Annotated in this window: 35 protein-coding genes, 1 tRNA gene and 1 other RNA gene; 23 read left to right on the top strand and 14 right to left on the bottom strand. The window is 74.0% G+C overall.

Features of this window, described 5'->3' with window-relative positions; translation table 11 throughout:
• Nucleotides 1-439: hypothetical protein (locus tag Q7T67_RS05640; RefSeq protein ID WP_304786856.1), on the top strand; the 439-nt coding region annotated here is incomplete at its 5' end.
• Nucleotides 440-454: 15 nt separating this feature from the next.
• Here the strand turns inward: Q7T67_RS05640 and Q7T67_RS05635 are convergent.
• Entirely contained in the window at nucleotides 455-1,480 is a 1,026-nt protein-coding gene (locus Q7T67_RS05635; RefSeq protein WP_304786854.1) for a hypothetical protein, read from the bottom strand.
• Nucleotides 1,481-1,676: 196 nt separating this feature from the next.
• On the opposite strand from Q7T67_RS05635, the gene Q7T67_RS05630 reads away from it, so the two are divergent.
• The 5 genes from Q7T67_RS05630 (at nucleotide 1,677) to Q7T67_RS05610 (ending at nucleotide 10,688) form a co-directional block, all read left to right on the top strand.
• Nucleotides 1,677-3,194 (top strand): MFS transporter, encoded by a 1,518-nt coding sequence (locus Q7T67_RS05630; protein WP_304786852.1) that lies wholly within the window; start codon nucleotides 1,677-1,679, stop codon nucleotides 3,192-3,194.
• Between the two features lie 146 nt (nucleotides 3,195-3,340).
• The gene (locus Q7T67_RS05625; RefSeq protein WP_304786851.1) at nucleotides 3,341-3,490 is read left to right on the top strand and encodes a hypothetical protein; all 150 of its coding nucleotides are present in this window, start codon (nucleotides 3,341-3,343) and stop codon (nucleotides 3,488-3,490) included.
• Between the two features lie 250 nt (nucleotides 3,491-3,740).
• Nucleotides 3,741-7,991 carry a hypothetical protein gene (locus Q7T67_RS05620; protein WP_304786849.1) on the top strand — a complete coding sequence of 1,417 codons (4,251 nt, stop codon included), beginning with the start codon at nucleotides 3,741-3,743 and terminating at the stop codon, nucleotides 7,989-7,991.
• 204 nt (nucleotides 7,992-8,195) lie between these two features.
• Nucleotides 8,196-10,085: a hypothetical protein gene (locus Q7T67_RS05615; RefSeq protein ID WP_304786847.1), complete on the top strand. Its 1,890-nt coding sequence runs from the start codon at nucleotides 8,196-8,198 to the stop codon at nucleotides 10,083-10,085.
• A 201-nt stretch (nucleotides 10,086-10,286) separates the two neighbouring features.
• Nucleotides 10,287-10,688, top strand: coding sequence for a cupin (locus Q7T67_RS05610; protein ID WP_304786845.1), 402 nt, complete (start codon nucleotides 10,287-10,289; stop codon nucleotides 10,686-10,688).
• A gap of 4 nt (nucleotides 10,689-10,692) precedes the next feature.
• On the opposite strand, the gene Q7T67_RS05605 is transcribed toward Q7T67_RS05610, so the two are convergent.
• Nucleotides 10,693-11,412, bottom strand: coding sequence for a hypothetical protein (locus Q7T67_RS05605; protein WP_304786843.1), 720 nt, complete (start codon nucleotides 11,410-11,412; stop codon nucleotides 10,693-10,695).
• A gap of 244 nt (nucleotides 11,413-11,656) precedes the next feature.
• Between Q7T67_RS05605 and Q7T67_RS05600 the strand changes: the two genes are divergently transcribed.
• Together Q7T67_RS05600 and Q7T67_RS05595 are read left to right on the top strand one after the other, a co-directional pair.
• Nucleotides 11,657-11,806 carry a hypothetical protein gene (locus Q7T67_RS05600; protein ID WP_304786841.1) on the top strand — a complete coding sequence of 50 codons (150 nt, stop codon included), beginning with the start codon at nucleotides 11,657-11,659 and terminating at the stop codon, nucleotides 11,804-11,806.
• A 464-nt stretch (nucleotides 11,807-12,270) separates the two neighbouring features.
• Nucleotides 12,271-15,963, top strand: a complete 3,693-nt coding sequence (locus Q7T67_RS05595) for an amidase family protein (RefSeq protein ID WP_304786839.1) — start codon at nucleotides 12,271-12,273, stop codon at nucleotides 15,961-15,963.
• Nucleotides 15,964-16,074: 111 nt separating this feature from the next.
• Here the strand turns inward: Q7T67_RS05595 and Q7T67_RS05590 are convergent, their stop codons facing one another.
• On the bottom strand, nucleotides 16,075-16,833 hold the full coding sequence (locus tag Q7T67_RS05590; RefSeq protein ID WP_304786837.1) for a tyrosine-protein phosphatase: 759 nt from the start codon (nucleotides 16,831-16,833) through the stop codon (nucleotides 16,075-16,077).
• Between the two features lie 217 nt (nucleotides 16,834-17,050).
• On the opposite strand from Q7T67_RS05590, the gene Q7T67_RS05585 reads away from it, so the two are divergent.
• The 3 genes from Q7T67_RS05585 to Q7T67_RS05575 all read left to right on the top strand — a co-directional run bounded on the left by Q7T67_RS05585 (nucleotide 17,051) and on the right by Q7T67_RS05575 (nucleotide 19,393).
• A complete protein-coding gene (locus Q7T67_RS05585) occupies nucleotides 17,051-17,617 on the top strand; it encodes a hypothetical protein (RefSeq protein WP_304786835.1) in 567 nt (188 codons plus the stop codon).
• 429 nt (nucleotides 17,618-18,046) lie between these two features.
• Nucleotides 18,047-18,481, top strand: coding sequence for a GatB/YqeY domain-containing protein (locus Q7T67_RS05580; protein ID WP_304786833.1), 435 nt, complete (start codon nucleotides 18,047-18,049; stop codon nucleotides 18,479-18,481).
• 321 nt (nucleotides 18,482-18,802) lie between these two features.
• Complete coding sequence (locus Q7T67_RS05575; RefSeq protein WP_304786831.1) at nucleotides 18,803-19,393, top strand: hypothetical protein; 591 nt, start codon at nucleotides 18,803-18,805, stop codon at nucleotides 19,391-19,393.
• A 25-nt stretch (nucleotides 19,394-19,418) separates the two neighbouring features.
• On the opposite strand, the gene Q7T67_RS05570 is transcribed toward Q7T67_RS05575, so the two are convergent.
• The 3 genes from Q7T67_RS05570 to Q7T67_RS05560 all read right to left on the bottom strand — a co-directional run bounded on the left by Q7T67_RS05570 (nucleotide 19,419) and on the right by Q7T67_RS05560 (nucleotide 23,842).
• Nucleotides 19,419-20,834: a sugar transferase gene (locus Q7T67_RS05570; RefSeq protein ID WP_304786829.1), complete on the bottom strand. Its 1,416-nt coding sequence runs from the start codon at nucleotides 20,832-20,834 to the stop codon at nucleotides 19,419-19,421.
• A gap of 453 nt (nucleotides 20,835-21,287) precedes the next feature.
• Nucleotides 21,288-22,151, bottom strand: a complete 864-nt coding sequence (locus Q7T67_RS05565; protein ID WP_304786827.1) for a hypothetical protein — start codon at nucleotides 22,149-22,151, stop codon at nucleotides 21,288-21,290.
• A 74-nt stretch (nucleotides 22,152-22,225) separates the two neighbouring features.
• Nucleotides 22,226-23,842, bottom strand: coding sequence for an O-antigen ligase family protein (locus tag Q7T67_RS05560; protein WP_304786825.1), 1,617 nt, complete (start codon nucleotides 23,840-23,842; stop codon nucleotides 22,226-22,228).
• 101 nt (nucleotides 23,843-23,943) lie between these two features.
• On the opposite strand from Q7T67_RS05560, the gene Q7T67_RS05555 reads away from it, so the two are divergent.
• The 3 genes from Q7T67_RS05555 to Q7T67_RS05545 all read left to right on the top strand — a co-directional run bounded on the left by Q7T67_RS05555 (nucleotide 23,944) and on the right by Q7T67_RS05545 (nucleotide 27,022).
• On the top strand, nucleotides 23,944-24,363 hold the full coding sequence (locus Q7T67_RS05555) for a hypothetical protein (RefSeq protein WP_304786823.1): 420 nt from the start codon (nucleotides 23,944-23,946) through the stop codon (nucleotides 24,361-24,363).
• A gap of 763 nt (nucleotides 24,364-25,126) precedes the next feature.
• Nucleotides 25,127-26,587 carry a hypothetical protein gene (locus tag Q7T67_RS05550; RefSeq protein ID WP_304786821.1) on the top strand — a complete coding sequence of 487 codons (1,461 nt, stop codon included), beginning with the start codon at nucleotides 25,127-25,129 and terminating at the stop codon, nucleotides 26,585-26,587.
• 231 nt (nucleotides 26,588-26,818) lie between these two features.
• A complete protein-coding gene (locus Q7T67_RS05545; RefSeq protein WP_304786819.1) occupies nucleotides 26,819-27,022 on the top strand; it encodes a hypothetical protein in 204 nt (67 codons plus the stop codon).
• Between the two features lie 137 nt (nucleotides 27,023-27,159).
• On the opposite strand, the gene Q7T67_RS05540 is transcribed toward Q7T67_RS05545, so the two are convergent.
• The 5 genes from Q7T67_RS05540 to Q7T67_RS05520 form a co-directional block, all read right to left on the bottom strand.
• Nucleotides 27,160-27,558: an NUDIX hydrolase gene (locus Q7T67_RS05540; protein ID WP_304786817.1), complete on the bottom strand. Its 399-nt coding sequence runs from the start codon at nucleotides 27,556-27,558 to the stop codon at nucleotides 27,160-27,162.
• A gap of 139 nt (nucleotides 27,559-27,697) precedes the next feature.
• Nucleotides 27,698-28,024, bottom strand: coding sequence for a hypothetical protein (locus Q7T67_RS05535; protein WP_304786816.1), 327 nt, complete (start codon nucleotides 28,022-28,024; stop codon nucleotides 27,698-27,700).
• Nucleotides 28,025-28,110: 86 nt separating this feature from the next.
• Complete coding sequence (locus Q7T67_RS05530; protein ID WP_304786815.1) at nucleotides 28,111-28,365, bottom strand: hypothetical protein; 255 nt, start codon at nucleotides 28,363-28,365, stop codon at nucleotides 28,111-28,113.
• An 85-nt stretch (nucleotides 28,366-28,450) separates the two neighbouring features.
• On the bottom strand, nucleotides 28,451-29,650 hold the full coding sequence (locus tag Q7T67_RS05525) for a fatty acid desaturase (RefSeq protein ID WP_370695365.1): 1,200 nt from the start codon (nucleotides 29,648-29,650) through the stop codon (nucleotides 28,451-28,453).
• Nucleotides 29,651-29,963: 313 nt separating this feature from the next.
• Nucleotides 29,964-31,115, bottom strand: a complete 1,152-nt coding sequence (locus tag Q7T67_RS05520) for a ferredoxin reductase (RefSeq protein WP_304786811.1) — start codon at nucleotides 31,113-31,115, stop codon at nucleotides 29,964-29,966.
• Between the two features lie 303 nt (nucleotides 31,116-31,418).
• Here Q7T67_RS05520 and fabR point away from each other — a divergent pair, with 303 nt between their 5' ends.
• Together fabR and Q7T67_RS05510 are read left to right on the top strand one after the other, a co-directional pair.
• Complete coding sequence (gene fabR, locus Q7T67_RS05515) at nucleotides 31,419-32,117, top strand: HTH-type transcriptional repressor FabR (protein WP_304786809.1); 699 nt, start codon at nucleotides 31,419-31,421, stop codon at nucleotides 32,115-32,117.
• A 166-nt stretch (nucleotides 32,118-32,283) separates the two neighbouring features.
• On the top strand, nucleotides 32,284-32,637 hold the full coding sequence (locus Q7T67_RS05510) for an antibiotic biosynthesis monooxygenase (RefSeq protein WP_304786807.1): 354 nt from the start codon (nucleotides 32,284-32,286) through the stop codon (nucleotides 32,635-32,637).
• Between the two features lie 147 nt (nucleotides 32,638-32,784).
• Here Q7T67_RS05510 and Q7T67_RS05505 read toward each other — a convergent pair whose 3' ends face one another.
• Nucleotides 32,785-33,303, bottom strand: coding sequence for a flavin reductase family protein (locus Q7T67_RS05505; protein WP_304786805.1), 519 nt, complete (start codon nucleotides 33,301-33,303; stop codon nucleotides 32,785-32,787).
• 381 nt (nucleotides 33,304-33,684) lie between these two features.
• Between Q7T67_RS05505 and Q7T67_RS05500 the strand changes: the two genes are divergently transcribed.
• The 4 genes from Q7T67_RS05500 (at nucleotide 33,685) to Q7T67_RS05485 (ending at nucleotide 38,520) form a co-directional block, all read left to right on the top strand.
• On the top strand, nucleotides 33,685-36,603 hold the full coding sequence (locus Q7T67_RS05500) for a hypothetical protein (RefSeq protein WP_304786803.1): 2,919 nt from the start codon (nucleotides 33,685-33,687) through the stop codon (nucleotides 36,601-36,603).
• Between the two features lie 128 nt (nucleotides 36,604-36,731).
• A complete protein-coding gene (locus tag Q7T67_RS05495) occupies nucleotides 36,732-37,400 on the top strand; it encodes a class I SAM-dependent methyltransferase (protein ID WP_304786801.1) in 669 nt (222 codons plus the stop codon).
• A gap of 128 nt (nucleotides 37,401-37,528) precedes the next feature.
• On the top strand, nucleotides 37,529-38,089 hold the full coding sequence (locus tag Q7T67_RS05490) for a hypothetical protein (RefSeq protein WP_304786799.1): 561 nt from the start codon (nucleotides 37,529-37,531) through the stop codon (nucleotides 38,087-38,089).
• 128 nt (nucleotides 38,090-38,217) lie between these two features.
• Entirely contained in the window at nucleotides 38,218-38,520 is a 303-nt protein-coding gene (locus Q7T67_RS05485) for a hypothetical protein (RefSeq protein ID WP_304786797.1), read from the top strand.
• Between the two features lie 68 nt (nucleotides 38,521-38,588).
• Here Q7T67_RS05485 and Q7T67_RS05480 read toward each other — a convergent pair.
• Nucleotides 38,589-38,662: transfer RNA gene (locus Q7T67_RS05480), tRNA-Val, on the bottom strand.
• A gap of 169 nt (nucleotides 38,663-38,831) precedes the next feature.
• Here Q7T67_RS05480 and Q7T67_RS05475 point away from each other — a divergent pair.
• The 3 genes from Q7T67_RS05475 to Q7T67_RS05465 all read left to right on the top strand — a co-directional run bounded on the left by Q7T67_RS05475 (nucleotide 38,832) and on the right by Q7T67_RS05465 (nucleotide 40,188).
• Complete coding sequence (locus Q7T67_RS05475) at nucleotides 38,832-39,179, top strand: hypothetical protein (protein ID WP_304786795.1); 348 nt, start codon at nucleotides 38,832-38,834, stop codon at nucleotides 39,177-39,179.
• A gap of 104 nt (nucleotides 39,180-39,283) precedes the next feature.
• Nucleotides 39,284-39,382, top strand: an RNA gene (gene ffs, locus Q7T67_RS05470) — signal recognition particle sRNA small type.
• A gap of 65 nt (nucleotides 39,383-39,447) precedes the next feature.
• Entirely contained in the window at nucleotides 39,448-40,188 is a 741-nt protein-coding gene (locus Q7T67_RS05465) for a glutathione S-transferase (RefSeq protein WP_304786793.1), read from the top strand.
• 3 nt (nucleotides 40,189-40,191) lie between these two features.
• Here Q7T67_RS05465 and Q7T67_RS05460 read toward each other — a convergent pair.
• A partial coding sequence (locus Q7T67_RS05460) for a dihydrolipoamide acetyltransferase family protein (protein WP_304786791.1) occupies nucleotides 40,192-41,197 on the bottom strand: 1,006 nt, incomplete at its 5' end.

Genomic DNA, 41,197 nt, shown 5'->3' with positions numbered 1-41,197 from the left:
CGCGCCGCCGACGGGGACGGGCGTCCTCCCGGGCGGCGGGCCCGGAGCCCTCCCGGGGTTCGTGCCGTCCCCCGCGGCGACCCCGCCGGCGGTCGCCCTCGGCCGCCTCCGGTCGTCGCGCCTGGCCGCCGTCCTGCGGAGGGGCCTGCGCCTGCCCGTGCAGTGCTCGGCGACCTGTCGCGTCCGCGCATCGGTGCGGGTCGACGGGCGAACGGCCCGCCGGCGCGGACTGGCCCGGAAGGCGACCGCGACCGTCGTCGCCACCGGTACGACGAGCGCCTCGAAGCGGCCGACGACGCTGGTCGCCCGCTACACCGCCCGTGCGCGCAAGGCGCTGCGCAGGGCCCGGTCGGTCCGCTTCACCGTCGTCCTGACGGCTACGGGGAGCGGGACGACGGCAACGCGGAGGGTGACGAACATCGTGACCGTCAGGCGCTGAGCGCCGGGGCGGGAGCTACCGCCGCGGCAGCGCCTCGTAGCTCGAGATCAGCGGGTAGGTGCTGTTGGTCGAGCGGACGACCACCCGGTAGCGGCGCTTGGACCGGGCGCCCCCGGTGGCGTTCGGGAAGCGGAAGACGTTCGTGCCCTTGAACGCGCAGCGCGGGGTCCAGCGGACGATCCTCGAGCCTCCGCTCGTCCGCATCCGCACCTCGACGGTGACCGGGACCGCGCGACGCATCGAGACGTAGACCGTCATGCCGCGGGTGCCCTTCGGCTTGACCAGCACGCTGTAGAGCGGGCTGTTGCCCTTCTTGCCGCTGCCCGCACCGGTGCACTTGGCGAGGTCCAGGCCGGACGACTTGCCCGTGGTCGGATCCGTCGCGGTGCCGTCGTCGGAACCCGACGCGCCGTCGCCCGCCCCGTCGCCCAGGACCGGGCCGCTGATGTCGGCCGTCGACCTGTTCTTGCAGCCGACCACCGTGTCGAGCTTGTCCGCGTTGACCTTGCCGGCGTACCCGGCCTCGCAGACGATCCGCTCCGGGCAGCCGTCCGCCGCCTGGATCGTGCCCTTGCCCTTGCCCAGGTGCAGCGCGAGCGGGATCCAGGCGCAGATGCCGCTGCCGCCGGCGGGCTTCGTGTTGAACTGGATCAGCGAAGACTCGCCCGTCTCGGCGGCGTTGACGGTGATGTCGCGGTAGAGCCGCATGTCGCAGCGCCACGACGCGTAGTCCTGGCCGGTCGACGGGCATCCGGGCGGGGCGGCGACCAGCGGCGCCTTGTGGTCGACGATCCAGATGCACGGGATGCGCGAGCCGGCGAACGTGCCGGTCGCCGTCGGGTCCGGGCCGCAGCGCAGGTGGGGGAGGATGTTGATCGAGTCGCTCGACCCCTGCAGGTCCCACTGCAGCGAGGTCGTGCCGTCGCTGTTGGCGACCGTCGTCAGCGGCGCGGTCGGGGCGGAGGCTGATGCGGTGCCGGTCGCCAGGCCCGCGAGGGCGAGGAGCGCGACCGTCACCAGCGCGAGGGCGCGATGACGCATGAGCGCAACGGTACGCCATGCGCGCGTCCGGAAGCGGCGATGAAGCGGTATCGCGCCGGTATCGAACGGTCCCCGGAATGCTGCGCGGAACCGTCGTTCCTGCGTTCGTCCGGCCTCGTTTCCTGGCCCGAGGCGCGGGGTACTCGTCCCGGCGCCGTCCTCTCGGGCGGGGATCACGGACCGGGAGCACACCCCCATGAGCAGCAGCGTCCAGACGGGCACGATCAAGACCGACGTCGCCGCGCGGCTCGACCGCCTCCCATGGTCACGGTGGCACTGGATGGTCGTCATCGGCCTGGGCACCGTCTGGATCCTCGACGGGCTCGAGGTCACGCTCGTCGGCAACGTGGGCGGCCGCATCGCCGAGAAGGGCAGCGGCCTGGACATCAGCGCCGCGGAGATCACCGGCCTGGCCGCGTCGCTGTACGTCGCCGGCGCCTGTCTGGGCGCGTTGTTCTTCGGACGCCTGACCGACAAGTACGGGCGCAAGAAGCTCTTCATCATCACGCTGCTCGTCTATCTGGCGGGCACCGCATTGACGGCGATCTCGATGAACCCGCTGTGGTTCTTCGCCTGCAGGTTCCTCACCGGTTTCGGCATCGGCGGCGAGTACGCGGCGATCAATTCGGCCATCGACGAGCTGATCCCCTCCCGCGTGCGCGGGCGCGTGGACCTCATCATCAACGGCAGCTTCTGGCTCGGCGCGGTCGGCGGGGCGCTGCTGTCGATCGTGATGCTCAACGAGTCGCTGTTCGCGGGCAACGTCGGCTGGCGGCTGAGCTTCGCGCTCGGCGTGCTGCTGGGCTTCGTCGTCCTGCTCGTCCGCCGGCACGTCCCCGAGAGCCCGCGCTGGCTGTTCATCCACGGGCGCGAGGACGAGGCCAACGCGATCGTCGACGACATCGAGCGTCAGGTCGAGGCGTCGACGGGCACGAAGCTCGAGCCCGTCGACGAGACCATCACGATCCGCCAGCGCACCGACATCGGCTTCGGCGAGATCGCCCGGACGCTGGTCAAGCGGTACCCCAAGCGGACCGTCCTCGGGTTCTCGCTCTTCGTCGGTCAGGCGTTCCTCTACAACGCCATCACCTTCGGCTACGCGACGATCCTGATCCAGTTCTTCGACGTCGACAGCGGCCAGACCGGCTACTACTACGCCGCGATCGCGCTGGGCAACTTCCTCGGACCGCTCCTGATGGGCGGGCTGTTCGACTCCGTCGGCCGCCGCATCATGATCTCCGGCACCTACGTCGTCTCCGGCGTGCTCCTGCTGCTCACGGCGTACCTGTTCCAGCAGGACGCCCTGAGCGCCACGACGATGACGCTCTGCTGGGCCGTCGTCCTGTTCTTCGCCTCGACCGGCGCGAGCTCGGCCTACCTGACGGTGTCGGAGGTCTTCCCGATGGAGACCCGGGCGATGGCGATCGCGTTCTTCTACGCCATCGGTACGGCGGTCGGGGGGATCACCGGACCGCAGGTGTTCTCGCGCCTGGTGGAGAGCGGCGAGACCTCGCAGGTGGCGATCGCCTTCACGAGCGGCGCGGTGCTGATGATCGCCGCCGGCATCGTGGCGATCTTCTTCTCGGTCAACGCCGAGCGCCGGAGCCTGGAGGACATCGCCAAGCCCCTGACCGCGGAGGACGACGCCGGGCCCGCGCCGACCGACACCGGCACGCGCCCGGGAAGCCCGCCGACGGCGCCGGCGGCGGCCTGAGCGCGCGGGGCGCCGGGGCTCGGGGCCGCGGGGGCCTCGACCCGTGTACACGCCGACGGAGCCTGGGGGACCCCCTCGGGGGGGAGGGGATCTCATACATCCGTCGAGGGAGGCATCTGGGGCGGGCCGCCCGACGATCTACCCGCATGAGTCTCGGCTTGACCCTCCTCGCCGGCTGGTGCGCGTTGGACGTCGTGGTCGTCGCGACCTACCTCGGCCTGCACCGCTGGTCGACCGCGCGGCGTAGCGCCGGGCCGTCCGACCGCGCTCTGCTCGCCGCGGGCGCCAGGACCTGATCGCCGGCCGCCGCCTGGACTCGTCCCGGGCGGCGCACCACCGAGGGTGCGGCGGCGTCGGGCAGGCGTTCGACGGCTCGTCGGTGGACGAGTCGTGGACGCCAGGTCGTCGGTTTCGCCCGCTGCGAGCGGGGATCTCGCGGTGGTGACTCCCCACAGTGCGAACAGCGGTACCCCGTCAGTACGTTTACGCGGTCAATCGGGATCCCCCGACGATTGGCAGGTCCGTCATTCGTCACCAGAGGTCTCGATGTCGCAACGCCCACGTCGCCTGCTCGCGCTGGTCGCGGTCCTGCTCGGACTGCTCACCTTCACCGTCGGTTCCGCCCACGCGGCTGACACGGTCCGCCTGTACGGCGCGGTCACGGGCAGCGGATCCGCGTCGGTCACCGGGACGGACGTGGTCGTCCGCACCTCGAGCACGCAGACCACCGTCGCTCAGGCCAAGGTGGCCGCCGACGGCACGTACGAGGTCACCGGCCTCGCGCCGGGCACCTACGACGTCCGGCTGACGCCGCCGGCGGGCTCGGGCTACGGGGCGACGCTCGTGACGAGCGAGAGGATCGAGAGCGATCGCCGTCTCGATCTACAGCTCGTCTCGTCGGACTCGGCGGTGCTCACCGGCACGGTGCGAGATTCGGCGGGCCGGACGTTGCCCGACGCGTACGTCGCGCTCGGCAGCACGACGGTGAGAGCGGACGCGGACGGGCGGTACGCCCTGGCCGTCGCGGCCGGGGCCTACACCCTGTCGGTGGGCGGCAACCCGCGGAGGGCCGATGGGACGTCCGCAGGGAACCTGTCGATGAACGCCTCGGTCGAGCTGCGCGGCGCGCGCGAATTGGACGTGGTGCTCCCGGTCCGGTCGTTGCTCGTGCGCGCGGTCGGGCCCTCCGGATCGCCGGTCCCCCAGGCGTATGTGCAGAACCTGCCGGTCTCGGACAAGCGGTACGGGCCGGGCGACGGTCCTGAGGTGTCGCCGGGAGTGCGGGCCAGCCGGTTGTACGTCGGACCGAACGGTGCTGCAGCGAACGACGAGGGGATCGCGGACCTCATGATCTCGCCCGAGGCGACGGGTCCGATCACGGGGGAGGTCGTCCCACCGCCCACGGAGGACCTCGCGAGGCGCACGTTCTCACTCGACGCGTTCGCGGACCCGGGGACGGTGCACGACGTGCGGCTCGCCCCGGCGTACCGCATCTCCGGGACCGTGCGCGATTCCACCGGGCGGACGCTGTCGGACGTCTACGTCGCGCTCGGGGGCACGACGGTGCAGGCGGACGGCAGCGGCCGCTACTCGCTGGCGGTCGGCGCCGGGGCGTACACGCTGATGGTGAGCGGAAGCCCGCGTCGGGCTGACAACACCTCGGCGGGTCGTCTGACGGTCGACGCGACGGTCGACGTGCGCGGCTCCCGCGACCTCGATGTCGTGATTCCGGTCGGGGGACTGCGCGTTCGTGCCGTCGCGCCGTCAGGGGCCCCCGTCGCCGGGGCCCTGGTGCAGAACCTGCCGTCGTCGGAGAAGCGCTACGGCGACGGACGAGGTCCCGAGATCTCGGCGGGCCTGCGCGCGACCCGCCTGTACGTCGGGCCGAACAGCGCCAGTACCGATGCAGCCGGGATCGCGGACCTGATGATCGCCCCGGACGCGGAGGGCCCCATCACGGGGGAGGTCGCGCCGCCCGCATCGGAGGACCTCGCCAAGCGGTCGTTCTCCCTCACCACCCTCGGCGACGCCACGACGGTGCACGACGTCGAGCTCCAGCCGGCCTACCGCGTCTTCGGAACCGTGCGGGACTCGGCGGGAAGGCCGCTGGCCGGGGCATACGTGATGCTCGGGACCACGACCGTCAATGCGGATGCCGGCGGGCGATACTCGGTCGCCGTCGCGGCGGGCACGGCCACGATGTCCGTGAGCGGGAATTCGCGCCGGGCCGACAACTCCACGGCGGGGGCCTTGGCGCTCGACGCCTCGGTCGACGTTCAGGGGACTCGTGAGCTGAACCTCGTGGTCCCGGTCGGGGCCCTTCGCGTCCGCGTGGTCGGGCCGTCGGGGTCGCCGATCACCGGCGCATCGGTCCAGGGCCTCCCGCCGTCGGACCGGCGGTACGGCCCGGGCGACGGTCCCGAGGTCTCGCCCGGGGTTCGCGCGAGTCGTCTGTACGTCGCACCCAACAGCGCACAGACCGACGCGGCCGGCACCGCGGATCTCATGATCGCGGCCGACGCGCGTGGCCCCGCGGGCGGACGGGTCGTCGCACCTGTGGACACGACGCTTCCGACCACGGAGTTCAGCGTCGCCGACCTGTCCGTCCCGACGACCAAGGTCATCTCGTTCTCGAGGTCCGCCACCGACCCCACGCCCCCGTCCGTCGTCTGCGACACCTCGGGTGCCGGCGTCGCTGACGGGACCTGGTCGTCGCAGGTCCCGAGGATCACCTGCACGTCGACCGACGACGGGACCGGCCTCGCCGATCCCAAGGACCAGACGGTCACGGTGACCCCGCAGGTGCCCGGGTCGGGTGAGTACGAGGGGACGTACCCCGCCGTCGTGAAGGTCTGCGACAAGGCCGACAACTGCACCGAGAAGACGGTGCCGGTGAACGTCGACACGAAGGCGCCGACGATCGAGAGCTCGACGCCCGGCAACGGCGCGACGTACACGCAGGGTCAGGACGTCGAGGTCCACTACAGCTGCAAGGACGGCGGCTCCGGGGTCAAGGTCTGCAAGCCCGCCCAGCCGGGCGCCCCCGGCACCGGCACGGGCAGCACCGGCGGGGGAGAGGCGGGCACCAAGCTGGACACCTCGACGCCCGGCAAGTACGTCGTGTACATCGAGTGCACGGACGCGGCCGGCAACACCCGGACCGAGAAGGTCGAGTACGAGGTCGTGGCGCCCGCCGCCTCCGCCCCGGTCAGCACGACCGCCCCGACCCTCTCGGGAACCCCGCACGTCGGCGTCTCGCTGTCGTCGTCGCTCGGCGGGTGGATGGGCACCGCGCCGATCACGTTCGCGCGGCAGTGGCAGCGGTGCGACGCCGCCGGTGACGGGTGCGCGGACATCGGTGGGGCGACCGGGACGACCTACGTCCCGGTCGCGGCCGACGTCGACCGCCGCCTGCGCGTCGTGGTGACCGCGACGAACGAGAAGGGCACCGCCTCGCGGGCCTCGGACCCTTCGGCCATGGTGGCAGCGATCGGCGGGTTCTCGCCGAACGCGAACGCGCAGATCGACGTCCAGAAGGCCCAGGCGTTTCAGAGCCTGCCGGCCGGGGAGACCCGCGACATCGCCGTGGCCTGCCCGGCGGGCACGCGGGTCGTCGACGGGTCGCCGCTGGTCCAGGCCGTCGATCAGGACCGCGGCACCCGCTCCGACGTGCTGGTCCGCTCGTCGAGGCCCGTCGGCGACGGAGGCTGGACGGCGTCGGTGGAGAACCCGACCACCGGTCAGGCCCAGGTGCAGCTGTTCGCGAGCTGCATCGGCACCCGGACCGGGGCGGGGGGACGCATGGACCTGACCGACGCGCGGGTCGCGACCGTGTCGCTCGCCGCCGGTGGCATCGCGTCCCGCACCCTGCAGTGCGCGCCGGGCTCGGTGGCGATCGCCCCGAGCTTCGACCTCGGGAGCGCCGACGCGCGAGTCGTGTCGTCGGAGCCCGCGGCCAACGGTGGCTCGTGGTCCTTCGCGGTGCGCGCGTCGGACGACGGGTCCGTCGACCTCGGCGTGCGGTGCCTGTCGACCTCGCTGTCGGACGGCTCCCGCCTGGTGGTCGCGTCGCAGAGCTCGACGACGACGATCGGCGCGCGTGACCGAAGGACCGCGTCCCTCGACGTCGGGGACGGCCGTGCCGCGATCGCCGCGGGCTTCACGGTCCCGGCGGACGGCTCGGTGACGATGCTCGGCCGTGAGCCGCAGGGCCGAAACGCGCTGTTCACGTACGAGAACGTCAGCGGGGTCGACGGCCCGGTGTCGCAGACCGCGCTGGTGCTGTCGATCGTGGCGTCCTCGCCCGACCCCACTGTCGCCGATCCGACCCCGGCCCCGGTGGCGGCGGCCGGCGGGGCCTCGAGCGCTGCGGCGCTCGCCGCTCCGACTGCTGCGGCGTCGGAGGACTCCACGGCGCCGGGCGCGGCCGCGGCGGGCTCGACCGCCTCGCCGAACCGCCCTTCGGCGACGTCCGACCGCCCGAGCGCGTCGCGCGCGACGGCGACGGGGCCGATCGCGCTGACCGCGCCCGCCGCGGTCCGGGCGGCGTCGCTGTCCCGGGGCATGAAGATCACGGTGCGACTCGCGGAGGCCGGGACGGTCACGACGGTCGTCACCGATGGCGCACGTCGCGTCTCGACGACGACCACGAGGGCGAGAGCCGGAGCGAGCACCGTCGAGGTCGCGATCCCGAAGAAGGTCCGGGCACGCCTGGGCCGCCCCGGGCACTGCGCGCTCAAGGTGACGGTCACGCTGGGCCGGGCGACGACGATGAAGGTCGTCAGGGTCTCGCGCTGACGGAGCGCGTGCGGCGGGTGCCGAAGCCCCCGTCGCACGCCGCCTTTGCCATCCCCCGGGTGGCGGGCGTCGAGCATCCCCCAGCAGGGTGAGCGTCGGCATCCACAAGATCACCCCGAAGATCACCCCGGTCGAGCTGGAACGGGGTCCCGGACGAGGGCTAAGGTGCCACCACCTCGCACCCCCGGTCCAGAAGGTCCCTCCATGCAGCAGTCCCACGTCCGGCGCGTACGCGCCGCGTCGATCGCCACGGCCGCCGTCACCGCCGGCCTGCTCGCGCCATCGGCCGCGCACGCGGCGGTCGGCTCCACCAGCGTCACCAATCCGGCGCCCGAACGCGTGCTCGACTCGCCCGGGGCGTTCCTCAGCAACATCGCTCCCGGGGAGCTGCGCGTCGACGGTGTCGCCCCCGGCGCGGCGGACGGTGACGAGGTGACCATCGTCTGCACGTACACGCTCACCGGGGTCACGTTCGCCGTCGAGCTCTCCGAGGACCCGCTGACGGTGACCGGCGGGGCGTTCGGCGGAACGGTGGACGTCCCCACGCTGCCCTGCCGGATCCGGGCCGTCCCGGAGGAGCTCCCGAGCTCGCTGCCCGAGGACGAGGACCTGTCTGCCTACGCGGGCCCGCGCGTCCTGGCGGGCGGGTTCTCGTCGAGCACCGACACGTCCCCGGGGTCGCCGTCCTTCGGCGCCGAGACGTTCGCCACCGTCCGCGGCCAGAGCAAGGGCCTGAACTTCGTGGTCGGGCTTCCCTCGGGATCCGGGTTCGGCGGCGGGGGCTTCGGGGTCTCGGGCGGCGTCTACCTGACCGCGCTCCTCGACGACACGTACTACCGCCCGCTCTTCGGGCCCACGGCGTTCCTGACGAACTTCAGGGGGTTCCTGGGCGGCGGCGTGCCCGGTGGGCCGATGGGGCTCGATGACGTCGGGCTGGTCGTCGACGGTCGCGGCGCGGTGCCGGTGGCGAGCATCGGGACCCGGCGGTCGAAGGTCGTCTCGCGGACGTTCGATCCCGTCACGGCCGACCAGACGGTCGTGGAGGACGTGCCGATCGCGCTCTACGTCCTCGACGGCGACGGTCGCGTCACGGGGCTCGAGGACTCGGGGCTGTCGGTCCGGCGCACCACGGCGCAGAACGGCGAGGGTCGAAGGATCTCGGTCGGTGACGTCTTCTCGTCCACCGACGGCGGGGCACACCGGATCGAGGTCCGGTACCTCCAGTCGCTGTACTCCAGCCTCTTCGGCGACGGTGGCGGTGGCGGCGTCAGGGAGCAGGAGCCCGCCAGCTTCCGCTTCCCGTGGTCGACGGGTGACGCGTACGTGTCGCCGGAGGCGGGGGAGGAGTTCGGTCCGGCCCCCGCGGGTCCGACGACGATCCTGGTGCACGGCGCGCGGCTGGACTACTCGAGGACCACCGCCACGCGTGCCGCGCGCCGAGCCGACGAGCCGCTGCTCCCCCGGGCGGAGGGCGCGTTCCAGTTCGATTCGGCGCCGTCGAGCGTGAAGTTCGTCGGCAAGGACGCCTTCGCCGCCACGTTCGTGCGCGACGTCCCGGCGGGCGGCTCGGCCGGCGTCTCCCAGACGCTGCTGCAGGACCTGACGCAGGCGGGCCTCGACGGGCTGATCACGCCGCCGTCCACGACGCCCCCGGCCACCCCGCCCGCGGCACCCCTGCCGATCACGGCCCCGCTGCCGACGAGGCCGCCGGCGCCGCCCGCGTCGCCGTTCAACCCGCTGCCGACGCTCGCGCGGTCCACCGGTCGCGTGCTCCTCACGCCCGCCCAGGGCCGCCGGCTGCGGGACCGCAAGCCGGTGACCGTCACGACGAAGGGGATGCCCGCCGGGCGCTACGGCGTCACGATCCGCCGCCGGGTCCCCGGCGGCCGGACGATCGCCAGCGGCATCCGCACGATCAAGAAGGACGGCACGCTCCAGGTCACGCTGCGGCTGTCGAAGTACGGCAAGCGCTACCTGGCGCAGAAGAAGACGCGGAAGGCGAAGTCCGTGCCGGTCCGCGTCATCGTCACGTGGACCCCGCCGGGCAAGGGCCGCCAGCGCGAGCAGACGTCCTACCCGACGAACTTCCGGTAGGTCGAGGACGCATCCGGGGCCGGCGTCGCGCGGCGACGACTGGCCCCGGCGCGCGGGTCTCCGGTGGTGCGGCGGGGAGGAGTTCCCTCCGGCCGCACGTATTGGGTACGCGAAGGCTGTACACCGGTGGACATCCGTCCGGCCCGGACGCCAACCCGCGACCCCCGGACCGGTGCGGTCGTCAGAGAGGACATGACAGAGATGACGACGATGCCGGACGAGAACCTCGGGATGGCGCCCGACATGCCCAAGCGGATCGAGAAGCCGTGGGGCCACGAGATCTGGTTCGCCCACACCGAGCACTACGCCGGCAAGATCATCCACGTCACGGCCGGCCACAAGCTGTCGCTGCAGTACCACGACAACAAGGACGAGACGTCGCACCTGATCAAGGGCAAGATGCGGCTCTACCAGGGCCCCGACCGCGACAACGTCGGCGAGACGATCATCGAGGTCGGCACCACCTGGCGGAACACGCCGGGCACCGTCCACACCGTCGAGGCGATCGAGGACTCCGCGTTCTTCGAGGTCTCCACCCCCGAGCTCGACGACGTCGTGCGGCTCGAGGACCAGTACGGCCGCGAGGGCACGTCGGCGCCGTAGCGCGTCAGCCCCCGAGCAGCTCGTCCGACGCGGTGCGCGGCATCGCGCCCCGCCGGACGGTGAAGGAGGCGAAGAGCGTCAGGACCGCCTCGCCCACCCACTCCGACGGCACGCTCGGATCGAAGCGCAGCCGAGCGATGTGCCCGTCGAGCAGCGCGTAGATCGCGTTGGCCAGGTCGGCCACGGTGCGCTCGGGGTGCAGCTCGCGGTCGAGCGCGTCGAGATACGCGCGGTACATCGGGGCGTAGCGCTCGATCTGCCGCGACCGCGCCTCGCGCAGCCGCCGCGAGACGTCCCGGTCCTCGTCGCACACGGCCAGGGCGAGGAAGTACATGCGTTCTCGCGGCGAGACGTCCTCCGGCGACGCGCCCGGCACGAACGCGGCGAGGTTGGCCTTCACCGCGTCGAGGACCTCGTCCATCGACCCGCGCGACGGGAGCGACTCCGCGGCGGCGCGGTAGACGTCGGCAGCGTCCGCGCTCGCTCCGATCGCGTCCTGCAGCGCGGCCTCGAGCACCGCGAGGCCGAGGTCGCGCCGGTTGAACGCCAGGCGGCCGGCCGCGTCGTCGTCCGGGGCGGTGCCGAAGTGGTACCTGACCGACGACGCCGACCACGGCGCGTCCGCGGCGAGCGCGTCCGGGGTCACCGAGCGGAAGAGGCCGCTGAGATCCGCGTCGCCGATCCGCCGGAGGGCGGCCTCGACGATCTCCTCGCGGACGGTCACGGGTGGCGCATCGATCGGTGCTCCCCCGTCACGACCCCGCATCCTACGAACGCCGGTGAGCGTCGTCATCGGCCATTTGGCCCATCTCGGCCGGTCCGCGAGCAGGTGTCGTGGGGCGGGGGAGGTGGCGTCCCCGACCCTGAATGCGGGTTCGAAGCGACGGGACGGCGCGCACACATCGGTGAAACGTCCGTTCGAGGTCCGACGGGTGGTCAGCGGTGTTGCCATGCCCGATAGTCGGGACATGCTCCTCGTCGTCGCCGCGATCGTCCTCTGGCTGGGCTTCAACTTCGCCGTGGTCTTCGCCGACCTGGCGCTGGTGATGAAGGAGGACCGCGCCGCGCGCCGGTCACAGGTCGCGCCAGTCGCCGGCCAGCAGCTCCGGCTGCACTGAGCGGGGCCGGTCAGCGGCTGCGGCTGCCGGCGACGGCGTCGCACGACGCCGCGGTCGACCTCGTCGTCGCCGAGGCGCGAGCGGCGCACCGATCGGCGCCGGACACTGCAGGGGGACCATCGCGGACATCGTGATGACCCGGCCGGAACGGCCTCCCGGGACGCGGCCAATGTGCGTTTACGCCGCACGCCCGGATCGGGGCCCGCCCCGATCTGCGACCGACCGTCCCAGTAGCGGCTACGCGCCAGGACTCGGGGCGAGGCGGGGTGGCCAGAGCCTCCATGCCGTCCTCCGCAGGACCGCCGAGCAGGGCAGAGGGGTTGTCCACCAGGACAGGGGAGCGGCGGAGGGGCCGACCTGGCGTCCCCGTCGCCCACCCGCAAGCCGCGTCGTCGACCGTCCCCTCCGCAGGGGCGGACGACCGGCGATCGGGTGCGGGCACCACGCACCCGACGGAGACTCCCTTGTCACCCATCCGCCCACGGGCGCGACGCCGCGTCGCGCTCGCCCTCACCGTGGCCGGCCTCTCGGCCGCCACCGTCGTCCCGGCCGCGAGCGCCGCGCCGACGCTCGACCTCGAGACGCTGACCGGCCCACAGGCCGTGAAGCTCATGCAGGAGGGGTCGCTGACCTCGGTCGAGCTGACCCAGGCCTACATCGACCGGATCCAGGCGCTCAACAAGCGCGGGCCCGGCCTGAACGCCGTGTCGCAGTTCAACACCGACGCGCTGCGCGAGGCCGCCGCGGCCGACGCCCGCCGGAAGGCCGGGCAGTCGCTCGGGCCCGCCGACGGTCTGCCGATCCTCATGAAGGACCTCATCGACGTGAAGGGGATGTACACGTCGAACGGCAACTACAGCCTCCGCAACTCGTACCCGGCGAAGGACGCCGGGCTGGTCAAGCACCTGCGCGAGCGCGGCGTCGTGATCCTCGGCAAGCTCGGGCTCTCCGAGTTCGCCAACTTCTTCGGCAGCCAGCACTCCGGGTTCTCCAACCTCATCGGCCAGGTCCTCAACGGGCTCGACACCGATCAGGACGTCTCCGGCTCGTCCTCCGGCACCGGTGCCGCCGGCGCAGCGGCGCTCTCAGCGCTCACGATCGGCACCGAGACCTCCGGGTCGATCATCTCGCCGTCGCAGGCCAACGGGATCGTGGGCCTGCGCCCGACCGTCGGCCTGGTGCCGGGCGTCGGCATCGGGCCGATCTCCGCGTCGCAGGACACCGCGGGTCCGATGGACCGCACGGTCGCCAACGCCGCGATGACGCTGCAGTCCATCGCGGGCTACGACGAGGAGAACGCGAACTACTACAAGGGCGTCTGGGGCCCGGGCGTCAAGGACGAGGACGTCATCCCGCCCGTCCCGAAGACCCTCCCGGACTACATGTCCGCGCTCAGCCTGGACTTCGTGAAGGGCAAGCGGGTCGGCTGGAACGGCACCCGCACCGACGGCAGCACGCTGGACCAGGCGCTCGACGCGCTCGAGGCCGCCGGCGCGATCCTCGTCGAGCGTCCCGCCGCGGCCGCCTCCGGGCCCATCCCCTCGGGCTTCAGCCTCAACTACGAGGCCAAGCGCGACGTCACGCACTACTACCAGCACCTCGGTGCGGACGCCCCGATCAAGTCGCTCGCGGAGGAGATCGCCAAGAACCAGGAGGAGGCCTCGCAGGCGCTGAAGTTCGGCAACAGCACCCACACCGCGTCCGAGGCGATCGACATCTCGGACGACTCCGCCGCGTCGGTCGCGTACCGCAACGGCCTGGTCGAGGGCAAGCGGATCACGCACAAGCAGATCGAGGACACGCTGAGCGGCGGCAACGCCGACCCGGCCGACGACGTCGTCGCGATGGTCGGCAGCGTCGGCGGCAACGGCGCTCGCGCCGGCTACCCGCAGCTGACGATCCCGATGGGCTACAGCGCGACGCAGCGCCGCGCGGTCAACATCTCCATCCACGGTGGCGCGTACTCCGAGCGCGACCTCATCGGCGTCGCGTACGCGATCGAGCAGGGCACCAAGCTGCGCAAGCCCGCCAGCGAGGTCAACCCCAGCATGTACCGCTGCGCCGACACCGTCCCGGCACCCCCGCACGCCGACCGCGGCGCCTGCAACCCGGACTACGACGAGGCGTCCGCGGCCGCCGGCGACGCCCCCGAGCTCGGCTTCTCGCTGGAGACCGAGACGGCGCAGAGCCTGATGAACCGGATGAGCGCCGGTCGCCTGAGCTCCGAGTCGCTGACCCGCGCCTACCTGAAGCGGATCGCCCGGGTCAACGCCGAGGGCCCGGCGATCCAGGCCGTCCGGTCGCTGAACCCCGACGCCGTCGCGCAGGCCAAGGCCTCCGACGCCGCCCGCGCGAGCGGTCAGCGTCGCCGGCTCGAGGGTCTGCCGATCCTGCTCTCCGACGTCATCGACGCGGAGGGCCTGCCGACCACCGGCGGCTCGATCGCCCTGCAAGGCACGAAGGCCACGAAGGACGCGGCGCTCGTGGCGAAGCTCGAGGCCGCCGGCGCGATCATCCTCGGCAAGACGAACGTCTCCGAGCTGAACGGCGTCTTCGACGCCAACATGCCCGAGGGCTACTCGTCGCTCGGCGGCCAGACCCTGCTGCCGATCGACACCTGGAACCCCTGGACCGGCTCGTCCGCCGGTGCGGCCGCCGCCACGTCGACCGGCCTGGCGGCGATGACCGTCGGCACGGAGACCTCGACCGACACGGCGCAGATGATCGCCCCGGCCGGCAGCGCCGGGGTGGTCGCGCTCAAGCCGACCGTCGGACGGGTCAGCCGGACCGGCATCCTCCCGACCGCGACGTCGCAGGACTCGCCCGGCCCGATCACCCAGTCGGTGTACGACGCGGCGATGCAGCTGCAGGCGATCGCGGGCACCGACGCCACGGACGCCGCCACGACCGGCGCCCCGACGGTGCCCAACTACCTGGCGGGCCTGTCGACGACGGCGCTCTCCGGCAAGCGGGTCGCCTACGTCAACAGCACGACCGCGCCGTTCCCGAGCGTCCTCACCACGCTGGGCACCCTCGGAGCCACGACCGTCGCCAAGACGTACACGGCTCCGACGGCGCCGAGCATCGCCCGGTCGGAGCTCAAGCGCGACCTCAACGCCTACCTCGCCGGCACGGGCGGGACGGGCGCGAAGTCGCTCGCCGAGATCATCGCCTACAACGCCGGGCACGCGGACGAGGGTCTGAAGTACCAGCAGGGTGAGCTGAACGACGCCCAGGCGGTCGACCTGACCGACCCGGCGACGCAGGCCACGTACGACACCAACCGCACGACCGGCAAGGCCGCCGCCGCCGCGACGATCGACGGGATCCTGAACAACGGGACACCGGCCGACGCCACGGACGACTTCGAGATCATCGCGGTGCCCTCGGGCAACGGGCTGGTCAACGTCGCCGATCGTGCGGGCTACCCGGTCCTGACCGTCCCCGCCGGCTACGGCACGGGGGCGACGGGCGGCAACCCGCAGAGCGTGGTGTTCATCGCCGCCGCGTTCCGCGAGACGACGCTCCTGAACGACGGTTACGCGTTCGAGCAGGCGACGAAGGTCCGCCAGGCCCCGAGCGTCACGAACCCGAGCATGTTCCGTTGCGTCACCGGCAGCACGTTCACGACGAACGAGAAGTGCAACCCGGGCGACCGGAACTTCGCGTTCACGTTCGCGCCGCTCGATCCGGCGCCGACGACGCCCGGGACCCCGGACGCCCCCGGGACCCCGGCCACCCCGGCGACGCCCGCGACCCCGGCGACGCCGGGCGCACCGGGGACGCCCGCAGCACCCGCGACGCCCGCCACCCCGGCGACCCCGGCCAAGGCGACCGTCGTGAAGCTGACGAAGCGCACGGTGAGGCTCGACCGGAAGGGCCGCTTCGGGATCCCGGTCTCCTGCGCCAAGGGCACGGCGAGCTGCCGGGTCCGGGTGCTGGTCAAGCGCGGTGCCGCGATCGTCGGCACCAGGACGATAACGCTGAAGGGCGGCCGCACCTTCGTCGTCCTGATGCGCCCGACCGAGGCGATGCGCCGCAGCCTCAAGCGGGGCCGCACCGTCACGGTGAAGGTCTCGTTCACGGGCACCGGCGGGATCACCGTCCCGAGGACGACGACCGTGAAGGTCTCGCCGGCGAAGGTCGCACGGCGGTAGGAGGACGCCCCGACGGGGTGGGCGGCCGTGGGCCGTCCGCCCGGGGCGGGGGGGTGCCTCGTGGCACCTCCCACCCGGCCCGGGGCGGACGGCCAGGGGCGGGGCGGCGCCTCAGCGCCAGAAGCGCTTGCGCTTCGCCTTCGGCGGCGTGAACGCCGGGCGCGGCGGCACCGGGACGCCGTCGAGCAGGGCGCGGGGGACGTCGGTGGCCATCCAGGCGCGCAGGTCGGCGTAGCCCGCCTCGTCCATCGGGCCGCCCATGCCGGGGGCGCGGTGGCGGTCGTCGTGCGAGTCCGACGCGACCACGTGCACGAGGCCCTCGTCGACGTAGCGCCGCGCCGCGGCCTGCACGGTGCGGCCGAAGAAGCCGGTGAGCGCCCCGGCGGTCACCTGGGCCAGGCAGCCGCCGGCCACCAGGCGCGCCAGCAGGTCGGGGTCGGTGTGGAACGACGCGCAGCGCTCCGGGTGTGCGAGCAGCACGCGGACGCCGCGGCTCTGGACGATCCCGACGAGGCCGTCGATCCCCGGCGCATCGACCGAGATCGGCGCCTCGAGGAGCAACCACGGCCCGTCGCCGAGCCTGAGGGCCGCGAGCTGCTCGGCGGTCATGTCGACCGCGCGGGTCAGTGCGACCTCGGCGCCGGCGAGGACCTCGAGGGGGATCCCCTCGGACTGCAGCGCCGCGTTGACCGCGATCACCCCGGCCGCGACGTCCTCCGGACCGTTCGGGTAGTCCCAGCCGACGTGCGGGGTGGCGACCACCGTCGTGGTGCCGCGGGCGACGTGCTCGCGGGCCATCGCCAGGGACCCGGCCATGTCGTCCGGGCCGTCGTCGATGCCGGGGAGGATGTGGCAGTGCAGGTCGATCACGGGGTGCGACGCATGATGGCGGACCGGGGGCGGGGCCGCGAAGGGGCGGGGCGTGCGGGGCCGCTGGTCGTGGCGGCGGTGGTGGGACGGGCCGTGCGCGGCGCTGGCCGGGGCGGCAGCGGTGGGGCGGGTGCGGGCCGGCCGCGCGCAGATGCCGGCCGCGCGGGACCGTCCCGCGGTGATGCTGGGCGGCGGCCCGCCGCTAGTGTCGTGCTCGATGACCGGTGACCGGCGCAGCACGCTCGAGCTCCTCCGGGCGGACTTCGCGGCCTCGCCCTCGTGGTGGTCGCGGATCACGCTCACGATCTTCCGCTTCGGGGGCTGGGCGCACGCCCGTCGCCGTCGCCGGTTCCCGGCGTACCTCCTGTACCGCGTGCTGGACGCCGTCTGGACCCGCGCGGTGATCGGCTCCGTCATCCCGCCCGACGTCCAGGCCGGCCCGGGCCTCGGCCTGCACCACGGCGGTCCGGGCATCTTCCTCGCCACCGGCACCCGGTTCGGCAGCCAGGTCACGATCCTCCACGGGGTCACGTTCGGCATGGACGGCGTGGACCACGCGGCCCGCGCCGTCGTCGGGGACCGCGTCTTCGTCTCGACCGGGGTCGTGGTCGTCGGGGGCGTCCGGATCGGTGACGACGCGACCCTCGCGGCGGGCACGGTCGTCACCCGCGACGTCCGCGCCGGCGTGACGGTGGGCGGCATCCCGGCGGAGGAGATCGGCGAGGGCCCGCGCTACGCGCACCGCGGGGGAGACCCGGCGGGGGGCGTGGCTGCCGACGGCTGACCCGGAGCCGGACGGCGAGGGTCTACCCGGGACGAGGCTGGGGCGCGACGGCGGGCCGACCTGAAGCAGGGCTGGGGGCGCGACGTTCGCAGCGCCGCCGTGGGACGCCGTCCCCAGGCCGCGTACCGAGAATGTCGGTCTGGACGCCCTGTTCTCGGTACCTGGCGTCTGCCGCTGCCGCCGGAGGCCGTCCGCCCGGGTCAGGTACCGAGAACGTTGGTCTGTACGCCCCGTTCTCGGTACCCGCCGATCGCGGCTGCGCGGCCGGAGCGGCACGGCCGCCGCGATCCCACGGCGCGCGCTCCCGGAGCACGTCGCTGGAACACGGCGGTTCCGGGACGCGCCCCACGGTCGGGACTCCAACCCCGCAGCGGTCCGGACGCGGGCCCGGCCACGGGTCGCCGACGCGCGCGGACTACCGTTCAGGGCATGAGCATCCTCGAGCGGATCCAGGCCGACGTCACCGCCGCGCGAAAGGCCGGCGACAAGCAGCGCGTCGGGGCGCTCCAGCTCGTCCTGTCCGAGCTGCAGAAGGACGCGAAGGAGGGCAAGGGGGACGAGGTCGCCGTGCTGCGTCGCGAGCGCAAGCGGCGTGAGGAGTCCGCCGACACGTACGAGCAGAACGACCGTCCCGAGCTGGCCGTGCCGGAGCGCTACGAGGCCGGGCTGATCGCCGCGTACCTGCCGCAGGAGCTCGGCGACGACGAGCTGCGCGTCCTGGTCGGCGACGCGATCGCCGAGACCGGCGCGACGAGCCAGAAGGACATGGGTCGTGTGATGCAGGCCGTGATCGCGGCCGCCGGGGGCCGTGCGGACGGCAAGCGGGTGTCCGGCCTCGTGAAGGAGGCGCTCGCGGCGCTCTGAGCCCAGGGCGGCCCGCACCTCGCGGCCGGCCGCGGCCCGCCGCCGCGAGACCGCCGCCCGCGCGCCCACGTGCGGACCCGGTGCCGGTCTCGTGCCGGACTCGTGTCGGCTGTCCGTCCAAGCGTGCGTCCGGGCACAGCGCTCAGCCGTTGGTCCGTTTCCATGGCGAGACGTTGCGGGCCCGGCCGGGGAGGGACGACAGGAGGAGGGACCTCCCCGGTCCCTCACACCATCGTGTCCTTCGCCTCGTCCCTCACCTCCCATCTGCGGCGTGTTCCCGGCCCGCAGGAACCGACGCCCGGCCACGGGCGGCACGCGATCGTGTCGCACGTCGACCGCTGGTTCGTCGCCACCGCGGCCGGCGGCACGGCCCGTACGGCGCTGCTCGTGGTCGACGTCGACATCGACGACGCGCTGCCCGTCGTCACCCGGACGCCCGTCCTCTCGGTCGTCGGCTCCGACGGCCCCGGCGCCTGGCGTCCCGTGGCCACGGCCGTCCTGGACCTCGAGTCCGATTCGTCGGGTGCCACCAGCACGGCCGACGACGAGGATCCCGACGCCCAGCGCCGCGCCCGGCTGGGTCGCAGCGTCGCGCACGCGATCGGCACCCACGTGCGCGCCGGCGACGCGGTCGCCCGCCTCGACGCGGGCCGGTTCGCGGTCCTGCGCGGCACCCTCGACGACGGCGCCACCGCCCGCTCCGAGGCGGTCGGGCTGGCCCGGGGCATCGAGGACGCACTCGTCGGACGGCCCGAGGGCTTCGGCGTCCGCGTGACGACGGGCGCGGTGACCCTCAGGGCCGACGTGCCCCGCGAAGGACGCTCGGCCCTCGGCGCGGTCACCACCGCGATGCTCGAGGGCAAGCTGATGACCGACGACCGCGTGGTCGTGGCCGTCGCCCCCGGCGGCTAGGCCGGGGCTCCGCGAGACCGCGGGGTCAGCGCGCCCCGCGGCCCTGCAGGACGGCCGGCATCGTCTGCAGGAGCAGCTTGATGTCGCCCCAGAGCGACCAGTTGGTGACGTAGACGTAGTCGAGCTTCACCATCTCCTCGAAGGGCACGCACTTGCGACCCTGCACCTGCCACAGGCCGGTGAGCCCCGGGGTCAGGTCCAGACGGCCCCGGGCCCACCCGCCGACCCTGGCGTCGTCGCGGAGCGAGAGGGGCCGCGGGCCGACGAGGCTCATGTGGCCCCGCAGGACGTTCCAGAGCTGGGGCAGCTCGTCCAGGCTGGTGGCCCGCAGGGTGCGGCCGATCTTCGTGACGCGCGGATCGTTCTCGAGCTGCAGCCAGTGGGGGTCCGTGCTCCGTGCCATCAGCTCCTCGACCAGGGCGTCGGCATCCGGCGTCATCGTCCGGAACTTGAGCAGCCCGAAGCGGCGCCCGCCGTGACCGATCCGCTCCTGACGGAAGAGGATCGGCCCCGGCGAGTCCAGCCGGACGGCGAGCGCGACCGCGAACATCACGGGCGCCAGGACGACCAGGCCGGCCCCCGCGCCGACGATGTCCATCGCGCGCTTCAGGGTCTGCGCGGTCCGCGAGAGCACCGGGGGCTGCAGCGACACGACCGTCGCGCCCTGGACGCTGTCGAACGACGCTGCGACCCCGATGACCTCGAAGTGCTCCGGGAGGACGGTCAGGCTGACGTTCGCGCCCCGGCTCCAGTGCATGAAGTCCCCGACGGCGGCGTCCCCGAGGTCCCTGGTCGCGAGCAGGACGCGGTCGACGAGCTCGTCGACGACCAGACGCTCCAGCTCCGGCAGGGTGTCGTCCCCGCTGTGCTCCCGGAGCCACTGGGCGGGGAGCGCCACCTGTCCGACGAGGCGGACGTCACGGCGTTGCGCGAGGGCCCGTTCCACCGCCGGGCTCGTCGAGCCGGAGCCGACCAGCAGCACGCGTTCGGGTCCGACGATGTCGGTCAGGGCGTGCCGGACCAGGACCCTGCCGAGCGGGAGGGCGATGATGACTGCGGCAGGGAGGGCGATGGCGCCGGGCAACGTCGTGTGGGACCCCCAGGTGCTCAGCCAGATGAACGTGAGCACCGAGGCCACGAGGGTCGCGTGGAAGACGCGGGGCAGCTCGTCGAGCATGGACGTCGTCACCAGGCGCGGGAACCGGGGGTACAGCCCGTAGAGGTGCAGGACGGCGACCCAGCCGATCAGCACGGCCGCCAGCGCCCCCGCCGGCGCGGTGGGCGGATCGGGGGCCCAGGGCCCGGCGAACAGGACCATCAGCGCCGAGGCGATGGACGCCAGGTCGCCGAGGACCAGGCACGCCTGCCGGGTGCGGCCGCGCAGGTAGCGCCGTCGACGGGCACGCTCGCCCGCGACGATCGGTGGAGTCGCGACGTCCACCGCGCGCAGCTGCGGCGGCAGGACGACGGGAGGGATGTCAGGAGGGAGTGAGTGACCGCTTGCAGCGCGCAAAATGTGGTGTCGGGGGACACTTGGGGCCTGCTGGATACACCGCACTCTAGGCGCTCGGACCCGGCAAGTCGAGGGTTCACGCGACGATCGGTGGGGCTTCTTCGTCCACGGACGGATCCACCGGTCGGGGGAGGCGTGGACACCCGTCCAGTGCGTCGAATCCAGCCGTCCGGGGGAGGCCCATGTCGGCATCGCGCGGAGGTCGGGATGGGGGGGGCGGAGGGAGCCGGCGCGGTGGCGGAGGGGTCGCCCCGGTTGCCTCTGCTCAGGGCACCCGCCGGCGTGGCCTCTGCCTACCGGGGCGGGCGCTCGACGGGTGGGCCGCGGTCGAGCGCGGCCGCGCGCCTCGACCCCGCGGGTGCGGGGGAGGCGCGATGGGCGCTACGAGGTGCGGCGCCGGCGGCGCCGGAGCCCGGGACCCGCGACGGCGAAGAGCACGCCGCCGATGACGGCGAGGAGCGCGGCCGGGCCGACGATGCCGGTCCCGTCATCCGTCCCGCCCACGGCGGCCGACGTCTCGGCGTCGATGCGTCCGTCGTCGGCCGCCGGTGCGGCCGTGGTGCGGGCGCTCGAGCCCGTGAGCAGTGCCACCAGCCGGCGCTTGCCCGCGTCGGTGTCGATGTCGTCGACCACGTCGACACCGGGCACGTCGCGGAAGTCGGCCACGTGCGACGTCTTGTCGTCGGACCGCTCGACGTACACGGTGGGGACCGACGTCGCGAAGCCCTGGGCGACCCCGTGGCTGAAGCGGTCCTGCCGCTTTGAGACGTCCTCGGTCCGGGTCACGACGCTGGCGACGACCGGTCGGTAGGGGCCGTCCGTCGGGAACAGCGCCCGGAAGATCCCGGGCGCGGCGGGCGCGCTTCCCGTCAGGGCCTCGCCCACGCCGCGGCCGACCGCGTCGGGGCCGGCCTTCGAGAGCGTGGGCGCGATCGGGCCGTCGAGGAACCGGAGGATCCGGCCGTCCGTCGTGCGGAGCGCCCGGAACGGCAGGGCGGCGCGGTCGAGCGCCGTCCGCACGTCCTGTCGGACCCGCTCATCGAGCGTCCCGAACGTCGTGAAGTCGACGCGGGTGATGGCGTTGGAGGCGGTGCCGGTCGCGCCGGCGGTCCCGTACTGGTCCGCCGTCGACTGGGCCTGCGCGGCCGAGACGGCGGGACCTGACGCGACGAGGGCTGCGGTGGCGACCAGTGCGGTCGCCACCCGGCGCCCGGGCGTGCGGAACCGGGAGGTGCTCGGGGTCATGTGCGGCTTCGTTCTCGGTTCAGGGGCGACTGGACGGCGTGACGTGCCGGAACTGTACACCGTAGGTCAACCGATCAGGCCGAATGTTCGACCGATCGGGGGACCGGTGTCTCCGCCGTACGCCGTTCCGATCGGAGGAACGTCGCCGCCAGCAGCATCGCCGCGGCCGTCAGGGTCCCCATCTGCCAGGTCCAGTCGATGCAGCACGACGCGGCGAACGCGGCCAGCGCGCCGGCCGCCCCGGCCGCTCTCGCGCGCGGGACCGCACCGGGTCGACGACGGACCACGACGACGCCTCGCACGACCGTTCCGAAGAACGCGAGGAGGAGCGCGAGGCCGACGAGGCCGGTCTCCCCGGCGGTCTCGAGCGGCAGCGAGTGCGCGTTGCGGATCGTCTCCGGCCCCCGCCGCTCGCGCAGCCACAGCTGCGGGTAGGTGCCGGTCCCCGCCCCGAGGATCGGTGCGCTCTGGAACTCGTCGATCGCGACGCGGTAGGCGTCCGCACGGCTGCCGCGCACCGTGCCCAGCCGCTCGACCCCGAGGGCGGTGTTCGGGCGGGCGGCCGTGAACTCGGAGCTGCGGGCGTCGACGAACGAGCGGACGCCGACGGTGCCCTCCGCGATGCGGTCGTCGTAGCGCGCCGCGGCGAGGGCCAGGACCGCGACGGCCACGACGATCACCCCGGCGACGGCGGCCGAGCCGGGGCCGGCGCCGGCGAGCCGCCGGCGCCGGCGCGTGTCCTCCACCGTCCGTGCGGCGCGGAGGCCCACGACCGCCAGGGCGGCCGCGACGACCCCCAGCGCGACCGCGGCCCCGAAGAGCCGGGGCCCGACGGTCCGGAGGTCGAGGGCCCGGCCGAGGGGCTCGACGGCCGCGGGCTCCGCGATGCAGAGCGCGACGGCGACCGCGGTCGGCAGGGTCGTCGCGGCGACGACCGCGACGCTGCGGAGCGGTCGGGCGGAGCACAGGACGAAGACGGCGAGTCCGACCGCGAGCGCCAGGACGCTCCCGCGGGAGAGGGAGAGCGCGAGCGCGGTCGCGACCAGCGGGACCGTCCCGGCGGCCGTGGCGCGGAGCGCGACGTGCGCCCGGCGATCGGCCGCGATGCCGAGCGCGAGCGGGACGGCCATGGCCGCCGCGAGGCCCTGGGCGTTCCAGTAGGTCAGCGGCCAGCTCAGGCGCCCGTCCGCCAGCACGGAGTCGCGGAGCGGGGCGAGCTCGAGCGCCGGGAGCAGCCTCGAGGCGGCGCCGGCGACGGAGATCCCGGCCAGCGCGACCCACACCGTCAGCACGAGTCCGGTGGCACCACGTCCGCGGCCGGCTGTGAGGACGCCGAGGATGAGCACGGCGGCGTAGGCGAGGTTGCGCTGGAACCCGGCGGCGGCGACGTCGGGTGCGGGCGACCACCCCCCGGACAGGCCGATCCATCCGGCGTACGCCAGCAGCCCGCCGACGGCGACGGCGCAGCGGGCCGAGGCGGTGCCGCGCGTCGCCTCCGTGACCAGGAGCAGGACCGCCCCGGCGACGAGCGCCGCCACGCCGATGCTCAGATACTCGACGGGGAAGTACCCGCCGCCGGAGCGGGCCGAGAGGACGACGAGGCCGAGCGCCGTCCCGCAGCCGACGACCGCGGCCGCGCGAGCTGCGGGCGTCGCCCGCGCTCGACGGGATCCGGCTTGAGGGGCGGGCACGGCGGCATCGTGACAGGCACCGGGCCGCTCCGGGGGTGGATCGACGCCGAGCTGCGTACGTAATCCGCAGAGGGCGGCGCCGGGGGCTGTACGGTGCCGCCATGCTCGCGTCTCGCCGACCTCCGGTGCGCCTGCCGATCCGTGTCGTCCTCGCCGTCGGGCTGCTCGTCGCGGCCGTCGGACTGCTCCTCGCGCTCCGGGACGAGCGGCGGTTGGCGTCGGCGGATCGCGTCCTGCCGACGGATCCGGTCGCGGCCGAGCGCCGGGCCGTCGCTTCCGTCGGGCCCGCGACACGGAGCCGGGCGACCGCGACCGTGGTGGCCGCGATGGTGCGTTCGGGGCGGTTCGCCGCCGCCGAGGACCTCGCCGCACGCGAGTTCGCCGCCCATCCGGAGGACGCGCTCGCGGGCCGCCGGCTGTACCAGGTGCAGCGGCTGCGGTTCCGCGACGCTCCCGCGCAGGAGACGCTCCGGCGCCTCCGGGCGCTCGACCCGCGGTTCGTCGCCGGGACCGGCCTGTGAGCCGGGTGGCGTGCTGTAATCCGGCCATGTCGGCCGACGGCGGAGCAGACCGCGACCTCTCGGCGGGCTCGGACGGCACGGATGCGCCCGGCAGCCGGTGGCTGCCGCGGTCACCGGCGCCACAGGTCGTGGGCGGCGCGTCGGCGCCACCGGATCGGGCTCCGGGCCCGGTCCCCGCCGACGCGGCGAGCCGGTGGCTCCCACCGTCGAGGCGGTCCGCGACGCCCGGGCCCGGGGGACCTCCGCCGGCACCGTCGGAGGTCCCGGGTCCGGCGGTGCCGGCAGATCGACCGCCCGAGGACGTGGCCGCGCCCACCGTCGACCGGACTTCCCCGGCCACCGGGGCCTCCGCGCCCCCGGACGGGTCCGCCTCCGTGTCCCGGGACGGGTCCGCCTCCGCGCCCCCGGACGAGTCCGCCTCCGCGGCCTGGCTTCCCGCTCCGCCGACCACGCCGCCGGCGGTCGCGGTGGAGCGTCCCGGCCCGCCCGCCGCCCGGCCCGCTGCGCGTCCGTCGGAGCACCCCGCACCTCTGGCCGCGGACTCCGCCGACATGGTCACGCGGGCCGCCGACGCCGCGACCCGCGCCGCCGACGCCGCCACGAGGACGTGGCCGGTGGCCGCTCCGGCAGACGCGCCGCCGGCGCCCGGGGCCCGGGCGTCCGAGGCCACGGAGCCTCTGGCTCCGGCTCCGGACCGCGAGCCTCCCGGCTCGAACCCGTGGGTGGCCGAGGGACTCGACGCCCGACGGCCCGGTGCGGATCGATGACGACGCGCGGCCTGGTCGCCCAGCTCCCCAGGGTCGCCCTGGTCGTCGCCTGCCTGGTGCTCGGCGCGGTCCTCGGAACGGTGCTGGCGACGGACCGCCGGACGGTGTGGGACGGCGAGGCGCTCCTGCGCGCGGACCCGACGCCCGCCACCGGGTCCGGGGCCGCGACCCGGGGCGACGCGGCGACCTTCGCGGCCGCGGCGGCGGCCGCGATCACGGCACCGGCGGTCGTCGAGGTGGCCTCCTCGACCCCGTTGCCCGCACCCGTCACCGACGTCCGGGCGACGGTCCGGCCCGGCACGGCGATCGTCGAGGTCCGGGTGACCTCCGACGACCGGAGCGCCGCCGCGACCGGGGCGCGCACCTACGCGCTGGCGCTACGGACCGTGCGCACGGCGTCGGAGCGCGGGCAGTACCGACGGGCGGCGACGACCCTCCGGGAGAGCGCCACCTCCGCCGGTCGGGGCCGGCTCCCCGACGCCGTCGTCGCGCAGCTCGCCGAGCTGGAGACCGCGGCCCGCTCCGTGCTGCCGCTGACCATCGTCCGCGTCGGGACGGTGCGCGAGCGGTCCTCGGGCACGGAGACGCCGGTCGCGGCGGGCGTCGGTGCGGCGGGGGGCCTCCTCGTCGCCCTGCTCCTCCTGGCGGGGGGCTGGGGCTGGCGACGCCGCGGACGGCGGATCGCGACCCTCCCCGCGCTGCGCTCGGGGTCCGGCACCGTGCCCGTGATCGGGGCGGTGCCGCCGCTGCGCACCTACGCGCGGCGGGGCCGGGGGAGGAGCTTCGGCATCACCGCGTCGGAGGTCGAGACGTTCCGGATGGTCCGGCGGGGCCTCCGGGACGCGGCCTCGGACCGTGGGCAGGTCGTCCTGGTGACGAGCGCGCAGGCGGGGGCGGGCAAGAGCACCGTCGCCGTCGGCCTCGCCGCGGCCGCGGCGGAGGCCGGGGAGCGGGCGCTCGTGGTCGAGTGCGACCTGCGGATCCCGTCGATCGCCGGGCGCCTGGGCCTGCGGCCCGGCCCGGGGCTCTCCGACTACCTGGGCGGACGGGCCGAGCCCCGGGCGACGCTGCAGGAGGCGCGCCTCCCCGGCGGCCCGGCCGCCGCCCCGTCCTTCTGGGTCGTGACGGCCGGCTCCGCGGACGTGCCGCCGGACCGGCTCGGGGGGCGCGAGATCGCGGAGATGCTCGGGCACGTCCGTGACGGGTACGACGTCGTGATCCTCGACGCGCCGCCGCTGATCGGTGCCGTCGACGCGGGGCACCTCGTGCCGCAGGCCGACGTCGTCGCGCTCTGCGTCCGCCTCGGGCGCATCACCCGGCCGGCGCTGGCGGCCGCGACCGACCTGGCCGTCCGTGCGACGGACGCCGATCGGGTCCGCATCGTCGCCACCGGGGTCGGCAGCTCGCGCGACCCCGCCGGGGAGACGACGATCTACGGGCCGGCGCGCGACCGCTGACCGCGGCCGCCGGCCGCGACCGCTGACCGCCAGGGCCGCATGCGGTCGGGCGGACGGCACGCGAGGCCGCCCCGCCGCCTCGCCGCCCTTCCGCCTCACCGCCCTTCGCCCCAGCGTTCATCCGGCGGCGGTCGGCGCCGGGCATCCGCGCGGACCATCGACCCCCTCGGGTCATCGGGTATCCGTCCGCTCCGTTGGACTCGCCCGGCTCCCGACCCCCAAGATGCGTCCATGGGACCCTGGCTCATCGCGCTGGCGATCTGGATCGTCGTGGACGTCGCGATCGTCGTCGCCCTGGCCCGCACGTCGGGCGTGCGGTCCGTCTCGAGGCTCTTCCGGTCCAGCCCGGAGGCCCTCCGCGGCGAGCAGCGCCCGGACGGCGGCGCGGCGCGCCAGGAGCCGGTTCCCGCGCTCCGGCTCGTGTCCACGCGCTGATCCCCGGCGCCCGCCCCGGTCGGGCCTCGGCCCACGGGCTGATCTGCGGCGCCCGCCGGTGGCGGCGTCGGACCACGCGCCTCCGGGGCGGGTGACGGCCCGTCCGCCCAGCGGCGCCCGCCCCTCATCTCGCCGCCTCAGACGATGATCGTGCGCTCCGCCGCCTCGCGGACGACGTCGTGGTCGTTGGCGTAGGTGAGGAGCGCGATGGCGTCGTTCGGGGAGACCCAGCGGAGCTCGTCCACCTCGTCGTTGACCGTGAAGTCGCCCCCGACGATGGTCATCAGCCAGTAGCGGACGAGCTTGGGCCGGCCCTTGTGGTCCTCGTACCGGACCTCCGTCAGCTCCTCGCCGAGCTCGACCTCGTAGCCGGTCTCCTCGCGGATCTCGCGGAGGGCGGCGATCTCGAAGGTCTCGCCCGGATCGAGCTTGCCCTTGGGCAGCGACCAGTCCTCGCGGTGGGGACGGTGGACGACCGCGATCAGCCCGTCTCGGACGATGACGCCGCCGGCGGCGTGGACCTCTCGCGGGAACATGCGCGGAGGATATGCGGCGGGCCGTCCGGGAGCGGTCCGCGGCGTTGCCGGAGCGGACGGCGTCGGTCCGGCCGGCGACGGCCGATCGTCGGCCACCGACCGACCATCCCCACCGCCCGGAGACGCCCCGGCTGGGCCCTCAGCGCCCGCGCAGCCGCCCGACCAGCCGCTGCAGCAGCGACGGGCGGGCCCAGCGCGGGGGACGCACGCGGGTCAGGCCGCGGGCGTGGGCGGCGGGCCAGCTCGCCCAGCCCTCCCGGCCGAGGACCGTGACGGCGGTGAAGTCCTCGGCGCCGCGGCGGCCGTCGTGCATCAGGACGACGAGCATCCACCCACCGATCTGCACGAAGAGGTCGGCGTCGTTGCGCGAGTCCGCCCAGTCCGGGCGGTCGGGGACGACGCTGCCGTCGCGGGCGACGAGGCGCCGGAGCTGCGCCTCGAGCTCGGGACGTGGGCGCTCCGGCACCCCGGCGCGCTCGCAGAACCGCTCGAGCGCGTGGTCCGACCAGCCGATCCGCAGCCGCTGGGTCGGCAGGGTGCCGCCGGAGGGGCTCAGACGGCCTCGTCCTCGGGCGTGCGGTGCGCGGCGGCCCGGTCGGCCTCGTCCTGGGCGTCGGCCGCGTGCTCCTTGAGGGCCCGGTTGGACGCCTCGCGCATCTCGATGACGTCGGTCGCGAACGAGCCGACCTCGCGGGCGACGTCGCGGACCGCGCCGGTGACGATCGTGGCGATCTTCCCGACGGTGGTGGCGCCGGACTCGACCGCCTCCTGCACCAGGTCCTTGCGGGTCTCGAACGGTCCGGGCATGGCTCCCAGCGTAGTCGCTGGGAGCCGCCGAGGTGTGGGGGTGCGCACCTCGGGACCGGCGGTAGGAACCGGTGCCCGCGGCGGCCTACGCCGCAGTCGCGCGGCGGACGCCCGGCACCGTGCCGACGACGCCCTTCGCCACGCCGCCCGCGCCGCGGACCACACCGGTCGCGCCGCCGACGAGCCGGCCGGCGACCTTGCCGACGCGGCTGGAGGACGGGCGGTCGAGGTAGTCCTGCAGCTCCGGTGCGGACGGGACCGAGAGCTTCGCGATCTTGCGGAAGACCGTGAACAGCTGGTACGGCAGCGGACCCGCGTGGTAGTCGAGGCCGTAGCGCTCGCAGGCCTCCTTGACGTCCACCGAGATCTCGGCGTAGCGGTGCGCCGGGACGTCGGGGAACAGGTGGTGCTCGATCTGGAAGCTCAGGTTGCCCGACATGATGTGGAAGAGCTTGCCGCCGGTCAGGTTGGCCGAGCCCAGGAGCTGCCGGACGTACCAGCCGCCGCGCGTCTCGTCGGCGGTCTCCTCCTCGGTGAACTCCTCGACGCCGTCGGGGAAGTGACCGCAGAAGATGATCGAGAACGTCCACAGGTTGCGGATGATGTTCGCCGTCACGTTGGCGCTCAGCGTCGCCGGCGCGCCCGGGCCCGCCAGCAACGGGAACAGGACGTAGTCCTTGGCGGCCTGGCCCTTGACCTTGTCGTAGATGGCCTTGAGCATCGGCAGGCGCTCCCGGAGGTTCCAGGTGCCCGTCCGCAGCTCCTCGGTCTCGAGGTCGTGGACCGCGACGCCGTACTCGAACAGCAGCGCCAGGGCCGAGACGTAGCCCAGGTTGCCCAGGAAGTAGGGCTCCCACGGCTGGTCCTCGCTCATGCGCAGGATGCCGTAGCCGATGTCGCGGTCCTTGCCCACGATGTTCGTGTGGGTGTGGTGCATGTAGTTGTGGCTGTGGCGCCACTGGTCCGCCGGGCAGGCGGTGTCCCACTCGAAGGTGCGGCCGTTGAGCTCGTCGTCCTGCATCCAGTCGTACTGACCGTGCATGACGTTGTGGCCGATCTCCATGTTGTCGAGGATCTTCGACGCGGAGAGGGCGGCGACGCCAGCGACCCAGAACGGCGGGACCCAGGCGAACTCCAGCAGGGCGCGGCCGCCGACCTCGAGGCGGCGCTGCGCCTTGATGATCGAGCGGATGTAGGTCGCGTCGCGCTCGCCGCGGTCGTCCATGTGCTTCTTGCGGATGGCCTCCATCTCGCGGCCGAACGCGTCGAGCATGTCCTGGCTCATGTGCGGCACGGCGTGCAGCGGACCGGGCGTCCTCGAGGTGTCCGAGCCCGGCTCGGCGACGGCGACGTCGGTCGACGCGGTGGCGCGCGAGTGGCCGGCGGGGCGGGACTCGCGGTCCGGCGCCTTGGGCGACAGCGGGCGGTCGGACTTCGGGACGGCCTTGAAGTCGTCGTCGTCGAAGGCGTTGGCGGGGGGCGTGGCGGTCGGGGTGCTCATGTGAGGCTCCTCGGGATCGTGTGGTGGGGAAGGGGGGTGGCGGTCGGAGGACCGCCGGAAGGTGGGGTGCGGTCGCGCGGTGCGCGGGGTCGCGGGCCTAGAGGTCGACGGAGACGTCGCCGACGGGGGCGGAGACGCAGATGCGGATCTCCTCGCCGGGGACGCCGCCGATCTCGCCGCTGAGCGTGTCGCGGACGACGCCGGAGTTCAGCGTGCACTTGCAGGTCAGGCAGATGCCCATCCGGCAGCCGTTCTTCGGCGACAGACCCGCGGCCTCGGCCTGCTCCAGGAGGGTCGACCCGTCGGCCGCGGCGGTGATGTCGCTCCCGGCGAACGTGACGTCGCCGAGCTGGTCGGGGTCCAGGTCGGGCAGCACCGGCGGGGCGAAGTGCTCGAAGCGCAGCGGAGTCCGCAGCTCCTCCTCGGCCCACAGCGTGCGGACGGCCTCGACGAGCGCGCCGGGCCCGCAGACGAAGGCGGCGGCGTCCTCGTCGACCGGCAGCACGTGGCGCAGGTGCTCGACGCCGAACCGACCGGTGAGGACGGACCGCGGGTCGCCGGTGGCGGCGTCCTCGCGCGTGTAGACGGGCAGCACGGCGACGTTGGGGTGCGCCGTGGCGATCCGCTCGAGCTCGTCGGCGTAGAGCAGGTCCTTCGGCGAGCGCGCGTAGTGCAGGAAGCTGATCTCGCCGTCGTGGCACTCGTCGGTGAGCGTCCGCAGCATCGACAGCACGGGCGTGATGCCACTGCCGCCGCTGATCAGCACGATCCGCCGCGGGCGCGGGTCGGGCAGGACGAAGTCCTCGCCACGGGGCGTCGACAGCCCGACGAACATGCCGACGCGGGCGTGCTCCTTCAGGTACCGGGAGACGACGCCCTCCGGGTGCCGGCGGATCGTCAGCTCGATCGTGCGCGTCCGCGGGTGCGCGGAGGCCGACGGCGAGTACGAGCGGCGATGACGGACGCCGTCGACGTCGACGGAGATCTCCACGTGCTGCCCGGCCTCGAAGCCCGGCCAGGTGCCCGTCGGGCGCAGCGTGATCGTCAGGCTGTCGTCGTTCTGGTGCTCGACCTGGACGATCTCGCCGCGGATGCGGCGCACGGCCCAGTCGGGACGCAGCAGCTCGAGGTAGTGGTCGACGTCGTGCGGGCCGGCGAGCACGTCGGCGACCTTCGTGCCGAGCAGGCGCTGCGCGAGACCACCGGAGCGCGACGGCGAGGTGGGCGGGGGCGAGGTGGTGGAGGTCATGGGCATCGGGTCGAGTCGTGGGTTCCGGGGCCCGGTCGCCGTGGCGGCGGGTCCGCGGGCGTGCACACATCGGCTTCGATTTCGGTGCACAGACGTTCGGTGAACGACTGTGCACAAGACTAACCCGGTGATCGGGTGGGTCAAGCGATCCGTAGGCTGTAGAGGTGACATCGGGCACAGCGCGACCGCGCGGGCCCGATCGACTGCTGTCATGACCCGGGTGCACGAGCCTCAGACGACGACCGGACCGCACACGTGAGCCCGTCCGGCGCGAATCCCGGAGGCGAGCGTGCGCTCCGGCTGGTGGCCTCGCCCCCCGAGCACCGGGCAGCGGGCGACGGCCCATCCGCCGGCGGGACGGGCAGGGAGCTCGAGCCGATCGCGGGCGACGCGCCGCTCACGCGCCAGGAGCGCAAGCAGCGCACCCGCGCCGCGCTGCTGGAGGCCGCGCTGAGCCAGCTCGAGAGCCGGAGCTTCGGTGCCATCAGCCTGCGCGAGGTCTCCCGCGAGGCCGGCATCACGCCGACCGCCTTCTACCGGCACTTCGAGTCGATGGAGGAGCTGGGCCTCGTCCTCGTCGACGAGTCGTTCACGTCGCTGCGCGGGATGATCCGCGCCGCCCGCGCCGAGGTCCAGGCGCCGGGCGACGACATCCGCGCCTCTGCCGCCACGCTCATCCGGCACGTCGGCACCCACACGTCGCACTACCGCTTCATCTCGCGCGAGCGGTCCGGCGGCATCGCCAGCCTCCGCTCGGCCATCGCCCAGGAGATCGAGTCGTTCTCGAACGAGCTGGCCGGCGACCTGCGGAAGTACCCCGTCATCGGGGAGCTCGACCGCCCGGCGCTGGAGATGGTCGCGTCGCTGATCGTCACGGTGATGGTCGCCACCGCCGAGCGCCTGCTCGACGCGCCGCCGGACGCCGAGGCGCAGATCCACCGTCGCACCGAGGACCAGATGCGCGTCATCGTCCTCGGCGCGATCCAGTGGCACCACGCCTGACGGCTCCGGCCTGACGGCTCCGGTCCGACCGCGCCGCGCTCGTGTGTCGGCCTGCTGCCCGGGCGGCCGGCCCGTGGTCCGGTGGTCTCGCCGCCCGGCCGCGGCGCACCCGTGGTCCGTGGGACGATGCGACGGGCAAGGCACCCCGAACATCGAGAGGCATCCCATGGCCGTCGTGAAGATCAACGCGATCGAGGTCGACCCCGAGCGCGGTCCCGAACTGGAGAAGCGGTTCGCCGCGCGCGCGTCCGAGGTCGAGAAGATGCCCGGCTTCCTCGGCTTCGAGCTCCTGCGTCCGACGGAGGGGGAGACGCGGTACTTCGTCTACACCCGCTGGGCGAGCGAGGAGGACTTCCAGGCGTGGGTCAAGAGCTCCGCCTTCACGCGCGGCCACGCGCAGGCCTCCGCGGACAAGGGGGCCGAGAAGCCGGTCGCCCACGGGTCCAGCGTGCTCGGCTTCGACGTCGTGCTGTCCGTCGAGGCCGCAGCCGGCGCCGAGAGCACCGCGCCCGGCGCCTAGGACACGCACCCCGCCGCCCGGCCCGGGCCCTCGAGCCCGGCTCGAGGGATATCCGTGCAACCTCGACCTCGACCTGAGGTGGGTCGAGGGTGCGCGGGCGGGCCCGCGGGGTCGGGTGACGGGTCTCGCGGGGCCCGCCGACCCCGCTCAGTCGCCGAGGACGGGGTACGCGCCGCGGCTGAAGACCATCGGGTGGTCGTCCGTCGGCACGACGTCGAGGTCGACGACGCGGCCGACGACGAGGAAGTGGTCGCCGAGCTCGATCTCGCGGTCCAGCTCGCAGTCGATCCAGGCGACGATGCCCTCCTTGAGGATCGGCGCCCCGGAGTGCGGCGAGGGCACGACGTCCACGCCCTCGAACTTGTCCCCGCCGCGCCGCGAGAACTGCCGGGCGATGCCGTCCTGGCCCTGCGCCAGGACGTTCACCACGAAGCGCCCGGCGTCGCGGATCGGCGGCCAGCTCGTCGACGCGTGCGTGGGGTAGAAGCCGACGAGCTGCGGGTCCAGCGAGATCGACGTGAACGACCCGATGACCATGCCGGCCCTGGTGCCGTCGTCCTTGACGCCGGTGACGACGACGACGCTGGTGGGGACGTGCGAGAGGACGTGCCGGAACTTGTCCGGGTCGCCGTGCGGCGGGACGTCGGGGGCTGCGGAGGAGGACATGCGGGACTCGGTGGGGGCGGGTGTCGCGGGGTCGCGCGGCGCACGACCGATCGGGCCGGAGTCTACGGTCCGGCGCCGCGGTCCCCGGCGGGCCGGGGTGATCCCGACGCCCCCTGCGCCGATGGTCGCGCCCGAATCGTGAGAACCTGGTGACGCGCGCCGACGGGACCCGAGGGCGGCCCGTGGCCTGGATCCGCGGCCCTCACTGACGTGTACGCCGGTACGCCCCGGCGCGTACGGCGATCCCGATCGTGAGGGGTTCGGCGCCCGGGGGACGGATGGCCGATGTGGGGTGGACGCGCACCCGCAGGAAGCGTAGGTTGCTCCAGTTTTCCAAGGCAGGTCCGGAGAGAGAGAGCGCCCGTGCGTTTGAACACCAGGATGAACACCGGTAAGCCAACGACGAGACGGTTCCGCAACGCGGCCATCGTCGCTGCGTTGGGCGTCGCGGTCCCCCTTTCAGGGGCAGCCGCCGCCCAGGCGTACGAGATCACCGACTTCTCGGCGAACATCGTCAAGCAGGACGGCACGACGTTCGAGACCCAGGCCGGTGGTCACCCCTACCAGGGCATCATCGACTTCAACACGAAGAAGACCGCGGTCGCCCCGACCGGGCCGGCGGGTCCGGCGAACCAGCCGGGCTTCCTCGGCGGCAACAACGAGGGTCAGACGAAGACCATCCGGGTCGACACGCCCCCGGGCCTCGTCCCCAACCCCGAGTCGGTGCCCAAGTGCACCGTCGCCCAGCTGCACGCCACTCCGGTCGCGTGCCCGCCGTCGGCCCAGATCGGCCGCGTCCAGCTGCGCCTGAGCAAGATCGTCAGCGACGGTTCGTTCCCGACCGCCGGCCCGCCGCCGGCCGCGTCGCCCACCAACCCGTTCAACCTGCAGGCCGGCTCCCGCGCCGACCTCGAGCTGACGGTCCCGCTCTACAACGTGGTCCCGGAAGAGGGCGAGCTCGCCCACTTCGGCTTCAACCCGAAGCAGACCGGCGGCCCGACGGCCTCCGGCGAGGTCGTCGACATCATCGGCGACATGCGCCCGGGCGACAACGGCCTGGCCTTCACGATCAACAACGTCACGCGCCCGACCCCGGCCGATCCGACCGCGCCGACCCTGACGGGCTCGACCCTCACGTTCTGGGGCACCCCGGGCGACGCGAGCCACACCCCCGAGCGCGGTGCTGCGACGCTGCGCGCGCTCTCGCTCGGTGGCGGCTTCAAGCCGTCCGCCGCGTTCCCGGCCTTCCTCGCCACCCCGGTCCCCGGCGGCCAGCCCTCGACGACCGGCAACGCCGCGTTCCTCAGCAGCCCGACCTCGTGCTCCGGCCCGCAGACGGCGACGCTGACGCTCGACTCCTACCAGGGCGACCGTCGCGTCCGCGACTTCCTCGTCGCCAAGGACACCAACGGCGTGAAGACCGGCCTCGAGGGCTGCGACCTCGTGCCGTTCGGCTCCGCGACCACGTTCGGCGCCTCGTCGCTGCAGCGTGACGCGCCGACCCCGCTGGCCGTCCAGCTCGACGTCCCGCAGTCCACGGACTCCGGCACGCTGGCCACCGCGCACGTCAAGCGCGTCGCCGTCCAGCTGCCCCCCGGCATGACGATCAGCCCGTCGGCCGCCAACGGCCTGCAGGCCTGCCAGGACGCGCAGTTCAACAAGGGCAACACCAACCCGATCAGCTGCCCGGCGTCCTCGCGCATCGGCGCGGTGAAGATCACCACCCCGGTGCTCGACTCCCCGCTGAACGGCTCGGTCTACGTCGGTGAGCCGCTCCCCGGCAACCGCTACCGCCTGTTCGTCAACGCGGACGGCCACGGCATCAGCATCCGCCTGAAGGGCACCGTCACCCCCGACCCGAACACGGGCCAGGTCTCGGCGGTCTTCGACGACAACCCGCAGCTGCCGTTCTCGCAGTTCCGCCTCGACTTCGACGGCGGCTCCAAGGCGATCATCGCCAGCCCCCAGACCTGTGGCGCCGTCACCGGTACGGGCACGCTGTCGCCGTGGTCCGGCACCGCCGCGTCCACGACGTCGTCGACCCTGACGGTGCAGAACTGCGCCGGCAACCCGTTCGGCCCCGTCTTCCAGGCGGCGCTGTCCAACGGCAACTCCGGCAAGTACGCGCCGTTCTCGGTCGCGTTCCTGCGCAACGACGGGGACCAGTTCCTGTCGGGTCTGAAGGCCACCCTGCCCCAGGGCATGACGGCCAAGATCAAGGGCGTCACGCAGTGCACCGACGCCCAGATCGCCGCTGAGGCGTGCCCGGCGTCCTCGCGCATCGCCACGGTGAAGGTCCAGGCCGGCCCCGGTGCCGCGCCCTACGCCCTCTCCGGCCCGGCGTACCTGACGGGCAGCTACAAGGGCGGCGCCTTCGGCACCGTCGCGATCATCCGCGCCGTCGCGGGTCCGTACGACCTCGGCAACGTGGTGGTCCGCCAGGCCCTGCGGATCGACCCGGAGACCGCCCAGGTCACCGTGGACTCCGATCCGCTGCCGCAGATCAAGGAGGGCATCCTCCTGCGCCTGCGGAACCTGACGCTCGACGTCGACCGGCCGAACTTCCTGCGCAACCCGACCTCGTGCGGCACGCAGAAGATCACGACGACGGTCACCGGCAACGCCGGCACCGCCGTCAACCGCGACGCCGGCCTGTCCTTCAACAACTGCAAGGCCCTGCCCTTCCGGCCGAAGATCAGCCTGAAGTTCGGCAACAAGACGCAGATGAAGAAGGACCGTCACCCGCAGGTCGTCGCCAAGGTGACCCAGTTCGAGAGCGAGGCCGGGATCAAGTCGACCCAGGTCGCGCTGCCGAAGCAGGTCGCCCTGCAGGCCTCCAACGCGCAGGCGCTGTGCGAGAAGGCCGACGCGGCGAAGGACGCCTGCCCGAAGAAGTCGATCATCGGCTCGGCGAAGGCCACCACGACGATCCTCAACCGTCAGCTGACGGCCCCGATCTACTTCGTGAAGGGCACGCGCACGACGGCTGCAGGCAAGGAGGTCGCGACCCTGCCGACCCTCTACATCCCGCTCGACGGCGAGGCTCGCGTCAACCTGCGCGCCGTGACCTCGGTCAGCCGCAACCGCCTGGTGACGACGTTCCCGTCGATCCCCGATCAGCCGATCACGAGCTTCGAGCTCAAGATCGACGGCGGCAAGAACGGGATCATCGCCGCGACGACGAACCTGTGCACCGCCAAGGAGAAGGCCAGCTCGCGCTTCGTCAGCTGGAGCGGCAAGAAGGCGCCGACCCGCAAGACGAAGATCACGACGTCCTGCTCGAAGGCCAAGAAGAAGTAGCCCGCACGGTCGCGTCGCTCCGGCGACGCGACCGGGTGGCACCGCCCCGGCCTCGGCCGGGGTGAGCGGTACAGGCGGGTCCCTCCGGGGGCCCGCCGTCGTTCCGGGGCGGGTACCGTCGCCCCATCGTGCGTCCCACCCTGCCCGCCGTGCTGGACCGCGCCCACGAGCGCATCTTCGTCGCGGGCTACGCCTGGGTGCAGACGCGCTCGGAGGCCGCGGGGATGCGGGAGACGCGCCGCGACCTCGTCTCGCGCGCGTCGGGGCGGGTGCTCGAGGTCGGCGCGGGCACGGGGCTGAACCTCGACCACTACGGCGCCGGGGTGACCGACCTGACGCTCGTCGAGCCCGCACCGGCGATGCGCGAGGCGCTGCGGGCCGCGTGGGCGGACGGCGGCGTCGCGGCCGCCGCCCCGGCCGACCTGCGCGTCCTCGACGGGACGGGGGAGGCCCTGCCGGCGCAGGACGGCTCCGTCGACACCGTCGTCGGCACGTTCGTCCTGTGCAGCGTCGACGACCCGGCCGCCGTGCTGCGCGAGGTCGCCCGCGTCCTGCGGCCGGGCGGCACGTACCTGGGCCTCGAGCACGTCCGGGCGCAGGACCGCCGCGTCGCCCGGGCCCAGCGCCTGGTGGCCCCGGGCTGGCGCGTCCTCGCACGCGGCTGTCGCTGCGGCCAGGACGCCGTCGCCCTCGTGCGCTCCTCGCCGCTGACCCTCGAGTCGACCTCGAGCTTCCGGGGCCCGCGGCAGCCGTGGCCCGTGCGCCCCGGCGTGCGGATCGTGGCGCGACGGGACTGAGCGGCGGTCGATGTCGCGGCGTGGCACCGGTCGACCGCGCGATCCCGTGGGCACCGGTCGACCGCGCCGTCCCGCGCCTACGATGGGCGGGTGGCCTGCTCCCTCCCGCCCCACGCCGCGGAGTCCGCGTGACCCTCCGCGAGCTCCACGAGCGGATCGCCGCCTCCACCGCGACGCACTGGCGCGTCCTGCCGCTCGGGCCGGTGTGGCCGGGCGAGCAGCTCGCCGGGCGTCCGGCGCCCCCGTCGGTCGCCGAGGACGCCGCGCCGGGGCCGACCGGCGACGACGCCTCGGCGGCGGACCCGTCCCTCGGCCTGCTCGGTCATCCCCACCGGGCGGTCCTGCGGTCCGACGTCGACCTGGTGCTGACCTGGGGCCTGCGGGAGTCCGACCGCGACTACTTCGAGCCGTGGCTGGGCAACCTCGGGCGGATGACCGAGGTCCGTGCTGACCGGATCGTCCTCGACGTGCTGTGGGGCGGCTCGCTCGTCGATCGGCTGCTCGGCCTGGGCTTCGACGGCTTCCTGCTGCCGTTCCCGCGGTCGCGTCAGCCCCGGGTCAAGGGGCTGCCCGACCGCTTCTTCGCCCGGGACGAGGCCGAGCCGTGGCGGCTGGTCCACGAGCTGACGTTCCCGGAGGGGCCGGCGTTCGAGCGCGTCGTGCACCGCTCGGGCCTGCGGGTGGAGTGAGCGTTCCAGGCGACGGCGCGCTTCGTCGCCACTGGCGGGCCGGTGGCCCCGGCCGCGGGCCGATCGGCCTGCGGGAATCCACACCGGCCGGCGTTGCCGTCGTCCGCCCGGCACCCGATCATGAGCGGATGTCGTCGCAGGGCCCCCAGTCGCGCACCCCCGGCCGGTCGTCCGGACGGGCCCCCGACGAGCAGCAGCTGGTCGAGCTCCTGCACCGGATCGACGATGCCCAGCACCAGATCGACCAGCTCTTCGACGTCCTGCGGGACCTGGCCGTCTCGGTCCGTGATCGCCCGCGCCGACAGGTCGTGCCGCGGACGCGCCCGGCGTCGCCAGCCGTCCGCGCGAACGGCCACGGGCCCACGAACGGCTCGAGGACCGCGAACGGGCACGGCAGCCACACCGGCGAGATGCGCGGCTGGGGCCACTGACCCCGCCGGGGCGCCGCGCGCCCCCCCGGAACGACGAAGGCCCCGCGTCGGCGGGGCCTTCGACCTCATGGGCATACTCAGACTCGAACTGAGGACCTCTCGCGTGTGAAGCGAGCGCTCTAACCAACTGAGCTATACGCCCGAACGGACCGCCACGATACCGATCGGGCGCCCGACGCGTCCGTCCGCGGCGGGCCGGACGGGCCCACAGGGCCGTCCGGAGCCGGCGGCGGACGGGTGATCCGGGGGCGACGGGTGGGTGATCCGACACCCTTCCTCCCGTCGGCCGCGGTTCGTGGGATCCTTTCGGGATGGAAGCAGACCAGAAGGTCACGATCAGCGACAGCGAGGACGCCGACCTCGAGCGCCGCTCCGACGTCGAGGCCGCCCAGCCGAGCGACGAGGCGGAGGATCGGAACAAGTCCCCCATCGGCGGCGCCAGCTACGACGACGACGTCGTCGCGGTGGACCCGGTCAACGCCCCGTCGGCGAACTTCTTCATGATCCAGATCACGGTGGCGGCGCTGGCCACCGTCCTGCTGCTCGTCCTCGCGTCGATCACCGGCTCGACGATCATCCTGCTGGTGGCGATGGTCTCGATCCTCCCGGGCCTCGCCCTGATGCTGCGCTCCGTCTTCACGATGATGTCCACCGACTGAGTCCGGGCGATCGACCGACCCGGGGCGGCCGTCGGCCGCCCCGGCGCTCGGGTACGATCGCCCGACGTGTACGACGGGATGAGCCCGTCGTCGACGGCATCGATGGGGGAGTCCCCGTGCGACGTCGGCCCGTGAACCAGGTCAGGTCCGGAAGGAAGCAGCCTTAAGCGGTAGTCGATGGGCGCACGGGTGCCTCCCCCGGAGTCGTCGGCGGCGGGCTGATTCCGTCCGTGAGCGTCGCGCGGGTCGCAGGCCGTAGGGTGGCCCGATGACCGTCCCCGGGCCCGCGATCACGCTCCACGTCCTGCCGCCCTCGCCGCCGTGCCGCACGGTCGAGGCCGCGCTGCAGCTCAAGGGCCTGGCGTACGAGAAGATCGACCTGACGCCCGGCAAGCACCAGGAGGTCATGGCCGAGGTCTACGGCCCCGACCACCTGACCGTCCCGGGGCTGCTGATCGACGAGGAGCGCGTCCACGGCTCCGTCGCCATCCTCGAGCGCCTCGAGCAGCTGCAGCCCGAGCCCGCGCTCTACCCGCCGGCGATCGCCGAGGCCGTGCACGAGGCCGAGCGCTGGGGTGACGGTCGGCTGCAGGACCTCGCGCGCTATCTGCCGTGGGGCGCGCTGCACTTCCGTCCCGAATCGCTGGGCACCTTCGGCGGCGGCACGGCGCTGGACGCCGCCGGGACCGACTTCGCGATCAAGGTGATCCGCGGCACGTGGAAGTACCACGGCCTCGACGCCAAGAAGCTCTACGACGGGCTGCAGGACCTGCCCGCGCTCCTCGACCGCATCGACGCACTCGCGGCCGACGGCACCATCGGCACCGACCACGTCACCGCGGCGGACCTGCAGATCGGCGCGTCCGTGCGGACGCTGCTGACGGTCGGCGACCTGCACCCGCTGATCGAGGGCCGCGCGGGCGAGGAGATCGCCCGCCGGCTGTTCCCGGAGTACCCGGGCCTCGTGCCTGCCGGCGCCCTGCCGGCGGGCTGGGTCCCGGCGCGCTGAGCCTCAGCCCTCCAGGCGCGTGCGCAGCGCGGTGAGGAACCGCGCCGCGTAGAGCCCGTCGAGCGCCCGGTGGTCCCACCCCATGCAGAGGTGGACCATCGAGCGGATCGCGAGGCTCTCCGTCCCGTCCGCGGCGGTCAGCACGACCGGGCGGCGGACGATCGCCTCGAGGTCGAGGATCGCCACCTGCGGCAGGCTGATGACCGGGGTGGCCATCAGCGCCCCGGCGGCCCCGGGGTTGGTCAGGGTGAACGTGCCGCCCCGGACCTCGTCCGGGGCCAGCCCTCCGGCGCGCGCCCGCGTCGCGAGGTCCTTGATCCGCCGTGCGAGGCCCTCGACGCTCAGGTCCTGCGCGTCGTGGATCACCGGGGCGATCAGCCCGTCGTCGCCCAGCGAGACCGCGATGCCCAGGTGGACCCGGTCGCCGTGCCGGACGGTGGTCTCGCCGTCGAAGGTCGCGTTGAGCGCCGGGAAGCGCTGCAGCGTGCGGACGACGGCGTGCGCGACGAGCGGCAGCGCGGTCAGTCCGAGCTCGCGCCGCTCGCGCTCCACGGCACCCATGTCGCACTCCACGACCGTCGTGCAGTGCGCGGCGGTGTCGAGCGACCGCCGCACGGCGGCGCCGATCGCGCGCCGCATGCGGGTGGCCGGGACGGCGGTGCCGCCGAGGTCCCCGGGCACCCCCGGGGGCGGGGACGCGGCCTCGGCGTGCGGTGCGCTGCGCTCGGGCGCAGGAGGGCGTCCGGTGGCCGGTGTCTCGGGGTGGGGCGTCGTCGCGTCGAGGTCGGCGTGCGCGCCGCGGTCGGCCGATCCGGCGACGGGGATCGACGGGTCGTGCCGGTAGGGCGACTCCGTGTGCATCAGGGTCGCGGGGGCGGCGGGCGCGGGGGGCGCGCCGCCGGGGGACCCGACCGCGTCGAGCACGTCGCGCTTGGTCACCCGGCCGCCGCGGCCCGAGCCGGCGAGCGCCCGGACGTCGATCCCGTGCTCCGCCGCGAGCCGCGCGGCG

Source organism: Patulibacter sp., assembly GCF_030655195.1.
GTDB lineage: Bacteria > Actinomycetota > Thermoleophilia > Solirubrobacterales > Solirubrobacteraceae > Patulibacter.
Note: the sequence above shows the minus strand (reverse complement) of the source record. Positions and strands in the feature narration are given on the sequence as shown.

Bases quoted from the DNA above. Each gene is read 5' to 3' on its own strand.
- Q7T67_RS05580 (WP_304786833.1), top strand. From the start codon at position 18,047: ATGAGCATCCTCGAGCGGATCCAGGCCGACGTCACCGCCGCGCGAAAG.
- Q7T67_RS05510 (WP_304786807.1), top strand. From the start codon at position 32,284: ATGGCCGTCGTGAAGATCAACGCGATCGAGGTCGACCCCGAGCGCGGT.
- Q7T67_RS05625 (WP_304786851.1), top strand. From the start codon at position 3,341: ATGAGTCTCGGCTTGACCCTCCTCGCCGGCTGGTGCGCGTTGGACGTC.
- Q7T67_RS05530 (WP_304786815.1), bottom strand. From the start codon at position 28,365: ATGCCCGGACCGTTCGAGACCCGCAAGGACCTGGTGCAGGAGGCGGTC.
- Q7T67_RS05545 (WP_304786819.1), top strand. From the start codon at position 26,819: ATGGGACCCTGGCTCATCGCGCTGGCGATCTGGATCGTCGTGGACGTC.
- Q7T67_RS05620 (WP_304786849.1), top strand. From the start codon at position 3,741: ATGTCGCAACGCCCACGTCGCCTGCTCGCGCTGGTCGCGGTCCTGCTC.
- Q7T67_RS05465 (WP_304786793.1), top strand. From the start codon at position 39,448: ATGACCGTCCCCGGGCCCGCGATCACGCTCCACGTCCTGCCGCCCTCG.
- Q7T67_RS05500 (WP_304786803.1), top strand. From the start codon at position 33,685: ATGAACACCGGTAAGCCAACGACGAGACGGTTCCGCAACGCGGCCATC.
- Q7T67_RS05520 (WP_304786811.1), bottom strand. From the start codon at position 31,115: ATGACCTCCACCACCTCGCCCCCGCCCACCTCGCCGTCGCGCTCCGGT.
- Q7T67_RS05485 (WP_304786797.1), top strand. From the start codon at position 38,218: ATGTCGTCGCAGGGCCCCCAGTCGCGCACCCCCGGCCGGTCGTCCGGA.
- Q7T67_RS05630 (WP_304786852.1), top strand. From the start codon at position 1,677: ATGAGCAGCAGCGTCCAGACGGGCACGATCAAGACCGACGTCGCCGCG.
- Q7T67_RS05550 (WP_304786821.1), top strand. From the start codon at position 25,127: ATGACGACGCGCGGCCTGGTCGCCCAGCTCCCCAGGGTCGCCCTGGTC.
- Q7T67_RS05600 (WP_304786841.1), top strand. From the start codon at position 11,657: ATGCTCCTCGTCGTCGCCGCGATCGTCCTCTGGCTGGGCTTCAACTTC.
- Q7T67_RS05475 (WP_304786795.1), top strand. From the start codon at position 38,832: ATGGAAGCAGACCAGAAGGTCACGATCAGCGACAGCGAGGACGCCGAC.
- Q7T67_RS05505 (WP_304786805.1), bottom strand. From the start codon at position 33,303: ATGTCCTCCTCCGCAGCCCCCGACGTCCCGCCGCACGGCGACCCGGAC.
- Q7T67_RS05555 (WP_304786823.1), top strand. From the start codon at position 23,944: ATGCTCGCGTCTCGCCGACCTCCGGTGCGCCTGCCGATCCGTGTCGTC.
- Q7T67_RS05585 (WP_304786835.1), top strand. From the start codon at position 17,051: ATGACCGGTGACCGGCGCAGCACGCTCGAGCTCCTCCGGGCGGACTTC.
- Q7T67_RS05610 (WP_304786845.1), top strand. From the start codon at position 10,287: ATGACGACGATGCCGGACGAGAACCTCGGGATGGCGCCCGACATGCCC.
- Q7T67_RS05615 (WP_304786847.1), top strand. From the start codon at position 8,196: ATGCAGCAGTCCCACGTCCGGCGCGTACGCGCCGCGTCGATCGCCACG.
- Q7T67_RS05540 (WP_304786817.1), bottom strand. From the start codon at position 27,558: ATGTTCCCGCGAGAGGTCCACGCCGCCGGCGGCGTCATCGTCCGAGAC.
- Q7T67_RS05525 (WP_370695365.1), bottom strand. From the start codon at position 29,650: ATGAGCCAGGACATGCTCGACGCGTTCGGCCGCGAGATGGAGGCCATC.
- Q7T67_RS05635 (WP_304786854.1), bottom strand. From the start codon at position 1,480: ATGCGTCATCGCGCCCTCGCGCTGGTGACGGTCGCGCTCCTCGCCCTC.
- Q7T67_RS05565 (WP_304786827.1), bottom strand. From the start codon at position 22,151: ATGACCCCGAGCACCTCCCGGTTCCGCACGCCCGGGCGCCGGGTGGCG.